Annotated in this window: 51 protein-coding genes (2 of these 51 cut by a window edge); 17 read left to right on the forward strand and 34 right to left on the reverse strand. The window is 39.7% G+C overall.

Annotation, left to right across the window (positions count from 1 at the left end):
• The 14 genes from QT711_RS10680 to rlmD form a co-directional block, all read right to left on the reverse strand.
• Nucleotides 1–376, reverse strand: partial view of a phage antirepressor KilAC domain-containing protein gene (locus QT711_RS10680; RefSeq protein WP_450097600.1) — the 5' end (the start) only. The gene continues 404 nt to the left of window position 1, outside the view; 376 of the gene's 780 nt are visible here — the first part of the coding sequence; its start codon is at nucleotides 374–376; its stop codon lies off the left edge, out of view.
• 89 nt (nucleotides 377–465) lie between these two features.
• Complete coding sequence (locus tag QT711_RS10685) at nucleotides 466–2,400, reverse strand: DNA polymerase (RefSeq protein WP_317944126.1); 1,935 nt, start codon at nucleotides 2,398–2,400, stop codon at nucleotides 466–468.
• On the reverse strand, nucleotides 2,397–2,951 hold the full coding sequence (locus QT711_RS10690; RefSeq protein ID WP_317944128.1) for a DUF2815 family protein: 555 nt from the start codon (nucleotides 2,949–2,951) through the stop codon (nucleotides 2,397–2,399). Before QT711_RS10690 ends, QT711_RS10685 begins: the two co-directional genes overlap by 4 nt.
• Nucleotides 2,952–2,953: 2 nt before the next feature.
• A complete protein-coding gene (locus QT711_RS10695; protein ID WP_317944130.1) occupies nucleotides 2,954–4,084 on the reverse strand; it encodes a DUF2800 domain-containing protein in 1,131 nt (376 codons plus the stop codon).
• Entirely contained in the window at nucleotides 4,081–4,398 is a 318-nt protein-coding gene (locus tag QT711_RS10700; RefSeq protein ID WP_317944132.1) for an rRNA biogenesis protein rrp5, read from the reverse strand. Before QT711_RS10700 ends, QT711_RS10695 begins: the two co-directional genes overlap by 4 nt.
• A 1-nt stretch (nucleotide 4,399) precedes the next feature.
• A complete protein-coding gene (locus QT711_RS10705; RefSeq protein ID WP_008357760.1) occupies nucleotides 4,400–4,603 on the reverse strand; it encodes a hypothetical protein in 204 nt (67 codons plus the stop codon).
• Nucleotides 4,604–4,706: 103 nt separating this feature from the next.
• A complete protein-coding gene (locus QT711_RS10710) occupies nucleotides 4,707–5,210 on the reverse strand; it encodes a sigma-70 family RNA polymerase sigma factor (RefSeq protein WP_317944134.1) in 504 nt (167 codons plus the stop codon).
• Nucleotides 5,211–5,619: 409 nt separating this feature from the next.
• Complete coding sequence (locus tag QT711_RS10715) at nucleotides 5,620–7,509, reverse strand: ImmA/IrrE family metallo-endopeptidase (protein WP_317944136.1); 1,890 nt, start codon at nucleotides 7,507–7,509, stop codon at nucleotides 5,620–5,622.
• 36 nt (nucleotides 7,510–7,545) lie between these two features.
• Nucleotides 7,546–8,796 carry a hypothetical protein gene (locus tag QT711_RS10720; protein ID WP_317944138.1) on the reverse strand — a complete coding sequence of 417 codons (1,251 nt, stop codon included), beginning with the start codon at nucleotides 8,794–8,796 and terminating at the stop codon, nucleotides 7,546–7,548.
• Between the two features lie 21 nt (nucleotides 8,797–8,817).
• Nucleotides 8,818–9,813: an AAA family ATPase gene (locus QT711_RS10725; RefSeq protein ID WP_317944140.1), complete on the reverse strand. Its 996-nt coding sequence runs from the start codon at nucleotides 9,811–9,813 to the stop codon at nucleotides 8,818–8,820.
• Nucleotides 9,814–9,827: 14 nt separating this feature from the next.
• Entirely contained in the window at nucleotides 9,828–10,787 is a 960-nt protein-coding gene (locus QT711_RS10730; protein ID WP_317944141.1) for a hypothetical protein, read from the reverse strand.
• Nucleotides 10,788–10,801: 14 nt separating this feature from the next.
• Entirely contained in the window at nucleotides 10,802–12,655 is a 1,854-nt protein-coding gene (locus tag QT711_RS10735; RefSeq protein WP_317944142.1) for a DNA adenine methylase, read from the reverse strand.
• A 34-nt stretch (nucleotides 12,656–12,689) separates the two neighbouring features.
• Entirely contained in the window at nucleotides 12,690–12,863 is a 174-nt protein-coding gene (locus tag QT711_RS10740; protein WP_008357747.1) for a helix-turn-helix domain-containing protein, read from the reverse strand.
• 249 nt (nucleotides 12,864–13,112) lie between these two features.
• Nucleotides 13,113–14,510, reverse strand: a complete 1,398-nt coding sequence (rlmD, locus tag QT711_RS10745) for a 23S rRNA (uracil(1939)-C(5))-methyltransferase RlmD (protein ID WP_317944143.1) — start codon at nucleotides 14,508–14,510, stop codon at nucleotides 13,113–13,115.
• Nucleotides 14,511–14,834: 324 nt separating this feature from the next.
• Between rlmD and QT711_RS10750 the strand changes: the two genes are divergently transcribed.
• The 10 genes from QT711_RS10750 (at nucleotide 14,835) to QT711_RS10795 (ending at nucleotide 25,607) form a co-directional block, all read left to right on the forward strand.
• Nucleotides 14,835–15,563 (forward strand): Bax inhibitor-1/YccA family protein, encoded by a 729-nt coding sequence (locus tag QT711_RS10750; protein ID WP_317944240.1) that lies wholly within the window; start codon nucleotides 14,835–14,837, stop codon nucleotides 15,561–15,563.
• Between the two features lie 118 nt (nucleotides 15,564–15,681).
• Nucleotides 15,682–16,056, forward strand: a complete 375-nt coding sequence (locus QT711_RS10755) for a DUF2500 domain-containing protein (RefSeq protein ID WP_317944145.1) — start codon at nucleotides 15,682–15,684, stop codon at nucleotides 16,054–16,056.
• Nucleotides 16,057–16,545: 489 nt separating this feature from the next.
• On the forward strand, nucleotides 16,546–17,091 hold the full coding sequence (locus QT711_RS10760; RefSeq protein WP_317944147.1) for a helix-turn-helix domain-containing protein: 546 nt from the start codon (nucleotides 16,546–16,548) through the stop codon (nucleotides 17,089–17,091).
• Nucleotides 17,092–17,106: 15 nt separating this feature from the next.
• The gene (locus QT711_RS10765) at nucleotides 17,107–19,149 is read left to right on the forward strand and encodes a hydantoinase/oxoprolinase family protein (RefSeq protein WP_317944148.1); all 2,043 of its coding nucleotides are present in this window, start codon (nucleotides 17,107–17,109) and stop codon (nucleotides 19,147–19,149) included.
• 1 nt (nucleotide 19,150) lies between these two features.
• Nucleotides 19,151–20,887: a hydantoinase B/oxoprolinase family protein gene (locus QT711_RS10770; RefSeq protein WP_317944149.1), complete on the forward strand. Its 1,737-nt coding sequence runs from the start codon at nucleotides 19,151–19,153 to the stop codon at nucleotides 20,885–20,887.
• Nucleotides 20,888–20,902: 15 nt separating this feature from the next.
• On the forward strand, nucleotides 20,903–21,217 hold the full coding sequence (locus QT711_RS10775) for a cupin domain-containing protein (RefSeq protein WP_317944150.1): 315 nt from the start codon (nucleotides 20,903–20,905) through the stop codon (nucleotides 21,215–21,217).
• A 136-nt stretch (nucleotides 21,218–21,353) separates the two neighbouring features.
• A complete protein-coding gene (locus tag QT711_RS10780; RefSeq protein ID WP_317944152.1) occupies nucleotides 21,354–22,670 on the forward strand; it encodes a purine-cytosine permease family protein in 1,317 nt (438 codons plus the stop codon).
• Nucleotides 22,671–22,970: 300 nt separating this feature from the next.
• Nucleotides 22,971–23,324, forward strand: a complete 354-nt coding sequence (locus tag QT711_RS10785; protein ID WP_317944154.1) for a DUF485 domain-containing protein — start codon at nucleotides 22,971–22,973, stop codon at nucleotides 23,322–23,324.
• Between the two features lie 14 nt (nucleotides 23,325–23,338).
• Nucleotides 23,339–24,886 carry a solute symporter family protein gene (locus tag QT711_RS10790; RefSeq protein WP_317944156.1) on the forward strand — a complete coding sequence of 516 codons (1,548 nt, stop codon included), beginning with the start codon at nucleotides 23,339–23,341 and terminating at the stop codon, nucleotides 24,884–24,886.
• Nucleotides 24,887–25,262: 376 nt separating this feature from the next.
• A complete protein-coding gene (locus QT711_RS10795) occupies nucleotides 25,263–25,607 on the forward strand; it encodes an ATPase (RefSeq protein ID WP_317944157.1) in 345 nt (114 codons plus the stop codon).
• Between the two features lie 115 nt (nucleotides 25,608–25,722).
• Here the strand turns inward: QT711_RS10795 and QT711_RS10800 are convergent, their stop codons facing one another.
• Nucleotides 25,723–27,069: a dihydrolipoyl dehydrogenase family protein gene (locus tag QT711_RS10800; RefSeq protein WP_317944159.1), complete on the reverse strand. Its 1,347-nt coding sequence runs from the start codon at nucleotides 27,067–27,069 to the stop codon at nucleotides 25,723–25,725.
• 128 nt (nucleotides 27,070–27,197) lie between these two features.
• The gene (locus QT711_RS10805) at nucleotides 27,198–28,790 is read right to left on the reverse strand and encodes a BCCT family transporter (protein WP_317944161.1); all 1,593 of its coding nucleotides are present in this window, start codon (nucleotides 28,788–28,790) and stop codon (nucleotides 27,198–27,200) included.
• A 518-nt stretch (nucleotides 28,791–29,308) separates the two neighbouring features.
• Here QT711_RS10805 and hpaB point away from each other — a divergent pair.
• Entirely contained in the window at nucleotides 29,309–30,763 is a 1,455-nt protein-coding gene (gene hpaB / locus QT711_RS10810; protein ID WP_317944163.1) for a 4-hydroxyphenylacetate 3-monooxygenase, oxygenase component, read from the forward strand.
• Between the two features lie 243 nt (nucleotides 30,764–31,006).
• Here hpaB and QT711_RS10815 read toward each other — a convergent pair whose 3' ends face one another.
• The 5 genes from QT711_RS10815 to QT711_RS10835 all read right to left on the reverse strand — a co-directional run bounded on the left by QT711_RS10815 (nucleotide 31,007) and on the right by QT711_RS10835 (nucleotide 34,950).
• Nucleotides 31,007–31,987 (reverse strand): FecCD family ABC transporter permease, encoded by a 981-nt coding sequence (locus QT711_RS10815; protein WP_317944165.1) that lies wholly within the window; start codon nucleotides 31,985–31,987, stop codon nucleotides 31,007–31,009.
• Nucleotides 31,984–33,003: a FecCD family ABC transporter permease gene (locus QT711_RS10820; protein ID WP_317944167.1), complete on the reverse strand. Its 1,020-nt coding sequence runs from the start codon at nucleotides 33,001–33,003 to the stop codon at nucleotides 31,984–31,986. Before QT711_RS10820 ends, QT711_RS10815 begins: the two co-directional genes overlap by 4 nt.
• Nucleotide 33,004: 1 nt before the next feature.
• A complete protein-coding gene (locus tag QT711_RS10825) occupies nucleotides 33,005–33,958 on the reverse strand; it encodes an ABC transporter substrate-binding protein (RefSeq protein WP_317944169.1) in 954 nt (317 codons plus the stop codon).
• A gap of 85 nt (nucleotides 33,959–34,043) precedes the next feature.
• Nucleotides 34,044–34,844 carry a helix-turn-helix transcriptional regulator gene (locus QT711_RS10830; RefSeq protein ID WP_317944170.1) on the reverse strand — a complete coding sequence of 267 codons (801 nt, stop codon included), beginning with the start codon at nucleotides 34,842–34,844 and terminating at the stop codon, nucleotides 34,044–34,046.
• Entirely contained in the window at nucleotides 34,804–34,950 is a 147-nt protein-coding gene (locus QT711_RS10835; RefSeq protein ID WP_317944172.1) for a hypothetical protein, read from the reverse strand. The genes QT711_RS10830 and QT711_RS10835 overlap by 41 nt, the downstream gene beginning before the upstream one ends.
• A gap of 222 nt (nucleotides 34,951–35,172) precedes the next feature.
• On the opposite strand from QT711_RS10835, the gene QT711_RS10840 reads away from it, so the two are divergent.
• A complete protein-coding gene (locus tag QT711_RS10840) occupies nucleotides 35,173–36,960 on the forward strand; it encodes a sensor domain-containing diguanylate cyclase (protein WP_317944174.1) in 1,788 nt (595 codons plus the stop codon).
• Between the two features lie 583 nt (nucleotides 36,961–37,543).
• On the opposite strand, the gene QT711_RS10845 is transcribed toward QT711_RS10840, so the two are convergent.
• Nucleotides 37,544–38,542 (reverse strand): hypothetical protein, encoded by a 999-nt coding sequence (locus QT711_RS10845; RefSeq protein ID WP_317944176.1) that lies wholly within the window; start codon nucleotides 38,540–38,542, stop codon nucleotides 37,544–37,546.
• A gap of 283 nt (nucleotides 38,543–38,825) precedes the next feature.
• Here QT711_RS10845 and QT711_RS10850 point away from each other — a divergent pair, with 283 nt between their 5' ends.
• Entirely contained in the window at nucleotides 38,826–39,050 is a 225-nt protein-coding gene (locus QT711_RS10850; protein WP_317944178.1) for a hypothetical protein, read from the forward strand.
• 38 nt (nucleotides 39,051–39,088) lie between these two features.
• Here the strand turns inward: QT711_RS10850 and QT711_RS10855 are convergent, their stop codons facing one another.
• Nucleotides 39,089–40,366: a mechanosensitive ion channel family protein gene (locus QT711_RS10855; protein WP_317944180.1), complete on the reverse strand. Its 1,278-nt coding sequence runs from the start codon at nucleotides 40,364–40,366 to the stop codon at nucleotides 39,089–39,091.
• 442 nt (nucleotides 40,367–40,808) lie between these two features.
• Here QT711_RS10855 and QT711_RS10860 point away from each other — a divergent pair, with 442 nt between their 5' ends.
• Both QT711_RS10860 and QT711_RS10865 read left to right on the forward strand, forming a co-directional pair.
• Entirely contained in the window at nucleotides 40,809–41,786 is a 978-nt protein-coding gene (locus tag QT711_RS10860; protein WP_317944181.1) for a siderophore ABC transporter substrate-binding protein, read from the forward strand.
• A 173-nt stretch (nucleotides 41,787–41,959) separates the two neighbouring features.
• Nucleotides 41,960–43,657 carry a transglutaminase domain-containing protein gene (locus QT711_RS10865; RefSeq protein ID WP_317944183.1) on the forward strand — a complete coding sequence of 566 codons (1,698 nt, stop codon included), beginning with the start codon at nucleotides 41,960–41,962 and terminating at the stop codon, nucleotides 43,655–43,657.
• A 169-nt stretch (nucleotides 43,658–43,826) separates the two neighbouring features.
• On the opposite strand, the gene QT711_RS10870 is transcribed toward QT711_RS10865, so the two are convergent.
• Nucleotides 43,827–44,423 carry a TetR/AcrR family transcriptional regulator gene (locus tag QT711_RS10870; RefSeq protein ID WP_317944185.1) on the reverse strand — a complete coding sequence of 199 codons (597 nt, stop codon included), beginning with the start codon at nucleotides 44,421–44,423 and terminating at the stop codon, nucleotides 43,827–43,829.
• Nucleotides 44,424–44,654: 231 nt separating this feature from the next.
• Here QT711_RS10870 and QT711_RS10875 point away from each other — a divergent pair, with 231 nt between their 5' ends.
• Together QT711_RS10875 and QT711_RS10880 are read left to right on the forward strand one after the other, a co-directional pair.
• Nucleotides 44,655–46,331 (forward strand): FAD-dependent oxidoreductase, encoded by a 1,677-nt coding sequence (locus QT711_RS10875; protein WP_317944187.1) that lies wholly within the window; start codon nucleotides 44,655–44,657, stop codon nucleotides 46,329–46,331.
• A gap of 18 nt (nucleotides 46,332–46,349) precedes the next feature.
• Nucleotides 46,350–46,805 (forward strand): CoxG family protein, encoded by a 456-nt coding sequence (locus QT711_RS10880; RefSeq protein WP_317944189.1) that lies wholly within the window; start codon nucleotides 46,350–46,352, stop codon nucleotides 46,803–46,805.
• Nucleotides 46,806–46,916: 111 nt separating this feature from the next.
• Here QT711_RS10880 and QT711_RS10885 read toward each other — a convergent pair whose 3' ends face one another.
• The 10 genes from QT711_RS10885 to QT711_RS10930 form a co-directional block, all read right to left on the reverse strand.
• On the reverse strand, nucleotides 46,917–48,524 hold the full coding sequence (locus QT711_RS10885; RefSeq protein WP_317944191.1) for a BCCT family transporter: 1,608 nt from the start codon (nucleotides 48,522–48,524) through the stop codon (nucleotides 46,917–46,919).
• A 60-nt stretch (nucleotides 48,525–48,584) separates the two neighbouring features.
• Nucleotides 48,585–49,028, reverse strand: coding sequence for a RidA family protein (locus QT711_RS10890; RefSeq protein WP_317944193.1), 444 nt, complete (start codon nucleotides 49,026–49,028; stop codon nucleotides 48,585–48,587).
• A 17-nt stretch (nucleotides 49,029–49,045) separates the two neighbouring features.
• Nucleotides 49,046–49,783 carry an IclR family transcriptional regulator gene (locus QT711_RS10895; RefSeq protein ID WP_317944194.1) on the reverse strand — a complete coding sequence of 246 codons (738 nt, stop codon included), beginning with the start codon at nucleotides 49,781–49,783 and terminating at the stop codon, nucleotides 49,046–49,048.
• Between the two features lie 111 nt (nucleotides 49,784–49,894).
• Nucleotides 49,895–51,364, reverse strand: a complete 1,470-nt coding sequence (locus QT711_RS10900; RefSeq protein WP_317944195.1) for an aldehyde dehydrogenase family protein — start codon at nucleotides 51,362–51,364, stop codon at nucleotides 49,895–49,897.
• 35 nt (nucleotides 51,365–51,399) lie between these two features.
• Nucleotides 51,400–52,200, reverse strand: coding sequence for a DUF3726 domain-containing protein (locus tag QT711_RS10905; RefSeq protein WP_317944197.1), 801 nt, complete (start codon nucleotides 52,198–52,200; stop codon nucleotides 51,400–51,402).
• Nucleotides 52,182–53,201 carry a membrane dipeptidase gene (locus tag QT711_RS10910; protein WP_317944199.1) on the reverse strand — a complete coding sequence of 340 codons (1,020 nt, stop codon included), beginning with the start codon at nucleotides 53,199–53,201 and terminating at the stop codon, nucleotides 52,182–52,184. The genes QT711_RS10905 and QT711_RS10910 overlap by 19 nt, the downstream gene beginning before the upstream one ends.
• Entirely contained in the window at nucleotides 53,201–54,919 is a 1,719-nt protein-coding gene (locus QT711_RS10915) for a hypothetical protein (RefSeq protein WP_317944201.1), read from the reverse strand. Before QT711_RS10915 ends, QT711_RS10910 begins: the two co-directional genes overlap by 1 nt.
• 524 nt (nucleotides 54,920–55,443) lie before the next feature.
• Nucleotides 55,444–55,869 carry a YugN family protein gene (locus QT711_RS10920; protein WP_317944203.1) on the reverse strand — a complete coding sequence of 142 codons (426 nt, stop codon included), beginning with the start codon at nucleotides 55,867–55,869 and terminating at the stop codon, nucleotides 55,444–55,446.
• A gap of 72 nt (nucleotides 55,870–55,941) precedes the next feature.
• Nucleotides 55,942–57,369 (reverse strand): vWA domain-containing protein, encoded by a 1,428-nt coding sequence (locus QT711_RS10925; RefSeq protein WP_317944204.1) that lies wholly within the window; start codon nucleotides 57,367–57,369, stop codon nucleotides 55,942–55,944.
• Between the two features lie 15 nt (nucleotides 57,370–57,384).
• Nucleotides 57,385–57,671, reverse strand: partial view of an AAA family ATPase gene (locus tag QT711_RS10930; RefSeq protein WP_317944206.1) — the end only. The gene runs 898 nt beyond the window's last position; only the last 287 of its 1,185 coding nucleotides appear in the window; the start codon falls outside the window, past its right edge; the stop codon is at nucleotides 57,385–57,387.

A 57,671-nucleotide genomic window follows, 5' to 3' on the forward strand; every position in this document is an offset into this window, starting at 1 on the left:
ATTCTTCCAGTGCTTTAATCAAAATATCTGGATTAGCTAATACTTCATCTACTGCATACAAACCATGCTTTCGAATCGAAGGAAGAACGTCATGCGTAATCCATCTTCTAAATTTTTTTGCTTCTGGTTTTCTTGAGAGTAATATAATATTGTATAAACCACTCTCGTTTATAACGGATACTTCCTGTTGTCCGCCAAGGGTGTCGATAGTATCTACACCCTTTTCATCTGTATCTAATCGAGCGATAACATCACGATTATTTTTAATTCCTAAGACATCGCACACATCTTTTGCAACCCACCAAACGTTACCATCTTTAAAAGATGTTCTTACTTCATTTCCTTCGAAGTTAAAAATTTTAATATTGTTCATCATATTAATGAACCTCCTACAAATAGTTGTAGAGTAAATAAATTTACCCTCACCTATATGCGAAGAAAAAGGGGGATTCGAACCCCCTATAATTAATCTTTTTTATAAAAGCTTGTATCAAATCCGTCCGCACGTAATTCCAACGTTTCTGCCCAAGGGGGAGACTCACTCATTAAATCACTGATATATTCGACCGTTACATCGTTTAGTGCTTCAATTACTATTTCATCATGCACATGCATGACAATACGATAGCCTTCATCGTGAACACGCTGTAAGGCAAAACATAATAAATCCCTTGATATTGCTTGGACTATATTCTCGACAAACTTGGGACCATAGCTGAATATTCGTTCCCACTTTTTTGTCGCCCCAATTCCTTCATACGAGACAGACTCATTTCCAAAACTGTTTATCCCTAATTTTGGCTTTACATAAGAGAGCCATCTACCGGACGGTAAACCAATGAGCAATATTCCGCTTTGATATTCAAACTTAATTCCATGGGTCATATGTGCTTTTCGTTGTCTCACAGTTTCTTTTGCTGCACGATCAACATCCCACCAAAATTTCACTATTTTTGAATTTGACTGTCGCCACACATCGACAAGTGGTTTTAATTCATGTTCTTCAAGTCCCATACTAAGAGCACCCATTGATTTCAACGCACCAACAGAACCACCATAACCAAGCGCAAGTTCTGCAATTTTTCCTTTTTGTCTTAATGGACTGTCTTTTGAAATTTCATCCAAGGGAACTTTAAACATCTGCGCAGCCGATGCTTCATAGATTTTCCCGTGTGATGCAAACACTTCATTCCGCCATTTTTCACCTGCAATCCAAGCAATCACGCGAGCTTCAATTGCACTAAAGTCAACGATTATGAAGCGATTGTTCCGAATAGGAACAAATGCGGTCCTTATAAGCTGAGAAAGTACACTCGGAACAGATTCATATAAAATTTGTAAGGCTTCAAAATTACCTTGTTTCAATAAAGCACGTGCTTCGTCTAAATCGGGTATATGGTTTTGCGGTAGATTCTGAACTTGAATTAACCTTCCTGCAAATCTACCTGTACGATTTGCACCGTAAAACTGAATCAATCCCCTCGCTCGTCCATCACGACAAACGACATTTTCCATAGCCGCGTATTTTTTCACGCTTGATTTTGCGAGTTGTCTTCTCAGTAGAAGCACTTCTTTAATTTCACCTTCATTACTTTCAATTAAATGAGTTACAGCTGCCTTATTTAAACTATCTGTTTCTACACCTTTTGTTTGTAACCATTCACGCATTTGCTTTACAGAGTTCGGGTTTTCTAGCTTAGTAATTTCCTTCATACGACTGATTAACTCGCTGCGAATTAAGTCATCACACTTAATGGCCTGATTAACTAACTTCAAATCTAGCTTTATTCCCCTATCATTTATCAGTTGATCCAAGTAGTAGTTATCCCATTCGGCTTCAGGCATCGGAAATTTAGATAGTTTATCTTGTATCGCAATTTCCGTTTCCACATCACGTTTGTTATATACTTTAAAATTTTCCCATCGATTTGGATCATGTTCTTTTAGATTCCTTGTCCGACCACCATTTGTTTTTGTTGGTCTACAAGGAATTGAGAAAAACCGAATTAAATCTTTTCCTTCCGACATTTTTTGTATATCTGCTCCTGTTACCATTGCAGCACCTTCTAAAGATAATGGTAAGCCTAAATAAGCAGACCACACCATGGTGCATCGCCAATCAACAGGTGATAAATCTTGCTTAAAATGTTTACTTAAACAAATCCGTTCAAACTGAGCATTAAAGGCCCATTTTGTAACATCTTCATTAAATATCGCCTGTTCAATTTCAGGCGGAATGAGCTCACCATTTACCAAATCGATAACATAAACAGGCCCACCGTCCACACTGTAAGCAAATAGCATCACTTCAAAATCTTCTGCCTCCACATAGCGATAGACCCCGCTTTTAGCGAGGTCCACACTACTATACGTTTCAACATCGATATGCATTGTTTTCATGATAAGAAGTCATCATCCACATCAGTAGCAAAATCTACCGATGCATCTGTTCGACCACCTAATGGCTCCCCATCACGAATCTTTTGAATGTTACCTAGGCCACAGGCAATCCCTCGGTTACCATTTGAATTAAATGCATAAAAGTTAATACTTACACGAGCATACACTCCTGAATAAACCTCTGAGCGCTCTAAAATTGGATTAATATCAGCATCTACAATCTGTGGTGGTGTAATGCTGTTTGCATTAACAAAGAAACTATCCGCATACGCTTCATCATCTGAACGGTCAATATCTCCATCACGAAGCGGTAATTTTAACGACTGCTTGTTTGGAATCTTTCCACCAAACTTTCCACGACCTTCTTCAATTGCAGCATCTACTGCTTTTTCAATTGCTTCTAATGTTTTCGTATCACTTTTTGGAATAATAACACTCACACTATATTTTTCTTTTCCACCATTAATTGACTTTGGCTCCCACACATTTGCATAAGATAAACATACTACCCCTGTAATTACTTTTGTTGGATTTTTTACTGTTTTCGACATAATTATTTCTCCTCCATAAATTCATTTTTTGCTGTTGATATATTTATTTCTGGACGCTTATCCGTTATTGGAACAAGCGTTGGTTTCCCTCTTGGCTTAGTAATGAAATCACCAAGTAGTTCATTAAACTTCTTTTTACCCATCAGTTTTTCCATATTGGTTATCGTTAGCAGACTTTGCTTGTAAATATCTTCATAGCCTGCCTTCTTTGCAGCTTCAGCTACCGCTTCTTCATCTGTATATTTACGATTAGACCTACCTTCTACAACCTTAAAACCTGTCCACTGTTTACCTTGCTGAACAGCAGCATTCGTTGCATAAGCGAATATTTCATTTGCCCATTTGGTCAAATCATTTACATGAAGCAAGATTTCTGCAATCTCGTCATCAGTTAACAACGGTGGCTTTTTAAACTCGAATTGAGCTACCTTCAAGTTTTCCTCTGCTCTTGCCCTGCACTCCGCAGATGCCCTACAAAACCTACACCAGTCACCCGGCTTAAATTCACCCTCACCTTTAAAAGCTAAATCAGCTTTTGGTTTAAGTGTGTTTTCCGCCCAATCTATTAGACTCGTTTTGGACATTTCAAAGGTTGAGATGTTTTCACGTCTCGGTTGATAGATGGTCATTTTTACTGCATCGATATCATAAATCGCATCAAATAGATTAAGTGCCCCAAGTACATAAAGCATCATTTGTGGATTATTTTCTGCTTCAACTAAAACACCTTGTCCATATTTAAAATCGATAACATGAACAACATCATCTGCAACAATCACACAGTCACCTGTTCCAAAACCTTTTGGTACATAATTCGAAAAGTCCAATCGTTGTTCAATAAGAAGAAGTGGATCTTTCGTTGTTTGTTTTACTGCCGCTAGTTCTTCTAAAATGAACTGGACATATTCATCGGTATAACGCTCCATCTCTTCAGAATCATAAATCGATGTAAGTTTTTCCGTTGGAATCTTTAGTGCAGCTCTAAGTTTATGTTCCCCTAGTTCATGAGCGGCTGTTCCTTCCTTAGCCGCTTCACCACTAGAATCTTCAAATTCTAATTCAAGGCGAGCCGATGGAGTACAATTCATCCATCGATGTGCCCCTGAAGCGGATAAAATAGCATGTTTCGTCATTGCAATTCCTCCGCATCTTTCATCAATGCTTCATAGTCTTTTTCTTCAATTTCGCTTAACTTAGTTGCACCATATTTTTCAAGTAACTTTTTAATATCAGATGTAAAACCCGCTTGGCTCTTTTGTGCAAGTAGTGTACGAACTTCTTCAAGTGATATTTTTTTCTTTTTTGTTTTCGCCTTTTTTACTGGTGCTTTTTCTTCCGTTCGTGGAGATTCTTCATTACTCGCTAACACTTCAGCAATCATTTGAAGTGAACCAGCTAAATTTTGTAAATCAGTAACTACATCGAGAAGTAATTTTGTCCTGCTCATATTAAGCTTCACCGCCTTTCCGAGTTTCTTTGATTTCTACTGTTTCTACTGAGTCACCAGGTGTGATAACAAGCAGATTTACTTTCTTACCAAACAGTAAATCTAGCATTCGGCTACGCACAGTTTTACGTTTACCTTCAACTACTCTTGTTTTCTCACCATTTTCATCTTTGACATTGATGATGACCTTGTGTTTTAGACTCATCTGAAAACACTCCTTTCTAAGGGTTTTATTTCGTCCCTTACTAGTAAGCGAAAAATCATGCCCTATCGAACCCCTTTTTTAAAATAAAATTTAAAAGGCTCAATTAAGAGCCCTTTCTTATCAGTTTTTCCAATCTTCTGTATATTTTATTTAAACGATTTCTGATAGCCGATTCGGTCACGCCTTCTTCGGCAGCAATCTCAACATTTGTTTTTTGTTCATAGAACTTCTTTTGTACCGTTCTCAGTTGTTTATCTGTTAAATTTTTCATTGCTTCATGTAATTGTTCGATTAATTTTTGTTTCTCTTCGCAGTTCTCCATTTCCAAAATTTCATTGAATGGATCTGCATCCCAATCTGCTAAAAGTTTGTTATGTTCAGCTTTTGAATCTCCGTTTTCATCTACATAAGATTCTAAATTACAAGCAATTCGGTAATCATAGCGGCGACCTTCGTTCACTTCCTGATCATCTTCAGAATGTAAATATTCAATATCAACCTCTGTTACACCATTTTCCCCCGGTACGATGGTTGCTATCTTTTTACCTCCTGAATAGTAAATATAAGATTCTCTGTTCTTTTGGCTTGTTTTGTACTTTTTTGTCATTGTTTGGCATCCTCTCCGCCAATTTGCGGAGGGCAAAGGATGCAAACAATGAAGAACTTGTCCTTTAGTAACCTGACCTTTACTTAAAAAAGTGCGCAACAAGGTAAGGGTACTAATATTGAGACACTACAATCCTGGTGTGGATTGCGTACTTCAATATGTATCCTTTGCCCTTATTGCAAATCAGGCATTTGATATTTTATTTAATAGATAACAGCTGTTTCTCTATTAGATAATTCCAGTATAGGAGAGTTAAAAGTGCTTGACACGGACACGCCATGTCCGTTTTAAGCATTAAAACAAACAAAAAAAGCATGAAACTGTTAACTTTCACAGTTTCATGCTTTTAAAAACAATAGTGTTATGGAGTTTTATTACCGGACATGCCATGTCCGAATAAACTTAAAATTTATTCATCTGATGTTAAAATTTTAAATCCTGCACTTTCTAAAAGCTCATTACATTCATGGATTGATGTTTTATAATAGCCCGTTATAATCGCCTCAAACATTGCATGTTCTTCTACAGCAAACCTAATTGCATATCCGGAAATTTCAATAAGCTTTCTGCTTAAAATAGGCGGGAGTTGCATTCCCACACAAAGTGCTATAACAGTTCTTAGTTTTGGTTCATAACCTTCTTCATTTCTCATTCTTTGAATTGTTTTTGAACTTAACAGACATTTTTCAGCTAATTCTTCGTTCTTTAAATCCTTCCACTTCATCAATGCTTTTAGTGCTTCAGGAAAATGGTTAGGTAATCTTTTCAAAATATCATTAACTTCTTTATTATATTGAATGATTAAAGCAGCTTTCTCCTGGGATGATATATTTTCATCACCATCGAATGCTACTCTAAAACTTAGACCTTCAGCATTTTTAAATAGTACACACTCTGTATAATATTGTTTCCCATACCTGTTTTTAAAATCTAAAGTTAAAGTGAATATTATACAGCATTCTTCCATGTTCAATTTAGCATATCGAGTTAAGCGTGGTTTTCCAAAAATATCGTATTCAATATATTTAGGAGAATTCAAACATAAATGTGAATCTACATATAAATAGGTTCCATTATCAATTAATTCTTTTAAGTTTGGATTATGCAGACTCTCTATAACTAAACTTTTATAATCTACACTAAATGTTTGATTTCTATTTAAAATCCCTTCCTTAACTTTATACGGCGGCACATACTTACCATTTATATAATTATAAACGCCAATAGCTTCTTCATAACCAACATCTATCAATCTTATTTTTGCAGCTTCTCTTGAAACTACAAAATGAGTTGCAAGTTCATCTACAACTATTTCTAATACATCAATAGTTTCAGCTGTATTCAGCTTCTCTCGATAATGTTTAATCAATTCAAATGCTTTCGTTTTAAACATCGCCAGTGGCATTTGAATTCTAGGTGTTAATGCATTCGCCTGCCATTCCATCCAATTTGCAGAATCAACATCCGATTCTTCAATACCACCGATTACTTTACAGCTTATTGCTGTTAATTCGTCATTATATAATCGTTCTAATTCAAAAGCTAAACGATGCAATTCCCAATGAACACATTCATGAATAATCGTATTATTTACTGAACCTAAATTACGCAAAAAGAATGCTTTAGGATCAACAAATATCGTTTTAGCGCTTACATCCTCACTATAATAAATACCCTGAGCACTATCAAAAAATTCTGAATTACTATCCCTAAAAAAAATCTGACCAAAAACAGATAAATCTTCTGTTATCTCACGCATTTCTACTGATAGACCCATTCGATAGGCTAATTCTTTGGTATCTATTGGAATAGGTTTTGATAACGCTTCTGGATAGTGTTTTTCTAAAAAAATTCTTGCTATCTGTTCTAAGTCTCTTTTATAAATAATAGGTACCAGACTGTCTGATAAAGGATTCTTATTTTTCTCTTTCTCATAGTATTTCTCAATATTATGTATAGTAAAGTCCTCAAACTCTCTTTCTATATCACCTGAACATGAAATATGAAACCATTCTTGTATATGTTCTGATTCATCTAAGCGATGGTTTGTATCAAACACTTCCAAATATTGTTCAACAATAACATCGAATTCTATCTCTGTTCCAACTAAATTATTAACAAAAACATATCGAACTTCTATTTCAGAGTCAGAAAGATAGATTTCACCGATATTATTAACACGGTATAGTCTGAAATCTATATCATATTTATTTTCTTCAACAAAGGATTCTATGGCGGTAAAAAGCTCATCCTCAAATTTTACTGCCACATAATTTTTAAATGAACGACTACTCGCCATATAGAATTCCCCCTTAAACTTTAAGTATATAAATATCTAAGTTAAACCTGTATAGAATTTTAAGACCTCTCTTATATCTAGGTACTCTTCATAAATTACCAAATCATCATTTTCATTATTAAAGATAGGGTCCATTTTAAAATGGAGTTTACTATCTCTTTTTACTCCGGGAAGTATTAGTGCTGAGTGTGTAAAAGAATAGATTGGTAAATCATTTAAGTTTTCCCTTTTATTTTTTAAAAACAAAAAATACGAGATTTGTTTATAATCCATACCATTAACTTCTCTTTTATATTTAGCATCGAAAATGAATTGATTTTCCCCAGACGAAAAGTAATAATCGGGACTGAAAAAGTGGTTGTTATTAGCTATATTAGGTCTGAAAGCAGGCTTTTCAAATTTAGTTATAGTATTAGTGCTTTCTAATTTTAGTTTTCCATCTTTAACTTCTTTAAAGTGGTTTTCCAAATAAAATTTAACAGCATCTTCCCATATACTTGAAAACGTATAGTGTTTCAAATAATAAGTTCCACCTTCTTTTAAATTTGAAAAATAATTTATTAAATTATCTATTAGATTAATCAATATATCTTTAAAAGTCTCTTGCCTGATACTATATAACTTCTCGAGAACTCCCTCTCTATTATTGAGAAAAATTTCATCTGAAGCGAACCCATCCACTTTAGGCATATCTAGCATAAAGTTAAATTTATCTATTGTGTGATTTATAACAAATATCATTGCTTCTGTTAAGAATGCTATGTTTTGATAAGACTTCTCATAGTAAAAAGGGAAAAAATAAAGTTGATTATTAATCAAATATTTATCTGATTTTCTAATTGTTTCCTTCCAGTTTATCTTACCACCAATGTTAGGCTTAATTAACTTTTTCTCTTCAAAATATAACCCGTACTCTTCATAATAATTGTAAATCTCAAAAAAAGCTGCAAATGGATAGTTGGATTTGTAATGTTTTCCGTATTCTGAACCAAAATAAATTTCAGGTCTTAACTGCAAATGTTTTGAAATCACATTAAATAATAATTTAGTATCTGAGTGTTCATTATAGACTTTAAAGTTTATAGGGAAAACCGCACATATTTCGGAACTATCATTAATTAAAAAACCAGAAAAGTCAAAAACATATTCGAAGTCCGCTGTTACTTCTCCAGAATTAACATTTTCTTTATTTCTCTTCCTGTAATCTCTTTCGATAATGTCAAAACCCATTTCAACTAATTCACTTTTCTTGAAAATGTCACCTTCATTATAGTATTTCAGAGACATGTAACCTCCCCCTGTTCCAACCTAATAAGGATATCTATTTATATTAGGAATTAAAAAGTTATTTAAAAACGCATCACTAAAAACCTTCTTTACTCCATAACTTGAATATAAATCATCAAAACTTTTTATTTGATTATCAAAGAGGCTAATAGAATTATTAAATGTTACATGCCCTTGAACATCTTGCCATAAGTATAGGAGCAGTTTATTTTTCATAATATCCATAACTTCAATGTTCGCTTGATTTGCCACAGTTTGATTTGTTGAGTGAGAATCACTAACTAGTTGATCCCTGAACACAAGGAAAAATTGCCCGAGTTGTTTATCTTCGTTTTTCCCTAATCCATTTTCTTTATCTGTAATAAATTCATTTAGTGCAGTATAAAAAGATTGCCATGTTGTTTCTAATGTGTTCGCTGGATTATCATCTGATGACACATAAAGCTTAGGATTATTAAGTGATTGAATTGTATTACCTGCATCATCTTTAACTGGTAAACTCGTGATATACGCCCAATCAAAGCGCCTTTTAAAAGCAGTATCCATTGGAAATACATTCTGATCATTAACATTGACAGTTCCTATGATATTAAAATTTGACGGCAACCTAATTTCATCAGATGGTAATTGAATTATCTCATCAGCAATTTGTTTATTTCGAATCGGAAATTTACTTTCAAAAGATTCATTTCTATCTAACAGTTGGAAAATATCACCGAAAATAGCTGCTACGTTACCTCTTGATAGCTCTTCTAACACCAAATAAACTGGCTCATTATAATTTTGATAAGCTTCAACCAGTGCCCTTGTAAATGGACCAGGAGCAAATTCAAATGTTACATCTCCTGTTGTTGAGTCTTTCATTGGTAGCAACTGCCCAATAAAGTCAGAGTATGTAAATTCAGGATGAATAGTTACTCTAAACACTCTTTCATTATTTACATGATTCAAACTTTGATCTACCGAATGGCTCTTACCTGTACCAGGTGCACCGAAGTAAATAATTTGTTTATGCATATTTCATAATCTCCTTAATTTAATTTTTCAATAAACCTAAGTAGTGTCAAAAACCTTGGGAGTTTAGTTCCTCTCCTGCTAAACAATGGAGTATAGGTACTGTAAAAGTTCTCTAACTCTGCATAGTCTATTGTGTAACCATTTTTATGGGCTAACAATATATAAGGTAATATTTTAGCCCAATAGAACTTTTCAGAACTACCATTAAACTCGTATAATCCGGTTCGGCGATCATGTTTTAAATAATCACCCACAACCAATTTATCATCTTTTATCTTCAAGGACTTATTCCTAAAGTCTAACTCAAATTCCGGTGTAATATATACAGAAGCCCCCCTGTATGAAGGTTCATATTTTCTTATGAAGTCTCTTATATCAGATGGTACTCTTACTAATTCTGGAGTATTTGCAAACACTTCTATATATTCCATGTCTGCTGCAATCATACCCGCTATAGGATAATAAATGGAAGATTGAGTAATTCTAGACCCTAACATATTAAGGATGTATACTGGATGGTTAGCGACCTTATAGCAAGGGCCTCCTATTGTCATGTCCATTAATTCTATTAACTCTGGAAAGATAGATTGTGCTACAATATTACGACCGTCCATCTCAAGGTCTAGTATAAAGACATATGTTACGATACGCCTAGCGACCGTATCACCATTATTAATCCATATATAATAGCCTTTGTTCCTATAATAATCTTCACTACTCGCATTAATTACTTCATCTTCTATAATTGCTCCAAATAACTTCCCCCCCCTAACAGGAAGATTAGAAAATTGATTGTTAATATTAGAATATTCAACTTCCTGTAGATTTAATTTTGGATTGTAAGTATTTATTGCTTGTAAAATCGCCGTTTCTACAAAGTCTTGTTTAGAAATTGCTGTTGGCGGAATCCTCACTGATTCAATAGCATTTATTTTTTCTGGGAAGCCCGACGCTGGTAATAAAAGTTTTCGCAAAGTTCTCACCTTCTTCAATCATAATTTTTTACTAGCACTTCAATTCTCGGATATTTGATTCCCGTTTTACCAATCTCAACAACTTTAAAGTCATGCGTATTTATCCATTTAATCAATAAATTATGCCGTTTTTCCCCATGATATAAAACATTAGAAAGCATGAATTTATAACCCGCTTTATGAATTTTTAGCAAAAATTCTAGTAACTCCGTCTCACTATTAGAATCCCATCCATCTAAGCCTCTTTTACCATCGTTATACTCAGCCTTTGTTATGAAGTAAGGAGGATCAAAATAAAAAACTGTATCTTTTGGATAATCTTCTATTGGTAAGTCTTCAAATTTACCATTAATTAACCGGTAATTTGGTGTTCTTATCCTAAATCTATTAATACGTTCTCTGATCCCGTCACTATATTCATTATTTCCTACAGGAGTATTCATTTTTTGTGAGTTGTTGAATCTTATAATGTTCTGAAATGCATATACTTGTAAAACGAATAAATTTAAACTTGACTTATCTTTTTCATTATAATGGCTTCTTAGATTTAAATATTGTTCTTTTCCTTTCTTCGTAAGTGCAAATTCATTTATCACATTTTCTATGCTACTTGTAAGGATATTTTTTTCAGTCTCTACTAACATCTCAACAATACCAAAGACATAAGGGTTATATTCATTATAAACCACTTCATTCATTGCCACTACGTTTGCTCCAACATTAAAAGCGCCCCCCATTGCATCTACAAATGTATCAACATGCTTAGGCAATTCTTTAAATATAATTGGCAATAACGCATCTTTGCTACCCGAATAATTTAGAGGTGACTTATTAATCGACAGATCCTTCTCGAAATATAATATTATTTCTTTCAGTTTTTTACCTTTTCCCTTATGACTCGAGTTATTTGTTGAATACTCTCTGTATTCATTCGTTTCCACATGCACTTCACCATCTACAGCAAACAATTTTGCTAAACCTATAAGCTCTTCAATTGGTATAATTGATTGATTACTATAGCTAACTAAAACATGTTTAAACTGTATTTGACGGAACAAATCTTCAAATTCAAATAATGCCCTTTGTTTGTTCGAGTAATTCGAGAGTTCCCTTTTTACTCTTCTTCCTGTTTTCCCAAATAGTTCGGGATAATCATACCTGGCTACTGTTTCCAATAGATGGTATGAATTAGCATATTGTGTAATTGTATAAGGTGGATCTATATAAGCTATATCTCCACTAATCTCTCTTACTAATTCATTTGTATTATAGCTATATACAATATTTTCAGAATACAAATCACACTCATTAATTTCTAGTGGTATGATTTCAAATTCTTTTAACGATCTTGGTTCCCAGAACTTAAAAAATGCCTGGTAAGTCCCAGACGTGTTAGAAACTCTTGGTATACTTGCTATAAGTGATGCTAATAAATAAAAATATTCCTTATCATTAATTATTTCTGTTTTATACATTTGTTCTATATCTAATCTAAACCCATCAATTTTTATCGCATTTTCTTCAGTTAAGTACATTCTGTTTCCAACTGGAGTATAATTATGATAAACAAAAAAGTTATCTTTAGGTTTATAGACTCTTTGATTTAACCATTCAAACGGTGAGACTTCGTATTTCTCAACAAACTTTTTAAACATAGGTATCTTGTCATTCAACAATTTTGCTTTATTTATTACTTTAGAAAAATACATATAATCATTTGATATTATCTTAAACCTATCTTTAAAATAGTCCCCCACCACTCCAGTACCTGCAAAAAGATCTGCAAAGGTGTCACCTTGTATATCATATTTTTTTATTACATTATCTATAAATTCTAATAACTTTGATTTATTACCTAAATACCTCAACAATTTCACCTTCTAATAATTCATAAAATAAATTTCAATCATTCGTTTTCTTTCTGTTATCTGCTGGTTTTACTGCCATAGATGGTATAACCCAAACCATCCCCACTTTCAGCGCGCCTTTAATTCTTCCTTCACTACATAATGTTTGAACTCTTCTTTTGGATATTCCCCATTTTTCCGCTGCTTCTTTTGCAGAAATATAATCCATATAAAAAATCCCTTTCAAATTAAGTTAACATCATTATATTCCCAATCGCGAACAATATCAATTGTTATATAGACAAAATTAATTTTATCTATCCTATCAACTCCCCCACCCAAAAGTCATCCTATCAACTCAACCCTACCTTTACTGAAAACTACGCTTCCTTTTCAGCAAAATAAAAATAAGATTCCCCAGCTTGGACATTCCCCAAAACAGCTGGAAAACCTTATTCTACCAATACTTCAACAGTTCTTATTCATCCACCCTTGACATCAATGCTACCAACTCCACATGGACAGTGTGCGGGAACAAGTCTACTGGTTGAACGGTTTGAAGCGTGTAGCCGAACGGCAGGAGTTCTGCTACGTCTGTTGCAAATGTTTCCGGTTTGCATGATACATATACAATCCGTTTAGGCTTTGCGCGGCCAATTCTTCTCATTACTTTACCGCCCGCCCCGCAACGTGGTGGATCGATTAAGAGGATATCAGCAAATCCGAATCGCTCATGCATCTCGTCGAGTCCATGGCGTGCATCTCGAGCGAGGAATGTCGTGTTGTGTAAATCATTATCGACAGCATTTCGTTTTGCAGATTCGATTGACGTTTCAACAATTTCAATACCTGCCAATTCCTTTACGCGCGCGGCAAAAGGCAATGAAAATGTACCGACACCACAAAACAGGTCGATCATCTTTTCATCTTCTTGCGGCTTGCCCATTTCCAATGCGAGTTCAACTAGCTTTTGTGCTTGCAAAGGATTCGTTTGGAAGAACGTATCGAACCATAGACGGTAACGGTACCCTGCCATTTCATCATAGATGAAGTCACGACCAGCAAGCAGATGGGTATCTTCGGATTGCGTGCGGTCCGCCCAATCCGTATTGACGAGCCAGAGTAAACTCTTAACGTTCGGAAACTTACTCGTAATCCGCTCCACCAAGTTTTCGACTGCGAACGCCAATTCACCATCAGGTGTTTCGGTCGCAAATAGCGCCAACATCATTTCCCCTGTGGCAAACGATTCACGTACCATCAAATGGCGCAGAAGTCCTTCATGCGCATCTTTGTCATACCCTTTCAGGCCGAACTCTTTTACCCAATCCCCCACTTCCAGCATGCCATCGACCATGTTTTTTCCTGCGATAAGACACGTTTCAAGTGAAATGATTTTGCGGAAATTCCCTTGTTCGTGGAGCCCGATCTCTCCTTCAGGCGAGAAGGTGAATTCCATTTTATTGCGATAATGCCACGGATCGTCCATTCCAATTGTATCTCGAACAAGTTCAGGATCCAGTCCTTCACCGTTCAAGGCCGCCTTCAGCTTTGCGGTTTTGTGCTTCAATTGCCCTGCATACGACCAATGTTGCCAGACACAGCCACCACAACGTTCGAAGTGTGGACAAGGGGCATCCGTCCGGTCAGGGTTGGCTTTTAGAATTTCTTGCGGCATCACTTTTCGTCTCCGCTTATCTGGATTGTCCACAACAACTTCTACAGACTCTCCAGGCAGTGTCTGTGGTATCGTCAGCTTTAATTTCCGTGGATTGTTCCCTTTATCACTTTCACGCCAGATGACAGCCTGGCCGTTTCCTTTATCATCTACATGATCAATTTCAGCAACAAGTGTTACATTTTTTATTTCAGTCAAGGAATACTTCCCCTTTCAACAATCAATTCACGCAGTATTTGTTTAAACTCCCTACAGCTTCTACTGTACATAACAAGTACACGCTTTGCTATTATAACGAAAATAATGGTCTATGAACATGCGCAGGTGAAATTCTTGAGTGGACTTTGCTTGGTGAGGACAGGTGTGGTTCTAGTTCGATGTAGGAGGCTGGATTGGACGCAGATGCCCTGCTTGTAAAAATTCCAGTGAAACAAAAATATTTACAAACAATTGAAACTATCTTTAGCAGATTTCGTATAGTTAACTAGACATATAATGAATGAGGAAGGGTTGTGATCGATGATGCGTTCAGCGAATCCAAGTTTAGGAGAAAACACTTTTAAGAACTTGAGTCGTAACGATGGAATGGCGATGACGATTCACGGTACGGTGAACAAAACGTTCATCTTGTTTTTGTTGCTCTGTTCAACAGCGTTGTTCACGTGGTACCAATTCTTCTCTGGCAGTTCAATTGAGTCGCTTGTTTGGATTGGAATTGGCGGAGGATTTGTCGTGGCACTCATTACAATTTTTGTGAAAAAAGTGGCTCCGTTTACCGCTCCCCTTTATGCACTCCTTGAAGGTTTTGCTGTAGGTGGAATTTCGGCCATGTTCGAGGCACAATATGCCGGTATCGCCATACAAGCAATTTTATTAACACTTGGGACGTTGTTCACTCTCTTGCTCGTCTATCGGTTAGGCATTATAAAAGTAACGGAGAATTTCAAACTTGGTGTTGTGGCAGCGACAGGGGCAATTTTCTTCGTCTATTTAGCCGATATCATTTTGCGATTCTTTGGAATGAGTGTGCCATTCATTCATGAAACTGGTCTCATTGGCATCGGCATTTCGGTCGTCATTGTCATTGTTGCAGCTTTAAATCTTGTACTCGATTTTGATTTCATCGAAAAAGGCGCGGAGCAAAGGGCACCAAAGTATATGGAATGGTACGGTGCATTCGGTCTTATGGTCACACTCGTCTGGTTGTATTTTGAAATTCTACGGTTGCTCTCTAAGTTGCGAAGCAAGTAAGAACTACCCGCTTATACATTGTAAAAAAGATCTACAAACTTAACTATTTTACAGAAATGATCAACTTGCAAAATTTCGTTTTCATTCACAAGTTTTCTGAAGGAGGTATGTTGTCTAAGTGGACTTCTATGCATTCGATGGTACGATGTCATCAGTCGTACCGGTTTTCATATTTATTATATTCGCTATCGTCATCGGCACAATCCTCGTCAAAACGGTGACAGGGGTTAGCCAGTGGTCAACAAATAACAATTCTCCCCAACTTTCGGTTTCTGCGCAAGTAATGACAAAACGGACAAATACATGGGGAGGCAGTGGTGATTCCTCTGCACACACTGATTACTACGTCACTTTTCAAGTGGAAAGCGGTGATCGAATGGAGTTCACTGTGAAAGGAAAAGAGTACGGTTTATTGGCGGAAGGTGATGTTGGGCTATTAAACTTTCAAGGAACGCGTTACTTAGGATTTGAGCGTATGAGGGATAAACCCTAATGTTCAATTCCCTTTTAAACTCTGAATTAAGATGAAGAATTTCCTATGCATCACAAATTTTATTTAAAAAGTGTAAACAATGTCATAATCGACTTTGTCTACACTCTGAAATCCCCTAAATTTTAGCGGGATTTTTTTATTTGCTTCAGCTTCATTTCGGACACATACCCAGCATATTATACGAATCTTGCATCACATTGTTTGGATATTCGTGATGCCTATATGTATTTTATTGTTCCTTATTCTTGCTAATAAAATTAGATAGAAATTCATTAGTTTTTTGTATATATTAGCTTCATCCCACCTATATACCCTCGATATAACACCTTACTTTTTAATACTCCAAATTTTATAAAAAACATTTTATAGTTCTCTCTTTTTAATGATGAAAATTTCTTCTAATTTCAAAAACAATATTGCATGCGATATATCGGTTATGTTATATTCATAAACATTACACCTATACTGTAATTTCGAAAGGATATGAAAATGGACGAAATTCATAACAAGATTAAAAACTTACGGTTGGAACGCAACTTAACGTTAAAAGAGTTAAGTGAGCAAACAGGACTCTCCCTTAGTTTTTTATCACAGATTGAAAGAGGGGCTTCTTCACTTTCAATCACTTCGCTGAAGAAAATATCGGATGCGTTAGGAATTCATATCAACTACTTTTTTGTGGATGAACACGAAAAACAAACATTTGTCATACGTGCCCATGAGCATCACCCTTTCACAACAAGTTCTGGAAGCCAAGTGTATTCTCGTTTGACAGGTACTTTTAATAATAGAAAATTAGAGCCTCTAAAAGTGACCCTCCCCCCTCATATGTATGAGGAACATCCTTATAGCCATAATGGCGAGGAATTCTATTACGTATTACAGGGTGAAGTCATTTTCTATTTGAATCACGAAAAGTATCACTTGTATGAAGGAGATACAATCCACTTTCCATCCAGTCTCATTCACCAATGGGAAAATCCATTGCCGACCGAAAGTATTGTGTTAAGTATTGTGACACCAATTATCTTTTAATGAGGAGTGAAGTACATGAGAGTAGCAACAGATATCGGAGGAACTTTCACAGATTTAGTATATGTAGATGAAAATGGCAAAATTGGCGTAGCCAAAAGCAGTACAACTCCACCTAATTTTGAAAAAGGGGTACTAGATGTTATTAAAAAAAGTGGTGTCGATCAAGTCCCGCTATCGATGTTCATCCATGGGACGACCGTTATCATTAATGCATTAACTGAGCGCAAAGGTGCTAAAACCGGCCTCATTACGACAAAAGGTTTTCGTGATGTGTTGGAAATTGCACGTGGAAACCGTCCTGACCTTTTCAATGTGAATTATCAAAAACCTGAACCTTTTGTGGAACGTCATTTACGACTAGAAGTGGGCGAACGGCTTACGTATAAAGGTGAAGTGTTAAGTGCACTTGACTTGGATGAAGTGAAAAAGTGTGTGGAGTTCTTTAAAAAAGAAGGCGTGGAAGCCATTGCAGTATCCTATCTTCATTCGTACGTAAATCCAACACACGAACAACAGACAGTACAATTAATCAAAGAACTGTGGCCTGAAGTGAAAGTAACAGCTTCTAGTGATATTACGAAGGAATGGCGTGAATATGAACGTACCAATACAGCTGTATTAAATGCGTATGTTCAACCTGCTGCCACAACGTATATAGATCGTTTGGAAAATGAGCTAAAGGCGCAAATCGAAATCGAACAACGTTATATTATGCAATCCAATGGCGGAACAACTAAGTTTGAAAAAGCGAAAGAAGCTCCGATCAATATGGTCGAATCCGGACCTGTTGCGGGAATTTTCGGTGCAGCTGTTCTTGGTGAAATGATCGATGAAAAGAATATTATCGCTTTCGATATCGGCGGAACGACTGCAAAGTGCTCGCTTATTGAAAATGGTGAAGTAAAAGTTTCGACGGACTATTACATCGAAAAGGACAGCCGACATGCTGGTTATCCGATTAAGACACCCGTTGTCGATATTGTTGAAATTGGAAATGGCGGTGGATCTATTGCTTGGATTGATCAGGCAGGTTCCTTAAAAGTGGGGCCTCAATCAGCAGGTGCATTCCCAGGACCGGTTGCGTACGGACAAGGTGGGACAGAACCGACTACGACTGATGCCAACTTGCTGACAGGCCGTCTTTCTTCCAAAAACTTCGATTATGACGTCGATCTTGATGCTGTGAAATATGCAATGGAGACAAAGATTGGGAACCATTTTGGTATTTCACCTGAAGATGCAGCCCTCGGGATTATCCGAATTGCCAATTCAAATATGTTAAATGCGTTGAAACTGATTTCCATCCGTAAAGGCTATAATCCTAAAGATTTCACTTTGCTTGCATTTGGTGGCGGAGGATCGATGCATGCTCCAGCTTTAGCTTTAGAGCTTGGTGTAAAAAAAGTCGTTGTTCCGATTGCTTCACCCGTGTTCTCGGCTTGGGGCATGCTTATGACCGACCTTCGCCATGATTATATTCAAACGTATATTAAGCGGATGAATGAATTAACAATGGAAGAAATTAATCAATCATGGACAGACATTGAAACGAACGCGTTCCGTCATTTTGAAGAAGAAGGAATGCCAGCAGAAAATGTTGAGTTCCATCGATTTGCTGATATGCGTTATCTAGGTCAAGAACATACCGTTAAAGTACCTGTTAGCAATGGTACGTGGACTGAAGATGATAAACAAAAAGCAATTGAAGTGTTCCATGACCTTCACGAAAAGAACTTTACATTCAAACTGGAAGATGTTCAAACAGAAATTGTAAATCTTCATGTTACTGCGTTTGGGAAAGTAGAAAAACCAACCATTTCAAAACAACTTAAAGACGGTGCAATCACTGAAGCATTAAAAGAAGAGCGCTCTGTTTATTACGAAAACGATGGTTGGGTAACAACGCCGGTTTATGATCGTGAAAAACTTCCTACAAACAAAGTTGTGGCGGGTCCTGCGATTGTAGAAGAAAAAGCGGCTGTCACAGTGATTTATAAGCAACAAAAGCTCTATGTAGATGAATACGGCAATATCATCATCGAAAAGGAGGAAAACTAATATGACCATTACTTCAAAAGTCGATCCGTTTACACTCGAAATCGTTAAAGACTCCCTCCTAGCGACGGGAGACGAGATGTTTGTCGCTCTTGCAAGAACGTCGATGAGCCCAATAATTTATGAAGTGCTTGACTATGCTAGTGGTCTTACTGATGCAAAAGGAAATCTTCTTACACAAGGTAATGGGGTTACCGGGTTTATCGGGATGTTAACCTTCATGGTGAAAGAGACGTTAAAGAAATACCCTGGCGACAAGTTAAAAGAAGGAGACATTATTATCATTAATGACCCGTACCAAGGTGGAGGCTCTCATTTGTCAGATGTCGGCCTCGTCATGCCAATCTTTTTTGAAGGTGAGCTCATTGCCTTTTCAGCCAATAAAGCACACTGGACAGAAGTCGGTGGGAAGGACCCGGGATCATTCACGAACGACTCGGTGGATATTTTCCAAGAAGGTCTCCAGTTCTCTTGTCTAAAACTTTATGATGAAGGAAAAGTGAACGATGCACTCGTCGAAATTATTCGCTCCAACGTTCGCTTCCCTGATCTTTCGCTCGGTGATATGTGGGCACAAGTTGCAGCACTGCGTACAGGAGACCGTCGTTTACAAGAATTGTGTAAAAAACATTCGAAAGATACGATTCTTGCAGCGATCAACTATTTGCTTGATCACGGTGAAAAGATTTCTAGAGAAGAATTAAAGAAATTGCCCAAAGGTGAATTCTATGCAGAAGACTTCATCGACACAGATGGCATTGGGAACGGACCATTTCCTATTAAAGTAAAAGTGACAATTACGGATGATGAATTCATCTGTGACTTTAGAGGAAGTTCACCTCAAGTACCTGGCCCGATGAACTGTTCGCTCACAGGATTAACATCTGCCGTCCGTGCAATTTTCTTAGCCATTACGAACCCAGCTCAGGATGTCAATGATGGTGTATTCCGCCCATTGCGTATCATCACAGATCCAAAATCGATTATGTCAGCAGAACGTCCCGTACCAGTGTCCAACTATTTTGAAACACTATTAGGGAGTTTGGATCTCGTTTGGAAAGCAATGGCACCACACTTGCCAGAACGCTTAAATGCCGGGCATTTCCTATCGGTTTGTGCCGTCACCTTAAATGGCATGCATCACGAAACTGATGAGGCTTTCCTTATCGTTGAACCTTCTGTCGGTGGATGGGGTGCATCGAATCGTAATGATGGGGCTTCCGGCCAATTCTGCATGGGAGACGGCGAAACGTACAACGTTCCAGTCGAAGTTGCAGAAACGAGATATGGCGTCATGTTAGATGAGTACAGCCTTCGAGAAGACGGTAACGGTGCAGGCGCCGGAAAGTATGTCGGCGGAAAAGGAGTCACTCGTTCATACCGCGCGATGACTGATGGCCAAACAGTCACTGTAACCTATGGCCGCAATAAGTTCCTACCATGGGGCATCGACAAGGGGCATCAAGGATCACCAAACGAATTTTATGTGGATAAAGCAGATGGCACAACAGACGGCCCGTTTGGTGTATATCCTCGATATAAACTGAATAAAAATGACGTTGTTCGCCTTATGACGGGTACTGGTGGAGGTTACGGAAATCCGAAAGAACGCCCTGCTGCACAAGTGGCAAGTGACGTCAAAAATGGCTATTTTACAGTGGATGAAGCACGAGACATTTTCTACGTAGAAGTAGATACAAACACATTTGACTACAAAGAACTTGCTGGCAGAGCACAATAAAGGGGATTAACGACAATGAAAAAACAAACACCTCAGAACACGAATGAAATTGTTCAAAACTTATTTCATGATCAATTTCCAAACGCAGAAGTGAAATTTGGCTATGTCACAGTTCCTGCAGGAGAACGTCTCCCTGCTGAAGGGACAACCTTCCATGAAGAACAAGAGTATTCCTTTATTACAAAAGGCAAACTGATTGGTGAATCTGGCGGTGAACTTTTTGAAATATCAGCAGGCGAAGCATCTTTCATTCCTGCCGGTGAAGTTCATTGGTGCCAAAATCCAGGAGACGAACCAGTTGAATTAATCTTTGCGCTTGTCAAAGCATAACTCGCAAAAAAAATTGAGAAAGCTTCGTATCCTTACTAATCGAAGCTTTCTCGAACTATACAACAAACTTTATATGAACTACCATTAAAAATATCTGAATAATTAATCTTTTTAAGCTTAACTAAGGGGTGAAACGATGGAACAACAACAAAACGGTAACAACTCAGAACACAATATACTTGGACAAGATAATGCATTAGCACCTGTCCCAGAAGGTCAAAGACAACATTGGATAACGCCTGCAATTATTTTTGGGGGTTTGGAATTCACAATCCCCGTCCTCATGGTAGGCGCTTCACTTACAGCTAGTTTCGGTATGAGTAAAATTCTGCTCATTCTAATCATTGCACTTTTCGGCTTTCAATGGGTTGGGAACGCTCTCCAAGGTTATATTGGTGCAAAAACAGGTCGCTCTTCTTCTGTTATCGCGAAATCCAGCTTCGGTTCGGTACAGGCTCGTGTCATTGTCGGTTTCACAATTTTCATTGTGTCGCTCGGCTGGTGGGCATTACAAACAGCTGTAGCCGGGAATGCAATGTCTGCAATGTTCGGCATTGATTATCATACAAACTGGTTAGGTTGGGCACTCATTACAACAATTGCAGGTCTTCTTTTCGCACTACCTTCTATTATTGGTTATAACTCTATGAAATGGACAGACTATCTTGCGGTTCCATCGGGATTACTCCTCATCATTGGTGGAATTTATCTTACAATGAAAAATACAGGTTGGGACACAATCATGGCTTGGAATCCTGAACCAAGCATGACAATTCTAGCAGCAATTAGTTTAGTTATTGGGGTAAACGTGTCTCAATGGGTAATTGCTTCTGACTACACGCGGTATGCAAAACCTAAATGGAAAGATAACTGGATTATCCCAAGTGGAATTGCGGTTATCGGTTTTCCTCTATTCCTAGTAGGTGCAATCATGTCCGTAGGTGTCGGGGAAGCGGATATTGTGAACGTCATGATGAACTTAGGCTTCCCGTTTTGGGGCTTCCTAATTCTTTGGTTAGCTACTTGGACATCACAACTCGTTAATAACTATAGTATGGGATTAGCTTTAGCAAACTTGTTGAATGTGAACTCTGGTAAAGGACGCGCACTATTGACTCTTCTTGGTACAATTTTAGCGATTATCGTCGCCTTAGCTGGAATTCTTCAATACTTTGAGGACTTCCTCTACTTGACTGCCCTCTTATACCCGGCAATTGGTGGTGTAATGATGGGAGACTTCTTCATCATCCGTAAACAACAATGGGTAGAGTGCCCAGGTTGGAACTGGATGGCGACAATTGCTGTTGTAGCAGGTGTCATCGTCGGCTATATTACACAATATATAACACCGATGGGTTTACCAGCAGTTCAATCACTACTTGTCTCTGTTATCGTATATGTAATTGCCATGCGCATTAAAAAGAAAATTTCTCCAGATCAATTTACTGGCTGAGAATAGAAAGATTCCATCAATCCAACATCGGATTCGGTGGAATTTTTTTATTCATTTAAGATATTGAAGCTCCTTTTATGTCCGGACATACAACCAATTGACTTAAACCTACCTTAAGTTCTTATTAGTAGAATAATTATAATTATTATTAAAAAATAATATTGATTATTTTCTGTCATTTTGGTAGATTGAACACAGACATGTGCTTCTTTGGTATTTCGACAAAATCGATTGGGGGATCTATTTTGTTTTAGACAAGGAAACAGATGAATTTTTTATAGACAAAGGAGATGGGAGTTAGTGACAGTCAAGTCGAGAGAACAGAAAAAACTTGGTAAAACGTCTGGTCCGTTACAACAGTCTGATTATGAACGGATTATTGAAACGCCCGAGTTCAAGCAGCTCGTCAAGAAGAAAAACCGCTTTTTAACACCTTATGTCATCGCATTCTTTACCATTTATCTAATGTTGCCTGTGTTAACTGGCTATACGTCGATACTCGAAACACGCGCAATCGGTTGGATGACGTGGACATGGGTCTATGCGTTCGGTTTATTCGTCATGGTATGGGTGTTTACACAAATTTATGTAAAGAAATCGAGACAATTCGACAAAGAAGTAGACCATGTACTTGACAAGCACGTTCGACAATAAGGGGGAATTGGACTATGAACTTTTTTTCTGTTGCAATCTTTTTTGCGGTCATTTTGCTAACACTTTACATTACGTATTGGGCTGCCAAACAAACAAGGACAGCCAGTGATTTTTATACGGCTGGCGGTTCTCTGACCGGCTGGCAGAACGGTATGGCGATTGCTGGGGATTATTTATCGGCAGCCTCTTTCCTAGGTATTGCCGGTGCAATTTCTTTAAATGGCTTTGACGGGTTTTATTATAGTGTCGGTTTTCTAACTGCCTATTTGGTTGTTCTATTTCTAATTGCAGAACCGCTTCGTAACCTTGGGAAGTATACGATGGCCGATATGATTGGTTCTCGTTTTGGTGCGAAAAAAGTTCGTGGAGCAGCTGCACTAAATACGATTACGATTGTACTTTTCTATATGCTTGCCCAACTTGTCGGTGCTGGTGCGCTTATTAAACTACTATTCGGTATTGATTATATGCTTTCTGTACTCATTGTCGGCGTGATGATGCTCATTTACGTCTTATTTGGTGGTATGACAGCAACGAGCTGGGTACAAATTGTAAAGGCCATTTTGCTTATGATTGGGACAATCGTCATTTCATTCCTTGTGTTAATGAAATTCAACTTCAATTTCGTTGGAATGTTTGACGTTATGCGTACTGCGACAGATCACGGAGAATCCTTCCTTCATTCCGGAGTCGTCTACAAAGATCCAATTGGACTGATCTCTGTTTTACTTGCACTCGTTCTTGGAACAGCAGGACTGCCACATATTTTGATGCGCTTCTTTACAGTGAAAGATGCAAAGACCGCTCGCTCCTCTGTCGTTTATGCAGTTTGGATTATCGGTATTTTTTACGTACTTACAATCTTCCTAGGATTCGGCGCAGCAAAGTTTGTCGGTTCGAAAGCCATCATTGCTGAAAACCCGGCCGGAAATATGGCTGCTCCTATGCTTGCAGGAGTCCTTGGCGGAGATCCACTTGAATCTTTCGTAGCTGCCGTTGCATTCGCAACAATTCTTGCCGTAGTTGCAGGGCTAGTGCTTTCAGGTGCATCCGCTATTGCGCATGACATTTATGGTGAAATTATTATGAAAGGTAAAGTTTCAGAGAAACAACAAGTGTTAGCAGCCCGTATTGCGGCAATCAGTGTCAGTGTCGTTTCAATTCTTTTGGCGCTTGGTTCAGAAAAATTGAATGTCGCATTCCTTGTTTCTCTAGCGTTTTGTATCGCGGCATCCGCCAATGTTCCAACGTTATTGATGACGATTTACTGGCGAAAATTCAATACAACGGGTGCAGTCGCCTCGATGCTGACCGGGTTATTTACGGCGCTTATTCTCGTATCTGTCAGTCCAAACGTCATTAACCCAGTTCCTGGAGCTGCATTCTTCGTAGGCGAACCACTCTTCCCGTTCGTCAATCCGGCAATCATTTCGATACCTGCAGGATTCATCGCTGCAGTTGTCGGTACGTATGTTGGCGCCAAACGTCACGAAGCTGAAGAAACTTCCTATGCAGAAGTGCGCTTTAAAGCAGAAACGGGCTATCGTGGTGTAGAGAGCTAACCATTCAATATTTCTATACTAATTAGCCCCTCTAGCGATTAATTCGCAGACAAGCTCTATTAACAATCAAAATTACTATACGATTATGACCTACAATACATGAGCCGATTCGTACTGATTCGGTTCATGTATTTTCATTTTGTCCATCATCACGCTTCTGCTGTAACTGATCACCAAAATATTTCCACGTTAGGACTCACACAGTTTGTAAAATCTTTTTAATGAGCAATCAACCATTCCACTCAATGAATATACCCATATCTTCAACAATATTTATTACTGATTTGATTCAATCGTTCAGTACATGTACAAAACCGCGAATAGAATGATAGTGTAATCTGCAGATTATAGAGCTTATTAGAAGGAGGTGTATTGAATGCCTTATACAACTGGACCGATCGAAAACGTCGGGAACTTGCCATCTAATGCAACTTCCGTTCAAATAAAAATCCTGAATCGCACAGGAGGTATGCTTACAGGTGTTGTTCGAGTTTTCCGTCTAAACGGGACAAGACAACTCATTACTTCCACAAACTTTGCCGCTGCGGCTAATGCATCGACTGTTCGCAACTTGGGTTTAGGTGCAGGAACGCTTCAATATGAAGTGGAAATTGTTCCAAATCAAAACGGTGGAATCTATTCCGTTTACGGCTTAACAGCTTCAGGTGTAATCCTTCAAGCCCAAAGGGTACTGAATTCAGAATTGACGCAGATTCTCTAATTCAATAAGTTTGTGGCGAACATTTCTATATGTACTGTCATCTCCTACAAATTAATTTAAGGGGTTGTTCCTTAGTCGATTGCTATCGTACTTTGGGACAACCCCCTCTTTTTTGCTAAATCATATAAGAAATATCGGACGCAACGGTAGGATAAGCAAATGCCATTTTCTTTAGTTCTTTAATGGGCAACTCAAAACGGATCGCCGTTGCAAAGTGATTGATGAGTTCATGCGCTTCACCACTTAATAGATGCGCCCCTAGAACAACTCCTTTTTGCGAATCGGTAATGACTTTAAACGCTGCATGCCTTTCATTTGTCCGTCGATACGTAAACCAATCAGACACTTCTTCGAAACGTATGTCTACTTCCCTTCCACATTCTTTTGCTTGTTGTTCCGTCATGCCTACTGAGGCGAGTTTTGGAGTGGTGAAAACGACAGATGCAACAGCTGGGTACTGCGCTTTTTTCTCATTGCCCCTTAGTAAATTTGCCGCAACAATATGAGATTCGGTTGTTGCAATTGGTGTCAAAGGAGGACCGTCCGTTGCAGCAACGTCACCAGCTGCATATACACGTGGATTACTCACACTTTGCAAATACTCATTGACACGGACACCATTCTTATCGCTTTCCACATTCCCCTTTTCCAAGTCCATATTTAGTGCAGGCGAGCGACCAGCTCCATGAACGACTAAATCAGCTTCCCATTCATGTCGCTTCTCACCCGCTGCTCCGATAATGGTATATTGGTCACCTTCTCTTTCGATTTCTTCCACAGAGACGCCTAAGTGTAGGTGTACGCCAATTTCTCGCGAACGTTTCAACAATAGTTGGACAAGATCTTGATCAAACTGCTTTAAGGGATTATCTCCTCTATGGATAATATGGACTTCAGCTCCTGCGCGAGCGGCAATGTGCGCAAATTCAAAGGAGATGTATCCACCACCGACAAAGACGATTTTTCTCGGCAGTTCTTCAAGCTCTAGAAAATCGTCGCTGGACGCTAAGTGCTCCTCCCCTTGAATCCCCATCTTTACAGGTTGAGCTCCTGCGGCAATCAAAATATGCTCGCCCACCAACAAGTGCGATCCAACTTGTATTTCCGTTTCACTTTGGAACACCGCTTTGCCTGTGTACATCTGAATGCCTAGTTTTTTAAACTTTTCTTCTGTTTGTTCAGGAACCGGTTGTGTAAAAGTTTGCTTGAATGCCATCAACGCTTGCCAATCAATCTTTGCATGTCCAGCAAGACCATTCCCTTGCATCCGCTCGTGCCAATCCATTAATTCTGCTGCGCCTACAAGGACTTTTTTGGGATCACATCCTCGGATTGCACATGTCCCTCCAAATGGTCGGTCGTCAATGATCGCAACACTCCATCCTGCCTCTGAACATTTTTTTGCAGCAACTGCGCCTGCACTTCCTGTTCCGATGACAATTAAATCGTATTTGTTATCCATCTGACTCTCCTCCTTGTCACGAATATACACTTCTCTAATCGTACCCTCGTTTGAAAGGAGTAAATCATTTATCCGCATAAGAAAAACGCCAGCACAGAGTAAGTGTGCTGACGTTTCTCATTTTGCAGTCATACGCTTTGTGTATGGTCGTCTTGTTTATCAATTTTTGCATGATCGTCTTCAGTGCGAACAACCTGTTGCGCGACAGGAAACTGTTCACGCGCTAAAATCCCCGCAACTTTCGGGGCTGTCCAAAGCAACGGAAGTAGAAACAAGGAAACCGGAACAGCCGCCACGACAATGAATGATTGGATGGCAGTGATGCTCCCTTCTCCAATTGCTAGAAGGACGATTGCGACTGCTCCCATAATCATCGCCCAAAAGATCCGTAACATCTTTGGTGGCTTAGAATTTCCTCGAACTGCTACCGAAATGGTATAGGACATTGAATCTGCTGTTGTCACAACAAACAAAATCGTAACAATTAGAAAGGCAGGTGCAATGATGACACTGAACGGCAACTGCTGCGTAATTGCGATCATTGCTGCTGGCATGCCTGCACTGTTCAGCGCATTAGAAATTACACCCGGTTGCAGTAACTCGTAGAAAATTCCTGATCCACCAACAACCGTAAACCAGAAGCACGTTACGACAGGAGCAATAATGGATATTGATACAACAAGCTCTCTAATTGTCCGTCCTCTTGAAATCGTAGAAATGAAAACGCCCATCATTGGACCGTAGCCTAAAAACCAACCCCAGAAAAAAACCGTCCATAATCCAAGCCATTCAGAATCTCCGTGGTACGTGCTAATGCGTAGAAATTCTTGCAAATGCACACCAGATGCAGATAAGAAATTCGTAAGAATAAACCCACCTGGCCCTAATAAAAGGACGACAACCATTAATACTAACGTTAACAAGATATTCAGATTGCTTAAAAACTGGATCCCTTTTCGGAGCCCTGTGATTGCTGAAATCATTGCAATCGCTACAACACCTACAATAATGAAGATTTGCGTAAACATATTATTCGGTATACCGAATATCGCTTCCATGCCGTATGCCGCTTGCAAACCAAGAAATCCAATCGGTCCAATTGTTCCAGCTGCTACAGAAATGATGGCAAATGCATCGACCGCTGTCCCTAGCGCACTCTTCGTCATAATTTTCTCTCCGAATATTGGATAGAGCAGCGAGCGAGGTTTCAGCGGCATTCCTTTATGATAGTGTGCATACATTAAAACGATCGTGCTCAGTGTACCGAGGATCGACCATGCTAGAAACCCCCAGTGCAAATAACTTTGTGCTAGTGCCGGAATGACCGCTTCCTTTGTACTTGGCTCAACGCCATTAAATGTTGGCGGCGTACTAATAAAATGATACATCGGTTCCGCAGCGGCCCAGAACACACCGCCCCCCGCTAGTAAGGTTGTCATAATCATTGCTAGCCATTTAAATTTCCCTATCTCAGGTTTCTCTAATTTTCCAAGACGCACGCGTCCATAACTTGACAGGGCAATACCGATTGCGACAAAAAAGACACCTAACAGAAGTGCTTGCCAAAATGCTCCAAAATATTTTACAGCAAACGCAAATGACGTATCGACTGCGTTCGTGACGAAATCTAAATTGAGTAACGATGCGACTACGAATGCAACGAGTAGTCCACCACTAATCATTAATACGGGCCAGTCCGTTTTTGGCTGGTCTAACTTCATGCCTTCACTCCTCTCAACATTACTACTAACACCGGTTGAATTTCTTCTGATGCTAATAAAGGCATTCCAAGTAAATATATTGTTTACCTAAAGTGGTTAAATTACGCTACTATCGTCTATACGTCAACTGTTTAAGTTTATTTTTACATCAAATTAATAGGTTTTACTTTCTTAAATCACAAGATATTAATCGATATTCCCCTATGCATCTTCAACAATTTCAGGTAATACATTATTTAATTTTTACATACCTATCAGTTGTTTACGTCATTAAGTGAGAAAATTCAATAGATGAATTTATTCGCTTTATAAAAAAATATAACGCGTTAAAAATAATGTTCATCATTTAACTTTTATATTCACATACAAAACGTTCATTTTTTCATGTAACGACGATCGTCATACTAAACGCAAACACTTCTTCTTCTATAGAATGGTTGAACACGGAAAAATCATGCTTCTTTGTCACATGAAAATAGTTGGTAATATACTAGAAAAAACACATACGGGGGAATGATGTGGGAGCGATAAATGGCAGTGATTTTCTTAAAAAGATCAATTCACTCAATAATGAAATTTGGCTTGACGGTATGCAAGTAAAAGGACCACTTTCTGACAATAGTGCCTTTAAAGGAATTCTGCGCACAAAAGCCGCTTTGTATGATGCCCAAGTATCCCCAGAGTTGTTACAAAAAATGACCTATACGTCACCAACTACAAAAGAACGTGTCGGTTTATCTTTCATGCAACCTCGCACAATCGAGGAATTACGGTTGAGAAGACGTATGATTGAACAGTGGGCTCGCCAAACTTGCGGGCTACTCGGTAGAAGTCCTGATTATTTAAATACAGTCATGATGAGTTTTGCCTCTTCGCGTTATTTATTGGAGGGAAAGGAGAATTGTTTTCCTCAACATATGCTAGCTATGTATGAAAAAGCGAGAGATAATGATCTTTCATTCACCCATACTTTCATTACACCTCAAGTGAATCGATCTCAAGCTTACTTCGAATGTAGCGACGAACCAATTGCTGCAAAAGTTGTAAAGAAAACAAATGATGGGCTTATCATTAGAGGAGCACGTCTTCTTGCGACTCAAGGTGGATTGACAGATGAAATTCTCGTATTCAGTACACCGAAACTACTTTGTGAACCTGAGGAAGCTTTCGCATTTTCCATCCCCTCAAATTCAAAGGGGTTGCGTTTCATTTGCCGAGAATCTTTTGTCGGAGGCACGTCAACGTTCAACTATCCACTCAGTTCCCGATTTGATGAGATGGATTCACTAGTCGTGTTTGATAACGTCCTAGTCCCTTGGGAACGTGTATTTTTCTACGATGCTCCCGAAGTCGCCGCAACCTTTTTCGGTGCAAGTTCCTTTCAACCTTTCACGTTTCACCAAGTCATCACGAGACAAATCGTCAAAACCGAATTCATGCTAAGTGTCGCCGAACTGCTTGTACAAACGATTAACATCAGTGAATATCAGCACATTCATGAAAAACTATCGGAAATCATCATCGGGCTTGAAACGATGAAAGCACTGCTCGCAAAATCCGAAATGGACGCAACAGTCGATACAGCAGGTTATATGCGACCAAGCCTGTTACCTTTGCAAGTTGCAAGCAACATCTTTCCGAAACTCTATCCACGATTTAGTGAAATCATTCAGCTGATCGGAGCGAGTGGAATGGTTACATTGCCTACCGAAAAAGACTTTCAATCTGAGCGCATTCCTGACCTCCACCACTATTTACAAGCTGCAAACCAGTCTGCAGAAGACCGGGTGAAAATCTTCCGTCTCGCTTGGGACCTCACCATGAGCGCATTCGGCACAAGACAAACCCAATATGAACGCTACTTTTTCGGAGATCCCGTTCGGTTAGCCAGTTACCTGTATAAGTCGTATCCGAAAGATGCACATATGGAGATGGTTGAAAAATTGATAGGGATACAAGTTGGAAAGCGGTAATTGAAGTGATTAGGAAATACCATCTTACACGTGTTGCTAGTGTGAGGTGGTATTTTCAACTTGAAGCGAGTGTTGTGTTGCGAGCGGATTACGTTGTGATACGAATGAAGGATGTTGCGATGCGCAGCTGTTACGTTGTGATACAAAGTATTTACATCTTTGATCCCCCATTTATTAAACTTGGCCAACAGTGAGCATGTGACTTTTCACTGTTGGCCGGTAGCTACCGTTACAATTTTCATCCTAACGGATACGCTTATTCTCCTTTCGAAGAAGATAGACAAAGTATGGAGCGCCGATGATAGCGGTCATGATGCCGACAGGAACTTCCCTTGGAAGAATGACCACTCTACCGATTATATCGGACAGTAACAGTAAATTCGCACCAACTAGTGCAGCTAAAGGGATTACGTATTGATGACTGCTCCCAACAAGTTTACGTGCAATATGTGGTGCAATCAGTCCGATGAAACCGATGGCACCTATCGACGCAACTGAAAAGCCGGCTAACGAGACCGATAATAACAACAACCAAAATCGTTGGGGAATGACGACGACCCCTAAAGATTGGCTGAGGTCATCTCCTAATTGCAAGACATTTAACTTTTTGTATTGCATCCATGCAATCGGGATAAGGATGGCAATCCAAGGTAACAGAGCGTATACATCAAGCCAGCTTCTTCCCCATAAGCTTCCTGACATCCACAACAGCGCCATATTAATATCAGTTGGAAACTTCACCAGTAAAAATTGAATGCCGGATTGAAAAATGGCACCAAGCGCAATGCCGACAAGCGCAAAAGAAGCTGGTTTTAATGTAAAACGTCTTGTAATAAGGAATAGCAGTACAAAAACTACGAGCGCTCCAAAAAGAGCTGCTGCAGGAAGTACATACACTGGTGAGCTTGGAAATACGAACAATACGAAAGCTGCGAAAAATCCTGCTCCTTTTGTAACACCTATAACGTCAGGGCTCGCTAAAGGATTACGAACTATACTTTGTAAAATCACACCAGAGACCGCTAATCCGAAACCGGCGAGTATACTAATGATCACTCTTGGAAAGCGATACTCAAAAATGATGAAAGAGAATTGTTCATTTTCTCCGAACAGACTACTCCATAGATTTGCAGGAGAAATCATAACCGTTCCGACACTTAGCGAGAGAAAGAATAGAGCAACCATCAAGAAAAACGCATAGACAATTATCCAAGTTTTCTTCATCTCTCTGTGACCCCTTTCTTTCGTGCTAAATAGATGAAGAAAGGCCCGCCTATTAATGCCGTAACAATTCCTACAGGCGATTCATAAGGAAAAGCGATAAAGCGACTGAGCAAATCCGCATAAATAAGAAGCATGCCCCCTAACAACGCTGTAAGTGGAACAAGTACTTTCAGGTCATAACCAACAAGCGAGCGTGCAATATGAGGTACTAGCAAACCAACAAAACCGATAGGACCGCAAATTGCAACTGCAGATCCAGCTAGTAAAATGACAATCAGCATGCCAGTAACTTTTACAGCCATTACACGTTGTCCTAACCCAGCAGCTACATCATCATCTAAAACCAATAACTTAAATGAAGGCAGCATGATTGCAAATAGTAATATGCCAAAGAATGTCCACGGCAAGATTGTTTTTAGTTCATACCAACCTAATTGGTCCACTGCGCCAACTAACCAAAACAGCATACTTTCCGTGGACTGTTGGTTAAGAATAATAAGACCTTCTGTCAATGAGGTAAAGAGAAAGTGGATGGCGATACCTGCTAACACTAATTGGATATGTTGCTTTTGATCGATTCCGGCTAGCAAAAAGACCAGTACTGCTCCAAGCACAGCACCCAAAAATGCGAAATAAATAGCGCCAGTTAGTGAGAAATTTGTAAATAACAAGAGGCCGATTACTACAGCAAATGATGCACCTGCGTTAATACCAAAAACATGGGGAGAGGCGACCGGATTTTTCGTAATGGCCTGTGTCAGTAAACCCGCCAACGCCATGTGTACACCGACTAAAAATGTGCCAAGTGCTCTTGGCAGTCTTAACGTTTGAATATATAGATGCTCTCTTCCCTGCCCTTGAAATGTAATCGCTTCGAAAAAAGTTGACCATGAAACAGACGCTTGTCCCCACTTCAAACTTAAGAAGAAACCAAACAAACAAAGCACGATTACTAGTGGAAATAAGAAGAGCAGAAACGCTGTACGCTTCTGCCTCTCAAATCGATTGGTAACCATATCAATTCACACCTAGTTGATTGCTAAGATCATCAATTATTTTTTCAGACCCTATTAGCCCCCTGGATAATGCCCAATCTCTTCTTTCCACTGTAAACACTTTATTGTTTTTAACAGCTTCAATTTCTTGCCACAAAGGATTTTCAGACCACACATCTACAATGGTCTCTTCAGTGGCTGGCATTAAGAAAATTGCTTCGGGGTTCGTCTCCACCAGTTGCTCAAGGCTTAACTTTGGATAAGAATCTTCACTTTTCACCGGATCATCAAAGCCAAGACTAGTTAAAAATGACCCTACATACGAGTGATCAGAATGAGCAAAGAAACCTTCGGGATTCGTTACAGCAGGCAAAATTGTCATTTCTGCATTTGCTAGGCCAGCCTTCAATGCATCGATCTTCTCATTATGCTGTTGCAGTCGCTTTTTCCCTTCCTCTTCTTTCCCTACCGCTTTAGCGATGACCAAGTAATTATCGAGCATTTGGCTGTAATCGGCTTGGTGATCATCTAAAACAATCGTTGGAGCAATTTTCTTTAATTGGTCGTAGATTGCTTTATGATGATTCAAGTCCGCGATAATTAAATCCGGTTGAAGAGAACTTAGCAGCTCAATGTTCGGTTCATAACGTGAGCCGATCGATGTATAGTCACCCAACTGCTCTTTAACAGTATCCATGAATAACGCAGGATTATCATCATCCGCAATGCCGATTGGTTGAACATCAAGAGTCATGAGTGCATCCACATAACTAAATTCCAAGACAACTACTTTTTCAGGATTTTCAGCAAGAGCTGTTGTACCCATTGCATGTTGAATTTCATTCCCATTTTGATTTATATCTTTTGGTTCTTGCTTTTTTGTTTGATCATCCGTTGACTTGCCGCAACCAATAAGACTTACTAATAAAACAAATAGAACGGCAAAGCCCAGTAATTTTTTACGCCGATGGTTCATCTTGTGTTCCTCCTTAAATGATTATGATTCTCATTATCGTTCAAATGAACCTAGTTGAACATATCAATACGCAAGAACTAACATGTCATATTTGCAGACTTTCTTCTTGCTCACGATAAATTGAAGGTGCACATCCGACAATCTTTTTGAAACTACGACTAAAATGAAAGTAATCTGCACAGCCAACCATGGATGCAATTTCCTTTGCCGTTAAATCTGTTTGCACTAATAATAGTTTCGCTTTTTCTATTCGCAAATTGATGAGATAGGTATTAACAGTTGTCCCCGTCAGTTTCTTAAATAGTACGGTATAATGTCCAACACTTAATCTAGCGCGCTGTGCAAGCATTGGCAATGTAATATCAACCATATAATGCTGATTCATATAGGGAATAGTCTCTTTTACTAAATCCAAGGTCGATTTCTTCTCATTGTTCATGGCCGTTTCTACCATGTATATGAATAATATCCTTTCAAGCAAGAGCCGCTCCTTCATGGCTGTTAATGCTTCGACTTGATTGGCATTATGAAGCGCTCGTATGCGGATTAACTCTTCTACCAAATGAAGGATTTTTCCGACACTCGTTGAAAATAGAGGTCCCTTTAAACTCCACCCCTGTTCAGCATGTAGCATCTTATACGAAATTATCACGTACTCGGAGAGTTTCGTTTTTGGCATGTCAATTTGTATCGGATAGTCATCGACATGCAGTGCAAACCCTTCTGTACAGATGAAAGGAGCTTGACGGGAAGTAGTAATTTTGACATGACCATGCGTAACGATAAGAATGGCATGATTCTCAGCATGTACGCAATTTTGTGTATCTGAATAAGTTGCTATATTTTCAACAAGGGGAATACTTGTCGATAATTGGTGAAAACTCATTTGTCGTCATCCTTTTCATCCATTTATAGATGGTCTTGTCCGTTTCTAAAATATGATTTATAGCCATCTTTAACATTCCTACTAGCGCATTGATAATAATTCTCATTTATTTCACAAATATATCTTCTAGCCCATCGCTTGTCAAACCGATTTTTGTATATATTAGGACCACTCTCTGCGCTGTAAAGTCTCGCCATGGATTTCCCTGTGTTGCGAAATCAAAGAATTCTTGTAAATTGTATTTTGTATCTAGTTATCAACGTGGTATTCTATACAAATAAGTAAATTCTACCTAAATAAATAGTAACTTTGGAGGCAGATAGGTTTAATGAGGAAAACAAAACTGATTCATACGACTACCCGACGACTAACTTTCATTGTTCTCATTGTCGGTGTGATATTTTCTTTCTATTCTCTTTTAACCAATCCAACATCCAGATCTTCCTCCTCATTAAAACTTGGCCCTTATTATGAGATATTCCGTGATTCGTCTGCATCACTTACGATCGACGACTTATTAACCGACGATTATCATTCATCCTTCACTGCCAGTACCGATAACTACTTAAATTTTTGGCATACAGATGATGTCGTTTGGCTTCGCTTACAAGCAGATGAATTACTGTTGGAGCACGATAAATCCTACTGGCTCGAACTAATTGATAAACTAGAGAGTATTACAATGTATCTTGTAAATGAGGACGGTTCTTATGAAATACAAACAGGTGGTTTTTCGAACTTAGAAAATCGGCCAATTCATTTCCGCTCGATTTTATTTACCATCGATAATCCATCAACTGTCTCAGAAATCTATCTGAGATTAGAGGGTTCCCTTCCATTGACAGTGATTTCTTCTCTGTATACAACAAATGAATTCATACAAAAAATTATTTCCTACAAATTTTTCACCGGAGCATTTTACGGTTTCTTAACGGCATTATCTATTTATAATTTATTCTTATACTTTTCACTACGAGAAAAAGCATATCTGTTTTACGTTTGTTACATGTGGAGCTTCATGGTATTTCAAGCTACCATGAATACATTTGACATTGAGTTATTAGGTCAACTTGTACCCGAATGGTTTTTTACGCGATCATTGGTGTTAAGTTGCAACTTATTAGTGTTGTTCATGATTCTATTCGGAAGGGAATTTCTTGAATTAAAAAAGAACTTGCCAAAGTTTTACCGTTTATTGACCATCGCCTTATGGCTAAACATTCTATTGTTTGTTGCAGCAATACTTACCCCAAATGTCAGTATGATTAATGACGTAACAACTGTTTTCACGATGATTGTCCTCGTTTTACTATGGATATCAGGATTCCAGTTGCTTAGGAAAGGCCTTAAATCCGCACGATTTTACATGATTGGGTGGACGATTCTCTTAAGCTCCATTGTTGTACAGGGTTTAGGTTTCTTAGGGATTATTCCTCTGCACCCGCGTATATATGAAGATGTCCCTGCAATCGGGGCAATTTTTGAAGCTTTATTTTTATCGCTCGCTTTAGGCGATAAAATTAGTATTATTAAAAGTGAAAATGAACGCATGCAACAAGCGTTGACTGAAACGCTTGAGGATAAAGTGTTGGAACGGACGCAACAGTTAGAAAAAGCAAAAAGGGAACTTGAATACCTAGCAAATACGGATAGACTGACACAACTTGCCAATCGTTTTCGACTGGATTCTATGATGGATGTCGCTTTCAAGCGAGCAGCGAATGACAATCAACCGCTCTCGATTATTTTACTAGACATCGATAAGTTTAAAACGGTCAATGATACATACGGCCATCAAGTCGGAGATGCAATTTTAATTGAAACGGCAAAATTACTTACAAGGATTCAGCGAGAAAAAGATGTAATTGGCAGATGGGGTGGTGAAGAATTCCTAATCATTTGTCAAGAAACTACAGAGGGTGAAGCACTACAACTTTCCGAGAAGATTCGATCCCTTATGGAGCAACACGCATTTCCTATAAATGAACCGCTAACGGGTAGTTTCGGAATTGCTTCGTATCTTCCAGGTGACACCGTCCACACACTCATATCCAGATGTGATAAAGCTTTGTACCAAGCAAAACTGAATGGCCGAAATCGAGTGGAGGTTTTCTAGATTTCTGAGTGTTCATGTCGATTTTAATAGTATGGGATGGCTCGAGTGTTGTGATGCGAGCAGGTTACGTTGTGATACGAGAGAGGAATGTTGTGATACGAAGCTATTACGTTGTGATGCGGCTCGAGTGTTGTGTTGCGAGCGGGTTACGTTGTGATACGAGAGAGGAATCTTGCGATACGAAGCTATTACGTTGTGATGCGGCTCGAGTGTTGTGTTGCGAGTGGGTTACGTTGTGATACGAGAGAGGAATGTTGTGATACGAAGCTATTACGTTGTGATGCGGCTCGAGTGTTGTGTTGCGAGCGGGTTACGTTGTGATACGAGAGAGGAATCTTGCGATACGAAGCTATTACGTTGTGATGCGGCTCGAGTGTTGTGTTGCGAGTGGGTTACGTTGTGATACGAGAGAGGAATCTTGCGATACGAAGCTATTACGTTGTGATGCGAGCGTGTTCCGTTGTTGATGCGGATCAAGCATAATGACGTGGCAAGTGCTTTCCCTTCCCGCCACTCGCTTTTCTTATGCTTAGTCATCAATATTCACCCTGAAAAAGTGGCCTTAAGTTCTCAGGCCACTTTTTCACTTTTTCCGCTCTGCATTCAACTGCTCTTTGTTTTGTTTTATCAGCTTTTCAAAGTAAGAGAGTTCATTTTCTGCAGGTTCTGTTGTCACATTTGAAATTTCACTATCAACGCTGTGGCTATACTCGTACGGAACACTTTTCTCTACTTCTTTATTCTCGCTTTCTTCTTCACTCATTTCTTTCGTTTCGGACACTGTTCGTACTTCTGAAGACTCCTCTACTATTCGCTCATTTTCATTGGCTTCTTGCTCTTTAACTTCAACACAGTTTACAGCAACTAGGTCCTCTTCCCGAACTTCAGAACTATGAGAGATTTCGTTCGTAACTTCTTTAAATTCTCCATGTGCATGCTCTCCCTCCACCTCTGGAAGTTTCGAGCGTTCACTGTCCGCCTCTTCCCAATCAAACCGTTCGTTCACTTGAAGATCACCCTGTTGTTCAATACCATCTTTCACACAGGTCAATTCTGACAAGGACTCAAACCAATCCATAACTTCTTCAATAACTTTTTTATAGTCAGCTGAACCCTTTACTAATCCTAAATTGGGTTTATGGTAGAAACGAATTGGATGAAAGGGATATTTTTCGTCTGTCACTTGAAGAAGAAGTGTAATTCTTTCCACTTTTCCACTCTCTGATGTAGCACTTTGCTCATCACCTTTCAGGTCTGTTTGGTTTGAAGTGGACAGTACGTGGTCGTCTGCAAGGACAGAAACCGATTCGAGTAATTCAGCCTTATAACTGAATGTCTCATACGACATATTCTTCTGCGGTTTCTCCAGCAGTTCCCCTTCATGACTTTGAGCTCTCCACAAATATATCTGTTGCTTGTCCCCATCTAGCGAAACTTTCGCCAATGCATCTGCCGCAATAAATGTACGTAGTCTGGAAGAAGCCACTCCATTCAGTTGCAAGGATTGGAGCTTTTTGCGAAGCACTTCTACTTGTTTATCCTCGATCCTCTGTGCTTGTGCAAACAGTTTCATCGCTATCACGCAAGCAATTACAAGCAATAAAAAAGCCTTCAGACCATAGCCATTAAAAATTGCATGAATGAATAGTCCAGCCGCACCTAATGGAAGGAAGCAGCCTAAACACCCAAAGAAATTTGAAATTCTCCTAGCGATGGTTTTCCTCCCCTTTCCATAATATGAATTCTATTAACTGTACGGTTTGAATGGAGAGAAGTTTCATATTCCTTTCTCAAACGATACGATCCAATGGCCAGGCACCTAACTCCTCACCGTCTAATATACTACAGTGGAAGGAGTGTCAGTCATGCATTGGCAGCAAAAAGTTCACTATTTAACGGGACAGCCAGTCGGGGTTTCATTTCAGAACGGGCAAGGTACGTCAGGTGTATTATGCGGTTTCTCGGATGGTAAATTGCTACTTATCGAATACCTATACCATACGCAATTTGCTATGAAGCAGTACGATTTACGCACGATTCAAGATATCCATGGGTTTCCGCCATGTCCACATGAACAGCGTCTATATTGAATAAATAAACGAAAAAAAGTGAGAGGAACGGGAAATTCCTACTCACTTTTTTCATTTAATTCATACCTATCCCCTTCACTAGTAGCACGTTGTGGCATCCACTTAAAATCACTTCCTGCAGGATTTTGGAATACACGAAGTCCAAATTGACCCGCTACGGCAAATAGATGGTCAAAAATATCCGCTTGCACAGCCTCGTAGATTGTCCATTGCGTACTATTCGTAAAGGCATAGATTTCTAACGGCAGACCGTTTTCACTTGGAGCCAATTGACGAACCATCAACGTCATCTCCTGATGGATGCCAGGGTGTCGTTTCAAATATTCATGTACATAGACTCGAAATACGCCTATATTTGTAAGCGCACGCCCGTTGACCACATTTCTCCGATTGATGCTTTTGGTCGTATTGTATGTTTCAATTTCCAATTCACGTTCCGTAATGTAGTCGCTTAGAAAGTGAATTTCTCTTAAATGATCGAGCAATTCTTTCGAGCAAAATGCAATGCTTGACGTGTCAATATGCAGGGCACGTTTAATACGGCGCCCCCCGGATTCTTGCATCCCTCTCCAGTTAATGAACGAATCGGATATGAGCGCATAACTCGGTATCATCGTGACTGTCCGATCAAAATTACGGACCATGACCGTGTTTAATGAAATATCGATAACATCTCCGTCCGCCCCATATTTCGGCATTTCAATCCAGTCCCCGACTCGCACCATGTCATTCGCAGACAATTGAACCCCTGCAACGAGGCCTAATAATGAATCTTTGAACACTAACATGAACACGGCTGAGAGCGCACCGATTCCACTCAGCAAGATTAACGGACTTTCTCCTAGCAAATTAGCAATGACGAGGATGGTTCCGATGATGATAATCGTGATTTTCGCTACTTGGATATAGCCTTTAATTGGCTTCGTCTTTGCAATTTCATACGTTTGGTAAATATCATTGAACACTGTTAACAAGCGGTTCATCACACTAAACGCTACGATCATAATGTACGTGATTGCTAACGTTTCTATCGCCGTCCGATACGTCGGAAATGACGCAGCAAAGTAATAAATAATGATGGCAGGGACAAAATGCGATAACTTATGGAACACTTTTCGCTCTACTAATACATCATCCCATTTGTACTTATTTTTGCTGACAATATGCGTGATAAAGCGGATGACGACTTTTTTTGTAATGAAGTTTGCAATGACGCATAGAAGCGTAATGCAGGTAATAAGTATGATAAAAGCAACAGGATCAAGCCAAGGTGGCTCCACTCCATAGCTTGAAAGCTGATTACGAATAAAAACCACTTCTATTCCTCCTAAACTGATTTGACCAATAATTTTCTCTTATAGAATTGTAGCGCAGGAATGCCGTTTTTGTCTGTAAGATGACCTATTATTAGGGTGGATTTACTTGCTTTGGGCAATGGATGACTCGCTATGAAAATCAGGCATTCTTCTTTTTCAGAAACCCTTTCTATATACCATTAAGGATACGAGAATTTATACGATCTATTCATCTCCAAAGAAAGGACGAATGGATTCTTTTCTTGTTGCACAATGATATACATGTTTTCTTCGTATCCCATAGCATAGAAAGTTCGCACGTAACTGATAATGATTTTCAATTAATAGTTGACATTCCATTTTAATCTGATAAAATCAAGTTTGTAAGGTAACTGATAATGATTATCACTATTAATCAATATCAATTCCGAAAATCAGAAGATGGAAAAGGAGATAGTCAAGCATGAAGAAATGGTCTTTATTTACACTTGTTTTATCACTACTTTTTGTTCTAGCTGCATGCGGAACGAGCAGTGATAAAGATTCCAATACGAATGGAGCAACAGGAACAGATGCTGACAAACCAGCAACTGAAGAAACTACACCAGTTTCCATTAAGCATGAGCTAGATGAAGAAGAAGTTGTATTCGAGAAAACACCTGAGAAAGTTGTTGTCTTCGACTTTGGTGTATTAGATACATTAGATGAATTGAATATTCCAGTTGCGGGTCTTCCACAAGCAACGATTCCTCAGTACTTGGAAAAGTATAAGGGTGATGAATACGAGAATCTTGGAAGCTTGAAAGAACCTGATTTCGAAGCAATTCATGCAATGCAACCTGACGTCATTTTCATCTCTGCTCGTCAATCAGATCTATATGAAGAATTCAAGAAGATTGCTCCAACTGTATACATGGGTGTAGACTACACGAACTATATGGATTCATTTACAAGCAACATGGAAACAATCGGTAAACTTTTCGGTAAAGAAGATAAAGTGAAAGCTGAATTAGCTGAAGTGAACGCTTCTATTGAAGAGATTAAGGGAAAAGCAGCAGCTAAAGATGAAAAGACGTTAATTATTATGGGGAACGAAGAGAAAGTCAGCGCTTATGGACCAAGCTCTCGTTTCGGAATTATCCATGATGTTTTTGGATTCAAGCCTGCTGACGTAAACATTGAGAAATCTACACATGGTCAAAGCATTTCATTCGAATACGTAATGGAACAAAATCCTGACATCCTTTTCGTTATTGACCGCGATTCTGCATTTGATGCGAATGCAAGTGTAAAAAATGCGATTGAAAACGACATTGTCAAGAAAACGAACGCTTATAAAAATGGTAAAATCGTTTACTTAAACGGTGGCCCTTGGTACCTTGCAGGTGGCGGATTACAATCCATTAAAATCATGATTGAAGATGTAAAAGCTGGATTGTAAGACAATCTTTCTAACACGCAAAAACTTCTGGTTGTAGAAACTAGAAGTTTTTGCTTTTTTTGCGTTTTCCCCCTTTTATCAAGTTCCCCTCACAGACTTGTGATGCTAATTTAGCACGATTCACAAAATATTGTTATAGTATAGGTAACTGGTAAATCGTTAGGAGGAAATCAATGTTTAGTAAGCAAGCGATCGGACTCTTTTTTTGTCTACTTTGCTCAGGAATGTTGCTTGCATGCTCGAATGAGTCTGCAGCCCCTTCTGAGAAAAAAACTGTAGAGGCAGAAGAACCGAAAGATGATTTTGCAATAGCGGTGGAAAAGAAAAATGCTGAACTTGAAATGACACCATTAGAGCTTACAAGTTATGGCGATGAAGTTGGTGCTACCCTCTCACAGCCTAGCCACACAAACTTTGCAGTGAATGAAGTTGTGACGGTTGAAGGGAATGTGGAACAGTATGAACAGTTACAAGGTCAATATGTATGGATTAAGCTCCAGTATGATGGAGAGGCAAATACGGACAATACCATGGAGTATTATGCACCCATCACAGACGGGAAATTCAAACAAGATGTAACCTTATTTAATGGAGAAGGTGACTATCGGGTTACTGTACTTCTTCCTAGTAAAGACCGAGAGAATTACTATTATGATCTAGTAAAGTTCAATGTATATAATGTGAATCCTACCGTACAACGCGATATCACGTACACAGCATTCGCCCAAGATGCACATTTGACAATTGAACAACCTGCAAGTGGCTACGTGGAAGAAAACGAGGTCTTTACCGTTAAAGGCACAACTGCTATTGATCATGAAACGGTTATGATCGAGCTAAAGAAAGACGGTGAAGCTTGGAAACACGTCCTCCCTGTCAAGAATGGAGAGTTCCAATACGACATTCCGTTGTTTTACGGTAAAGGTGTACACAAACTAAACGTGTATGTACCAGACAAGGAAAGAGAGAACTATTACCAGGAAGGAACCATCCTCTATATTGAAAATACGTCCGATCTTGTGACTGAACCCATCACTTATACGACAACTTATGATGAAAGAGGAGTCGCGCTTGAATTTCCTACTTATGGCGGTCAAGAAACGGATCACACGTATCGGATTAAAGGAACCATTGACAAAGATGCTCCCTTCGCAAAAGAAACAACCCATCTATATATTACAACCAAAAAAGATGGAGACGAAGCACTTGCTGTTATTCCTGTAACGGATTACAAATTTGATGACGAGTTTTATTTGCGATTTGGACCAGGAACCTATGAAGTCATTGTGAGTGTACCAGAGATCAAAGAGAAAAACAGTGCCAAGTTCTACTATTACAACGTAGCTGAATTCTCTGTTGAAAGTACCGCCACAGAAGATCAACGTGATACATTACCATCTAGGGGTGTCCAGTCAGATTCCATCGATATACTCGCACTCGCAGATGAGCTCATGAAAGAGTCGATGTCGGATCGCGAAAAAGCGAAAGCCGTATATGAATATACTGCAAAGACGATTTCTTATGACGTGAATAAGATGAAGAATAATGAGTTTGAGTGGGACGATAGTGCATTAAAAGTGCTTGATTTAAAAACAGGGATTTGCCAAGATTATACGTATCTTGCAATTGCAATTCTACGGGCAGGTGGTATGGAAGCTAGATATATTGCAGGTACAGCGGGATCAGGTTTTAATTTTGCACGACATGCATGGGTGGAAGTGAAAGTTGACGGTGAATGGCTAACAATGGATCCTACATGGGGTGCTGGATACATTGACAAAGGCGAATTTGTAGCAAATTACACAGAAGACTTTTTTGATCCGAATGAAGAAGCGTTTAAAACGCACTCTCGTTCTGGAGTGGAATATTAGAATGTGTAAAGCACTACAATTATTGAGGATGTGCCAACCTCGAGGGCGTTTCTCTGCACTCATGAGTATTCACTAAAAAATTGACAAAATGCATGAGGGTTATTGACCTTCATGCATTTTTTATTAGCTTTCCTATGCGCCTTGCCAGTTCACTAAAACTAACTACAACTTAGCGCAAATACGGATTGTCCACCATCGGTCCAACCGTCGACATTGTTGTTAGCTGCTTTGCCATGTACGTCGGCGTATGCGGCATATCATTTTTTAACCACCAAATGATGACACCTAAATAAGCAGACGTAATGTAGGCAATTGAAATTTCCATCGGCACTTTAAATGTATGCTGATCATTAATCATATATTGAGCACCTTCCCTCACGAATGTCTCAATAATCCGTTTCACCGAGTCAATGAAATAGGGCACTTTTTCATGCGCCAGCATGATTTGATAAAACTGATTCCGTTCAATCATCTTCTCAAAAAGCCTCACAAATATTGGATGAGGATTATCACTGTCGTATTTGTACTCATAATCATTCACTTGAACACTTTTACGTAAATCCTCTAGCGCTTCATCCATCAGTTGCTCCAGCAATTGTTCCTTGTCGTAATAATGTAAATAAAATGTAGCACGATTTAATCGGGAACGTTCTGAAATTTCCCTTACCGTAATTTTTTTGTAATCCTTTTCTTCCAATAACGCCAATAGTGCTTCCTGAAACATCGCTTTCGTTCGTTGTACCCGTGGATCCACCTTTGTAGACACTTCTGCTCCCCCTGTCGATTATCCTTTCACTACTAGACATTTCCCATCAATTTGCCGACAACACAACATTAATCTGAAAAATGTTTATTGTCATAAAAGTATTGTTAGCTATAATTATACCTAACGACACGGTGTCAATAAAGTAAATTAATAAAATAGTCTTAGTTTTACACAGTCATTTTGTTGTTGGTTTCTTCAAACGATTTCCAAATGAATATGGGGGGTATTAAGTTGGTAATTAGAAAAAACGTAAAGTGGGACGTCGAAACTGATGTAATTGTGTTAGGAAGTGGCGGCGCAGCGTTAACGAGTGCGATTCTTGCACATGATCAAGGTGCTGAAGTACTCATTCTTGAGAAAGCGGACCAAATCGGGGGTACAACTGCTTTTTCTGGAGGGATTCCATGGATTCCGAACAATCGCTACATGAAAGAACTCGGTCTTGGTGATTCACATGAAGAAGCGAAAACGTACATTACGAAGTTAACAGGTGGTAAAGAGCCCGATCCTGAGCTCATTGATGTGTTCATCGAAAACGGTGCGAAAATGATCGACTATTTACATGAACATACACCTGTGAAGTTTGCGGTGCCTAAAGGATATGGAGACTACTACGCAGATTTGCCAGGTGGAAAGCAAGAAGGAAGATCGCTTGACCCTCTCCCGTTTCCGTTAAACGATCTCGGCGAGTGGGCAGATAAAATTAGAAGAAATCCGATTTTCCCACCTCTTACATTGGCAGAAGGCGGCGCAGTCGATCCGGCTGACATTGACTTCAATCTTGTCGCAACACGAATGGAAAACAACATTACAACGATGGGAAGAGCGTTGGCGGGTAGTCTCTTTAAAGGAGTGCTAGATCGTGGCATTCCTGCATTAACAAAAACACCTGGTAAAGAACTTGTCATGGATGATGAAGGAGCAGTCATTGGGGTTCGAGCGGAGACTGAAGAAGGTACTGATTTATTCATCGCCGCAAAGAAAGGTGTCGTCATTGCTTCAGGTGGTTTTGAATGGAACAAAGAACTTGTCCGTTCCTTCTTGAAAGGTGCCATTACACACCCTCAGTCCCCTTCTTATAATGAAGGCGACGGACTCATTATGGCAATGGAGGCGGGCGCAGCACTCGGCAACATGAGTGAAGCGTGGTGGTCACCTGCCTATGTGGATCCTACGATTGAATACGAAGGAAAAGTATACAACCAAATAGACAGTCAAGCGCGTGCAATGGCAAATTGCATTATGGTCAATAAACAAGCAAAGCGGTTTGTGAATGAAGGATCGACCTATATGGATCTTCCAAAATCATTTTACACATATGATCAAAACTCACAGTCACATCCGAACGACTCTTCTGTCTGGATGATCTTTGACCAACAATTGAAAGATCGTACGCTCATCGTCACGATGGCACCTGGAGAAGACGCTCCTGACTGGGTACCACAAGCAGCTAGCATCCGAGAGCTTGCAGAGAAAATTCAACTCGATCCCGACCGATTGGAAGCGACTGTTGACCGGTACAATCAACATGCCGTCAATCATGTAGATCCGGACTTTAACCGTGGTAGTCTCCATTTTGAGAAGTTTGCAACCGGCTTTAAAGGACCTGAAGCGATGATCGGACCCATTGAAAAAGGACCATTCTATGCGATTCCAGTACATGCGGGGTCACTAGGAACTAATGGAGGGCCACGTATTAATGAACATGGACAAGTGATTAGCCTCCGCGGAAATGTTATTCCAGGCTTGTATGCAGCTGGTAACGCAGCGATGGGTATCCTTGGAGGTGCTTACCCTGGTGCAGGCGGGACGATAGGACCAGCTTTAACATTCGGATATTTAGCCGGAAAGCACGTGGGTAATGTTGAAAGTAGAAGCATACACATTGAAGAGATCGTTTTAGCATAATAGAGGAGGAATTTAGAAATGCCTAGTGGTACACACGCACTTGAATTGGATTTACCGATTGAGAAGATATGGAACTTTGTCAGTGATATGAATCGATGGGCGCCGCTCGTTCCCGGCTACATTGAGCATGAAATTTTAAGTGACACGCAATCGACTTGGACGTTCAAAGGCGATATCGGCATCATGCAAAAAACCGTTAAGCTGAAGATCGACATTACAGAGTGGCAAGAGCCTTCGCTCGTAACGTTCAATTTGACAGGACTGAACGAAAACTTTGCAGGCAATGGTTTTTTCAAAGCAATTGCAGTATCTGAATCCAAAACCGAAATGATCGGAAACTTGGATATTACAGCAAAAGGCATGATGGGACCGATGATCAATACGATCTTGAAAAACTTTGTGCCGAAAACTGCTGAAGACTTAACAAAAGCGATTGCAGAGGAAATTGAAAACATTGAACTGAAAAAAGTGTAAGGCAGAACAAACCGGCAGCCCTCATTAAGAAGGCTTCCGGTTTGTTTACATTTTAATTCTCACTCATTGGTCGCTAATATACTTACAATTAGCTCTTCACGACTTCATCTCTCAAGAATATTTTTTCGTCAATTTTGAAGAAGTTTCTTGATCAACCTTCCACATTTTATCGGCTTCTTCCATGTTCGTCATTTCTTCTGTATGACTAAATTGCTCTTTGTACATAATTCTCGCCGCTTTTGGTGCTGCCCAAAATGTTGGTAATAGTATTAATGAAACTGGGATTGCTGTAACAACTATAAAAGATTGGATTGCATTAATCCCACCTTCACTGATCATTAATAGTACAATCGCTACCGCTCCCATGATGACCGCCCAAAATACTCGCATGCTTTTAGGTGGATGGCCATCTCCAGTAATGGCAACTGAAATGGTATACGCCATCGAATCACCTGTTGTTACAACGAATAGAATGGTCACTAACAAGAAAAGAGGCGCAATTAAGGCATCCAGCGGGAGTTGTTGAGTGATGGCTACCATTGCTGCCGGCATACCACCTGTACTTAATGCATTTGACACAACACCTGGATTACCCAATTCATAAAAAATACCTGTTCCACCAACGACAGTGAACCAAAATGCCGTGACAATCGGTGCTGTAACGGATACTGCCAAAACCAACTCTCGGATTGTACGTCCACGCGTAATGGTGGAGATAAAAATTGCCATCATTGGTCCATATCCGAGGAACCAGCCCCAAAAGAAGATTGTCCAGGAACCAAGCCAAGCAGAATCACCACGAAATGTACTCATTGCAAGAAACTCCTGGAGATGAACACCACTTGCAGAGATAAATGTATCAATAATAAATCCACCAGGTCCGATTACTAAAATGGCAACCATTAAAATAAGTGTTATGATGACATTTAAATTACTCAGGAATTGGATACCTTTCCGCAAACCAGTGACTGCTGAAATCGTAGCAATGACAACAACACTACTAATGATAAGGACTTGGGTTGTCAAGTTATTCGGCACTCCATATAGCGCTTCCATCCCATATGCAGCCTGCAGACCAAGGAAACCAATTGGACCGATCGTCCCTGCCGCAACGGCAATTATTGAAAACGCATCAATAATTGTGCCTAATGCACTTTTTCTCATAATCCTTTCACCTAGTAAAGGATAGAGCAAGGTACGCGGTTTTAATGGCATTCCTTTTTGGTAATGTGCATACATCAACACAATCGTTCCTAACGTTCCAAGAATTGACCAGGCAAGAAAGCCCCAATGTAAATACGATTGTGCAAACGCAGGAATTACTGCTTCTCTAGTTCCTGATTCAACACCTTCGAAAAGAGGTGGACGATCAAGGAAGTGATACATCGGTTCTGCTGCCGCCCAAAAAACTCCTCCACCCGCTAGCAATGTAGTCATAATCATAGCCAGCCACTTAAAGTAGCCAATTTCAGGTTTTTGTGCAGCCCCTAGACGTATCTTTCCATACTTCGAAAACGCTAAGAAAAGCGCAATGAGAAACGTACCTAACAACAATATCTGCCAAAATGCACCGAAATATTTTATTGAAAAAGCGAACGATTGATTCACCATGTTCGATACAAAATCAAGATTAATAAATGAAGCAATTACAAAAGCAACTAGAAGTCCCCCACTTATGAGTAGAACGGGCCGATCCGTTTTAGATTCGTATTTATTCAATGTAAAACCTCCTCGTCCACCATTTTGTAAACGCTTACCTTTTACGAAAGCGTGGAGAAATTATGCCACTTCCACAATGACATCAATTTCTACAGCTGCTCCGCGTGGCAACATCATACCTACCGCAGTTCGAGCGTGCGATCCAACTTCTTCACCAAACACCTCTACTAATAAATCAGAAGCACCATTCATCACTTTTGCCTGTCCTGTAAATTCAAATGCCGTGTTAATCATACCAAGCAATTTTACAAACTTCTTAACTTTTGATAGTTCTCCAACTTCTTCTTTAATGGTCGATAATGCAAATAGAATCGCCTGTCTGGAAGCCGCATAACCTTCTTCAATCGTTAGTGTATCGCCGACCTTACCAATTACGTCATATGAAAGGGATCCTGATAAAAACAATAGATTACCTGTACGCACACAGGAAATATAATTTCCTCCTTTTGCTCGTTTTTCTGGCAACTCTAAGCCAAGTTCCTTTAACTTATCCTCTGGTCTCATTGCTATCATCCTTATCATTAGAATAGTGAGTGTTGAATTTCATTTGTCGCATTCAACAGCTCAGATACATACGATTCCATCGTCTTCCGGTTCCATCTAAACAATGGTCCTGAGATAGATAATGATCCGATTACTCGTCCTTGTTGATCAAATACTGGAGCAGATAATGCCGCCACATTAGGCGTAATCTCTTCTTCGTTTGTTGCGTAACCAAGAATTCTAGTCTCTTCAAGTAATTCCTGTAAACGGCTACGTTCATCCTTTGGCAATGTGAGCAGAAGTCTCTCCTGCAATTCAGCTGACTGGAATGCCAAAATCGCTCGGCCACTTGCCCCAACATGGATTGGCATGCGCTTACCAATTCCAACAGACCGCTTAATTTCTTGCAAACTTTCATATTCTAGTACACAAATACGCATTTGGCCTGTCGGCATATAGAACCCAACTGTTTCTCCTGTGTCATGCCGTAACGACATAAGCCAAGGCTCAATGATTGGCGCAATTGGCATTTCACTCATGATTTTATTGGCATAATCTAAAAAGACTGTGCCTAATGAATACAATTTTGAACGCGGATCTTGAAATACCATACCTTCCATCTTCAACGTAGTGAGTAATCGATGAACGATTGTTGTAGACAATCCTAATCCTTTACTGATTTCACTAACGCCTTGTGGTCCTGACACATCATTTAAATAATTTATGACGGAAATTGCCCGTACAACCGTCGCTGAAACTTCTGGTGTTTTTTTCAAATGAACTTGCTCCTCTACAAATAATATAGATACTCGATTCTTTTTGAATATACTAACATATGCAGATTAGCAGAAAGAAGGGGAAAGACCAAGCTATCCCCTCTATTGAACTTAGTTACTGTTGATATAACGTGTTTTGTTCTGGCAATAGAACTCAACTGCTTCGCTTCCTAGTTCTTTGTACGTGCCCGTACTTGACTGCTTATATCCACCAAACGGAGCTTGGAAGAAAGTCCCTGTCGTTGTCATATTCACTTTCACAATTCCAGCTTGAATATCGTTTAACGCCCTGTTCATATATGTTAGATTCCTAGTACAAATAGCAGCCGACAAACCGTATGCCACATCATTTGCCACATCAATCGCCTCATCAATTGAGGAAATTTCAATAATGCTAATAACTGGACCAAATACTTCTTCCTGTGCAATCGTCATTGATGACTTCACGTTGCCGATTACTGTTGGTTCAACAAAGTATCCTTTTTCTGAACCTTCAAATTCAGGAATCCCGCCGCCAGTCAGTAGTTCTCCACCCTCGTCCACTGCTTTTTTAATTAAATCCAATGTAGATTGACGCTCACCTTCACTTACTTGAGGTCCCATCGTTACGTCTTTATCCATGCCATTTCCGACCTTAATCTCTTTCGATTTAGCCACTAATTTCTCTGTGAATTCTTGACGAATATCATTATGAACTAGTACTCTGCTCGTAGCGGTACATGCTTGACCAGTTTGTCCGTATCCTCCCGCAATCGCAAGTCCGACTGCCGCATCCACATCGGCGTCTTCCATCACAATTAATGGGTTTTTCCCGCCCATTTCAAGCAATACACGCTTCATATCCTTTGAAGCTTCTGTATAAATCAAGTTGCCTACACGATTGGATCCTGTAAATGTAATTGCTTTTACCGCAGGATGATGAATCATCTCCGTAACAAGGCGTCCAGGACCAACCAATTGGTTCACAACACCTGCTGGAACGCCTGCCCTCTCAATAATTTCCACAAATTTTTGTGCAGTTAAAGGGGTTTCAGACGATGCTTTCAGGACGACCGTATTACCACTTAAAATGGCAGGAGCAATCTTCCAAGCGGGAATTGATAACGGGAAATTCCAAGGGGTGACGACTAACACCACGCCTAGTGCTTCCTTATGTAATTCAATCTGAACACCCGGCATATCAGATTCAATAATCCTACCCGTCATTCGGCGTCCTTCACCAGCGTAAAACTTTACAATACCAGCTGCATAGTTAACTTCTTTTAATGCATCGGTAAATGTCTTGCCTTCTTCCTGTACAATAATTCGAGCAATGTCCTCCGCTTCTTCTTCCATAATTGCTGCTATTTTAAATAGGTATTCGCCTCTAGCAGGTGAGGGCGTCTTACTCCATTCAGGAAATGCCTGTTCAGCTGCTTCAATCGCTGCTTGCGCGTCCTTTTCAGTTGATTGTCGAACCGTCACGATTAGTTCATCGTGATTAGCAGGATTTCTAATTTCAAGCATATCTGACCCTGATGTTTCCACCCATTCACCATTAATGAAGTTCTTCAACACTTTTACATCACTTTTAACTGTCATCATTTTCAATCTCCTCCAGTTCGTAAATTCTCTTGTTACGCCATTTCTCCCGCTCCACGCAAACGTGATTGGTCTGTTGATTCTACAAGCATCCGCTTGCCTGTTTCATTTAGTTCAATCCAAAGTTCTTTATTAATTTCAGCCCCATTTTCCCAAGATGACTGCCATTTCTGTTCAAAATCATCACTCGTTGTGATGATGTAAGAGGGATCTATTGTTTGCTGAAAATTTTCTAGCAACTCATCAATTACACCAATAGAAGTAGTACCGAAAATACAAAACTCCGTATATTCATGTGGGAGATTCAGGGATTCATCACCCCGCAAACCTAGTTGTCTATTTATCCAATCCACGACATCTTCATTGTTCCGTTTATGAATCATGATCGGAAATGCATAGCTAGGAGATGAGAGTATCAACGATGAATGGCTTGGCAATTGATATAGAATGATACTTCCAATCTTTTTCTTAGCTAGATAAATCGCTTGCTGTGTCAGCACACGTGACGGTCTTGTATCAGTTACACAAACAGCAGCAACGTGTTGATCTTGCAATTGTGCGACTAAATAATCTGCACAAGCTTTGCCAAGTAGCATACCACTTTGCTTACCACCATCTATTTTCGTAACATGATTCCGTTCCGCCACAATTTTCAATTCATCCAACTGACTTTGCAAGTGCGACAATTCATCAGCTAATTGTTGTAAACCATATAATCCGAGGAATTCAGCATTTGCTACGGTTTCTGCACCTTCTTCTGCATACCCATACGGAACCCCACAAGCCTGGAAGATTTTTTTACAATGGGTGTATAGTTCTAAGTGAGAGACACGCATTTCTCCAACTCCTTCTCCGCCTTAAATCCTTCCGAAAAGAAACGGTACCAATTCCCTCCCATAATCTTCGAAACTTCATCATAGGTCATACCACGCGCGGCTAAACCTTGTGCGATATTCGGGAAATCCACTGGCGTTTGAAACCATGCCGGCCACTCCGGCCAACCAGGACTCGATTTAGAACCCGCGCCATAATCAATTTCATGAGTCCATCTTCCCATTCGCATCCAAGCAAGGAAGTCAACCGACATATTATGTGTTAAATCGGTGCCTATTCCGACGTGATCGACCCCCATAAACTCTACAGTTTGGGAAATCATGTCGCAGAATTCTTCTAATGTTGTACTTGCTCCGTTGATCAAGTGAGGGTACGCGCACACCCCTAGTACCCCTTTATTTTCACGTAAGGCAGCTAACACTTCTGCTGATTTGTTACGTTTCGTTGGATAGATCCAGTCTGGATTCGCATGCGTAATTGCAACAGGACGACTAGATAATGCTAATGTGTCTAATGAAGTCTTTGTACCGACATGCGACAAGTCAATGACCATTCCTACGCGGTTCATTTCCCTAATGACATTCTTACCGTATCTAGAGAGTCCTGGATCTACCTCTTCGTAGCAACTGCTTCCGATTAAGTTTTGATTGTTATAGGTAAGTTGCATGATTTTCACACCGAGTTCGTTAAACACCGACACTAAACCTAATTCATCCTCTAAGGCAGATGTATTCTGTGCGCCTAAAATAATACCGAGTTTCCCAACTGCTTTAGCCGTTTCAATGTCTTCTCCTGTCTTAACAGGCATGACCAAATCTTGATGTTCTTCAAAGAAGCGATGCCAGCCTGCCACTTTACTTAATGTCTCACGCGCATTTTCCCATAATCCACAACAAGCGTGTACACAAGTCACACCACCTTTTTGTAGCATAAGGACAAAATCGCGGTCCCAATTACTTAATTCTAATGCATCAATAATCATCATATCTTTCGTATCTATCATCATTTGACCTCCTCTAAATTTGGTAAATTTGGATAGAACCAATCATCTGTAAAAGTCGAGCTACCTATTTCTTCTACTAATGGAGCCCCCTGAAATAGTGTAATTCTAACCCATCGATTCGATTTAGGATCAAACCGCTCCGCCCCAAAAATAGCTAACTTGCAGCGCAATAAATAGACTGGCAATAAATCTGCTCCCGTTAAATTCGTTTGAACCTCACTGTAAGTTAAGCCCTCCAATGATTGAATACGTCTTACAATCCCTCTTAACTCGGGCTTTTTCAGCAAGAATGAAGCTACGGATTGCTCACCATGACAAGATTCAATCTCAACAGCAAGTTGTTGCACCTGCTCAGCTATGTTCATGGGCATTGCAAGTTCATCGCCTGGGTCTATCCCCCGTTCTCCGATACGAGGCTCCTCTTTCTCTACAGATCTATACCAAAAGTAATGTCGAGCCTCTGGAGTATTAAAGTCATATTGAAAAGCCCAACCATATTGCTTTTTTAGTATTGATTGCAAACGATTAATCGACATTTCAGGCACTAAAAAGATTTGATCATCCACATTTGTTTGGCTTTCCAAATCTTCAATCACTTTTGGATACAGTTCAATTAGTTGAGAGTTTACAAGTTCTTGCGCTTCAACCGAAAAATGATTTTGTACCTCCTCAACAAACTTTCTCCAGCTTTGACTTGTTCCCTGTCCAGCTTGTAGAACCCTTACAAAAATTTGTTCTGCAAGTTTAGAAATCTGTTTGACTTCTTTCGCTAAGTCCCGTGGATTTTCAAACAGCTCCAGCTCAGGGATAGGTGCATTGATTAAATAAGAATAGGTACGTTTTAGGTTATCGATAAAGCGTTTACAATCTTCTGAGGAAGGCTGTTGTTGCTTCGCACGTGCCAATGCAACTTCTCGAATCCAAATCCACTGATGCAGCAATTTAGGGTGTGAAATTAAAAATGGCACCATGCCTAAACCAGTCGCATTACCCGTTCCTAACAGTTTCTTTACTTCAGGCTGCAATTTAACAGCGCGCGGATTTCGCTTACTTGCGATGTGTTCGACCATTTCAAAACTGAAGTGCCGTAGCATATAAACCGCAAACATCTGGGCTTGAAACGCTCCACTAAACGTATGATTGTCTTTCAATTTTTCATAAGGAGCAATTCCGAATTTGCCATTCCCATATACTGCAGTTGTCCTGAAGAGATAGCCAATTTCATAAATAAAATTCAAGTCAGGTTGCTCACCATTTGAGAGCGCTTCCACGACATGGTTAAAAACTCGTTCACTTTTATTCGCTCTTGACCAGACGAGATCTGTCACATCCCCTCGTCCCATTTCTTGCTTCGGTAGTTCCTGTCTCATTTTTTTCAGTTTTAGTTCAGAAATAGTTCCTTCACAAAGGGCAAAAGTTACGTCCCATTTTTCGGAAATGACACGATCGCTTCGATTTTCATCACTAATTTCCCGCGACAATGCAACAAACGTATAATGGCCTTGTGGGGTAGTAATTGTATAAAGTGCTTCACCATAACCATCGTTATCTAAATTAAATGCCGTGCGTTCTATTTTCCAATTTTCTCTCATCAATTTGCGTAGCATAATACGTAAAAAGCTGAGACTAGATGAGCGCATTGCTCCAAGTCTTTGGATTTGCATTACTTCAGAAGCGGATCTTAGTACATCACAATCGTTTATCGCATGGTTGACCATCCTAAACATCCTCCATTCTTCTACCCCAACATTATTACGATTATCGGAAAGCGTTTCCGAATTTATAGTTTTATCTTAAACCCGTAAAAATTCTCTGTCAATAGATTTGTTTAGAAAAAACAGAACCCATTAAACCTTCTAAAGTTTTGTAGGTTTTTGTAGTTTCGAATAATCCACCTAATTAGCCATCACTCTCTACTCGTTGAAGTACTGTATGAACGCATTTGACAAAAAAACAAGAGGCAAAACTCTACATAGACCGTGCCTCTGCGCTCCAAAAGGCACGCTTTCCGCGGGGCGCGCTTGAGCCTCCTCGTTCGCGTCGCTTCGCTTTGCTTCCTGCGGGGTCTCAACATTCGCGCTACAGTCCCGCAGGAGTCGGCCTTTCTCCGCTCCGATCCACTCATGAATATGAAAAAGAAACTTGTTAAAGCAGAAAAAAATGCATACCGGCGAATTTTGCCTTCATGCATTTTTTTATGTTTTATCACAACCTCTTTTAAGTAGACACTATTCACCTAGCCTTAATACGGTGCAATGAAAACCGCGTCTTCAGAGAAACGGGAAACGTGTGCCTCCCCCTCCTCTATCCATTTTTCGCTATACGGGATGGGAGCATCTGGATCATCCGGTTTTTGGAACTGATCCAACCCGACAGCTGCCAGTACAGGGCTATCATCATCATCCAAGCCAATGTTCAACACATGTCGAATGATGAACGGTTTCCCGAACTCAATCATGGCCGAATCTTCGTCAAGCATCCCATCAATGACGTCAAACGGTACACGTAAATAGATGGAGTCATCTCCATTTTGATGAAGAATCGTATCAAAATAGCCTTTGTCAAAATCCCAGTTCCCACCCATTTGTAAACCATGCTCCCCTAACACGGTGCACGCGTCACCAAACAATGCTTTTTTCCCTGGCATGGATGTTTTCAGTTCAATCATGTTCATTCCTCATTTCTGTTATTTAGTTACTGCCATTTGAAGTCATCACTAAGTTACAAGAATGTGCTTTCTTCAAATTTCAAATAACGAATAGCTGCCAGCCTCATCGAAATCCGTCACTTGCATCACTCGATCTGAGAATCCCTCAACGGCAGTTAACTTTGTTCCCATTAGAAGTGACAACACTTGAACATTCTTTTCACTTTTCTTATCAATAAAACGTTGTAAAAAATCCTCACTTACATCGTTTTCTCCATCCGTTACGAAAAGAATATCTGCACGTGAAAATTCACTTTCTGCAAGAACTGCTAGTGCATGCTCAAGTGCTAATGAATAGTCCGTACCGCCTCCTAGATACGTTTCTGCCATATGAATTAACTGTCGGGCGGTCATCCGGCCTTTTTTGAAAGTAAATCTTTGGACCTCAGTTGAAAACAAGAGGACACATAAGTCACGGTTCTGTTTTTTAGCAATCGATAAGAGAGCAATGACGAATCCCTTCGCCTGTGTATCCAACTCACTCATACTGCCAGACTGATCAAAACAAAAAACAATGGGACCTCTCCCCGTATCATCTCGCTTTTTTTGGTCGTATTGCATTGTCTCTCCTTCAGCAAACTTCCGGAGAAACGCTTTTTTCGCCACGGGATGTTTATACATGCCGAGTTCTGCTGGAAGTAATCGTTCCACGTCTTTGCCTTGTACGACCCCTCTCCGTTCTGCAGCATCGATATACGTTGTATGGCTTTTCTTTTGTGCAATGCGCGTAAAATGGCCAGCCCATTCTGCAATGTTTTTCATTTGCAGATCGGTTGCAATTTTTTCAGCAATCATCAGCTTTTCACGAAGTGGCACTTTTTTTAGCTCCGCATCACCTTTGCCAACACCGGATCCGCCCATTAAAGAAACAAGACTTTCTTTTGTATGGAGCGCTTCATCCATTGCTTCTCCAATTCGATTCGCAAATCGTTGAGGGTTCAGTTCGATAGCCAATTCCAGTTTTTCATTAAAAACAATCGGTTCCTCTTCAAATCCATCTTCTATTTCTTCTATTTCCGATTCAGTTTCGTCCGATACTTCGGCTTGTCCATTTTTTACAGATACACCTTGCAAGCCACCTTCTCTATTTGCCGCCAGTTCTTCCGCCAACCACTGATTAAGTTTTTCTCCCATGATTTCCGTAAAGATAGCAGCCGTAAGAATATTCAATTTCGTATACATTCTAAAACGTTCAAACTGTTCATGACGCATTACTTGTTTCATAATTGTACGGTTAATATCTAAATCTCTATCCAACCTGCTTCGAACAATCATCGGTTTCATCTTATAGAAGGAAGCCCAAATGTCTTGCAACAAAGGCTCAATCGTCGGCAAGTCTGATGCATCCCGAATTCGTTGTAAACCTTCGGACATTTCAAAAACGCCTTGGAAACGCCTTTTCTCAAATGTATCCGTCTTTAGGACCGAGCGCTGATCTCGAATGATTTTGCTAGTTCGCATGCAGCTCGCCTCCTTTTACATTCTAAAGAACACACCCTCTGTCTCATTTTGCTCACTTGTACTGTCAACTGTCCCATCAGTATACTGTTCATCCACTCTGCTATTTTCAACTTCCTTCGATAAGCTTGTTAGCTTGTTCGATAACTCGATAATCTTAGTTGCTTCAGCTGGTTCATCCTCTTTTAATTGTTCTAATTCTCCAACGAGCACTTTCAACTTTTCCATCGCTTCCATCCCCGCTTCAGCTGAATGGTCCCTCACTGCCATGTCATAAATTTCTTCCGCTTCCCTTTCAATAGTTG

It is taken from the genome of Sporosarcina saromensis, assembly GCF_033253735.1.
Classification (GTDB): domain Bacteria; phylum Bacillota; class Bacilli; order Bacillales_A; family Planococcaceae; genus Sporosarcina; species Sporosarcina saromensis.

Coding starts and splice junctions, on each gene's coding strand:
- QT711_RS10685 (WP_317944126.1), bottom strand. CDS start 2,400: ATGAAAACAATGCATATCGATGTTGAAACGTATAGTAGTGTGGACCTC.
- QT711_RS10865 (WP_317944183.1), top strand. CDS start 41,960: ATGTTTAGTAAGCAAGCGATCGGACTCTTTTTTTGTCTACTTTGCTCA.
- QT711_RS10835 (WP_317944172.1), bottom strand. CDS start 34,950: ATGAGAATTATTATCAATGCGCTAGTAGGAATGTTAAAGATGGCTATA.
- QT711_RS10695 (WP_317944130.1), bottom strand. CDS start 4,084: ATGACGAAACATGCTATTTTATCCGCTTCAGGGGCACATCGATGGATG.
- QT711_RS10840 (WP_317944174.1), top strand. CDS start 35,173: ATGAGGAAAACAAAACTGATTCATACGACTACCCGACGACTAACTTTC.
- QT711_RS10920 (WP_317944203.1), bottom strand. CDS start 55,869: ATGATTGAACTGAAAACATCCATGCCAGGGAAAAAAGCATTGTTTGGT.
- QT711_RS10780 (WP_317944152.1), top strand. CDS start 21,354: ATGGAACAACAACAAAACGGTAACAACTCAGAACACAATATACTTGGA.
- QT711_RS10795 (WP_317944157.1), top strand. CDS start 25,263: ATGCCTTATACAACTGGACCGATCGAAAACGTCGGGAACTTGCCATCT.
- QT711_RS10915 (WP_317944201.1), bottom strand. CDS start 54,919: ATGGTCAACCATGCGATAAACGATTGTGATGTACTAAGATCCGCTTCT.
- QT711_RS10900 (WP_317944195.1), bottom strand. CDS start 51,364: ATGACAGTTAAAAGTGATGTAAAAGTGTTGAAGAACTTCATTAATGGT.
- QT711_RS10910 (WP_317944199.1), bottom strand. CDS start 53,201: ATGATAGATACGAAAGATATGATGATTATTGATGCATTAGAATTAAGT.
- QT711_RS10690 (WP_317944128.1), bottom strand. CDS start 2,951: ATGTCGAAAACAGTAAAAAATCCAACAAAAGTAATTACAGGGGTAGTA.
- QT711_RS10720 (WP_317944138.1), bottom strand. CDS start 8,796: ATGTCTCTGAAATACTATAATGAAGGTGACATTTTCAAGAAAAGTGAA.
- QT711_RS10770 (WP_317944149.1), top strand. CDS start 19,151: ATGACCATTACTTCAAAAGTCGATCCGTTTACACTCGAAATCGTTAAA.
- QT711_RS10805 (WP_317944161.1), bottom strand. CDS start 28,790: ATGAAGTTAGACCAGCCAAAAACGGACTGGCCCGTATTAATGATTAGT.
- QT711_RS10715 (WP_317944136.1), bottom strand. CDS start 7,509: ATGGCGAGTAGTCGTTCATTTAAAAATTATGTGGCAGTAAAATTTGAG.
- QT711_RS10700 (WP_317944132.1), bottom strand. CDS start 4,398: ATGAGCAGGACAAAATTACTTCTCGATGTAGTTACTGATTTACAAAAT.
- QT711_RS10825 (WP_317944169.1), bottom strand. CDS start 33,958: ATGAACCATCGGCGTAAAAAATTACTGGGCTTTGCCGTTCTATTTGTT.
- QT711_RS10905 (WP_317944197.1), bottom strand. CDS start 52,200: ATGCGTGTCTCTCACTTAGAACTATACACCCATTGTAAAAAAATCTTC.
- QT711_RS10765 (WP_317944148.1), top strand. CDS start 17,107: ATGAGAGTAGCAACAGATATCGGAGGAACTTTCACAGATTTAGTATAT.
- QT711_RS10815 (WP_317944165.1), bottom strand. CDS start 31,987: ATGAAGAAAACTTGGATAATTGTCTATGCGTTTTTCTTGATGGTTGCT.
- QT711_RS10760 (WP_317944147.1), top strand. CDS start 16,546: ATGGACGAAATTCATAACAAGATTAAAAACTTACGGTTGGAACGCAAC.
- QT711_RS10820 (WP_317944167.1), bottom strand. CDS start 33,003: ATGGTTACCAATCGATTTGAGAGGCAGAAGCGTACAGCGTTTCTGCTC.
- QT711_RS10890 (WP_317944193.1), bottom strand. CDS start 49,028: ATGAGACCAGAGGATAAGTTAAAGGAACTTGGCTTAGAGTTGCCAGAA.
- QT711_RS10850 (WP_317944178.1), top strand. CDS start 38,826: ATGCATTGGCAGCAAAAAGTTCACTATTTAACGGGACAGCCAGTCGGG.
- QT711_RS10790 (WP_317944156.1), top strand. CDS start 23,339: ATGAACTTTTTTTCTGTTGCAATCTTTTTTGCGGTCATTTTGCTAACA.
- QT711_RS10925 (WP_317944204.1), bottom strand. CDS start 57,369: ATGCGAACTAGCAAAATCATTCGAGATCAGCGCTCGGTCCTAAAGACG.
- QT711_RS10725 (WP_317944140.1), bottom strand. CDS start 9,813: ATGCATAAACAAATTATTTACTTCGGTGCACCTGGTACAGGTAAGAGC.
- QT711_RS10860 (WP_317944181.1), top strand. CDS start 40,809: ATGAAGAAATGGTCTTTATTTACACTTGTTTTATCACTACTTTTTGTT.
- QT711_RS10740 (WP_008357747.1), bottom strand. CDS start 12,863: ATGGATTATATTTCTGCAAAAGAAGCAGCGGAAAAATGGGGAATATCC.
- QT711_RS10800 (WP_317944159.1), bottom strand. CDS start 27,069: ATGGATAACAAATACGATTTAATTGTCATCGGAACAGGAAGTGCAGGC.
- QT711_RS10710 (WP_317944134.1), bottom strand. CDS start 5,210: ATGACAAAAAAGTACAAAACAAGCCAAAAGAACAGAGAATCTTATATT.
- QT711_RS10705 (WP_008357760.1), bottom strand. CDS start 4,603: ATGAGTCTAAAACACAAGGTCATCATCAATGTCAAAGATGAAAATGGT.
- QT711_RS10830 (WP_317944170.1), bottom strand. CDS start 34,844: ATGAGTTTTCACCAATTATCGACAAGTATTCCCCTTGTTGAAAATATA.
- QT711_RS10880 (WP_317944189.1), top strand. CDS start 46,350: ATGCCTAGTGGTACACACGCACTTGAATTGGATTTACCGATTGAGAAG.
- QT711_RS10750 (WP_317944240.1), top strand. CDS start 14,835: ATGCGTTCAGCGAATCCAAGTTTAGGAGAAAACACTTTTAAGAACTTG.
- QT711_RS10775 (WP_317944150.1), top strand. CDS start 20,903: ATGAAAAAACAAACACCTCAGAACACGAATGAAATTGTTCAAAACTTA.